At 63.2% G+C, this 56,164-nt stretch carries 55 protein-coding genes (2 of these 55 cut by a window edge); 27 read left to right on the top strand and 28 right to left on the bottom strand.

Annotation, left to right across the window (positions count from 1 at the left end; genetic code table 11):
- From SM764_RS01350 to SM764_RS01360, 3 genes are all read right to left on the bottom strand, one after another.
- Positions 1–502: the start of a tripartite tricarboxylate transporter permease gene (locus SM764_RS01350; protein ID WP_274827638.1), read on the bottom strand. The gene continues 1,118 nt to the left of window position 1, outside the view; 502 of the gene's 1,620 nt are visible here — the first part of the coding sequence; it begins with the start codon at positions 500–502; the stop codon falls past the left edge of the window.
- A gap of 24 nt (positions 503–526) precedes the next feature.
- Positions 527–1,057 carry a tripartite tricarboxylate transporter TctB family protein gene (locus tag SM764_RS01355; protein ID WP_274831390.1) on the bottom strand — a complete coding sequence of 177 codons (531 nt, stop codon included), beginning with the start codon at positions 1,055–1,057 and terminating at the stop codon, positions 527–529.
- Positions 1,058–1,131: 74 nt separating this feature from the next.
- Positions 1,132–2,076 carry a tripartite tricarboxylate transporter substrate binding protein gene (locus tag SM764_RS01360; protein WP_065272570.1) on the bottom strand — a complete coding sequence of 315 codons (945 nt, stop codon included), beginning with the start codon at positions 2,074–2,076 and terminating at the stop codon, positions 1,132–1,134.
- A 181-nt stretch (positions 2,077–2,257) separates the two neighbouring features.
- On the opposite strand from SM764_RS01360, the gene SM764_RS01365 reads away from it, so the two are divergent.
- Both SM764_RS01365 and SM764_RS01370 read left to right on the top strand, forming a co-directional pair.
- Positions 2,258–3,037: an IclR family transcriptional regulator gene (locus SM764_RS01365; protein WP_369000826.1), complete on the top strand. Its 780-nt coding sequence runs from the start codon at positions 2,258–2,260 to the stop codon at positions 3,035–3,037.
- Between the two features lie 76 nt (positions 3,038–3,113).
- Positions 3,114–4,469, top strand: coding sequence for an aspartate aminotransferase family protein (locus tag SM764_RS01370; RefSeq protein WP_369000827.1), 1,356 nt, complete (start codon positions 3,114–3,116; stop codon positions 4,467–4,469).
- 173 nt (positions 4,470–4,642) lie between these two features.
- Here the strand turns inward: SM764_RS01370 and SM764_RS01375 are convergent, their stop codons facing one another.
- From SM764_RS01375 to SM764_RS01390, 4 genes are all read right to left on the bottom strand, one after another.
- Positions 4,643–5,377, bottom strand: a complete 735-nt coding sequence (locus SM764_RS01375) for an FkbM family methyltransferase (RefSeq protein WP_369000829.1) — start codon at positions 5,375–5,377, stop codon at positions 4,643–4,645.
- 130 nt (positions 5,378–5,507) lie between these two features.
- The gene (locus tag SM764_RS01380; protein WP_065272566.1) at positions 5,508–5,825 is read right to left on the bottom strand and encodes a 2Fe-2S iron-sulfur cluster-binding protein; all 318 of its coding nucleotides are present in this window, start codon (positions 5,823–5,825) and stop codon (positions 5,508–5,510) included.
- Between the two features lie 30 nt (positions 5,826–5,855).
- On the bottom strand, positions 5,856–7,145 hold the full coding sequence (locus tag SM764_RS01385) for a type I glutamate--ammonia ligase (RefSeq protein WP_369000830.1): 1,290 nt from the start codon (positions 7,143–7,145) through the stop codon (positions 5,856–5,858).
- Between the two features lie 179 nt (positions 7,146–7,324).
- Positions 7,325–8,584 carry a cytochrome P450 gene (locus SM764_RS01390; RefSeq protein ID WP_369000831.1) on the bottom strand — a complete coding sequence of 420 codons (1,260 nt, stop codon included), beginning with the start codon at positions 8,582–8,584 and terminating at the stop codon, positions 7,325–7,327.
- Positions 8,585–8,663: 79 nt separating this feature from the next.
- Between SM764_RS01390 and SM764_RS01395 the strand changes: the two genes are divergently transcribed.
- On the top strand, positions 8,664–9,371 hold the full coding sequence (locus tag SM764_RS01395; protein ID WP_369000832.1) for a type 1 glutamine amidotransferase: 708 nt from the start codon (positions 8,664–8,666) through the stop codon (positions 9,369–9,371).
- A gap of 6 nt (positions 9,372–9,377) precedes the next feature.
- Here SM764_RS01395 and SM764_RS01400 read toward each other — a convergent pair whose 3' ends face one another.
- The 3 genes from SM764_RS01400 to SM764_RS01410 all read right to left on the bottom strand — a co-directional run bounded on the left by SM764_RS01400 (position 9,378) and on the right by SM764_RS01410 (position 12,280).
- Positions 9,378–10,028: a GntR family transcriptional regulator gene (locus tag SM764_RS01400; RefSeq protein WP_065272562.1), complete on the bottom strand. Its 651-nt coding sequence runs from the start codon at positions 10,026–10,028 to the stop codon at positions 9,378–9,380.
- A gap of 95 nt (positions 10,029–10,123) precedes the next feature.
- Positions 10,124–10,438: a DUF2834 domain-containing protein gene (locus tag SM764_RS01405; RefSeq protein WP_369000833.1), complete on the bottom strand. Its 315-nt coding sequence runs from the start codon at positions 10,436–10,438 to the stop codon at positions 10,124–10,126.
- A gap of 201 nt (positions 10,439–10,639) precedes the next feature.
- Positions 10,640–12,280 carry a sulfatase-like hydrolase/transferase gene (locus tag SM764_RS01410; protein ID WP_369000834.1) on the bottom strand — a complete coding sequence of 547 codons (1,641 nt, stop codon included), beginning with the start codon at positions 12,278–12,280 and terminating at the stop codon, positions 10,640–10,642.
- Positions 12,281–12,496: 216 nt separating this feature from the next.
- On the opposite strand from SM764_RS01410, the gene SM764_RS01415 reads away from it, so the two are divergent.
- Positions 12,497–13,033, top strand: coding sequence for a GNAT family N-acetyltransferase (locus SM764_RS01415; protein ID WP_369000835.1), 537 nt, complete (start codon positions 12,497–12,499; stop codon positions 13,031–13,033).
- A gap of 18 nt (positions 13,034–13,051) precedes the next feature.
- Here SM764_RS01415 and SM764_RS01420 read toward each other — a convergent pair whose 3' ends face one another.
- The 4 genes from SM764_RS01420 to SM764_RS01435 form a co-directional block, all read right to left on the bottom strand.
- The gene (locus SM764_RS01420; protein WP_369000836.1) at positions 13,052–14,194 is read right to left on the bottom strand and encodes a nitronate monooxygenase; all 1,143 of its coding nucleotides are present in this window, start codon (positions 14,192–14,194) and stop codon (positions 13,052–13,054) included.
- A complete protein-coding gene (locus tag SM764_RS01425; protein WP_369000837.1) occupies positions 14,191–16,161 on the bottom strand; it encodes an acetyl-CoA carboxylase biotin carboxylase subunit in 1,971 nt (656 codons plus the stop codon). Before SM764_RS01425 ends, SM764_RS01420 begins: the two co-directional genes overlap by 4 nt.
- Before the next feature lie 14 nt (positions 16,162–16,175).
- Positions 16,176–17,792, bottom strand: coding sequence for an acyl-CoA carboxylase subunit beta (locus tag SM764_RS01430; protein WP_369000838.1), 1,617 nt, complete (start codon positions 17,790–17,792; stop codon positions 16,176–16,178).
- 129 nt (positions 17,793–17,921) lie between these two features.
- Complete coding sequence (locus SM764_RS01435; RefSeq protein ID WP_369000839.1) at positions 17,922–19,712, bottom strand: acyclic terpene utilization AtuA family protein; 1,791 nt, start codon at positions 19,710–19,712, stop codon at positions 17,922–17,924.
- 298 nt (positions 19,713–20,010) lie between these two features.
- On the opposite strand from SM764_RS01435, the gene pcaF reads away from it, so the two are divergent.
- From pcaF to SM764_RS01535, 20 genes are all read left to right on the top strand, one after another.
- Positions 20,011–21,213: a 3-oxoadipyl-CoA thiolase gene (gene pcaF / locus SM764_RS01440; protein WP_065272555.1), complete on the top strand. Its 1,203-nt coding sequence runs from the start codon at positions 20,011–20,013 to the stop codon at positions 21,211–21,213.
- A gap of 22 nt (positions 21,214–21,235) precedes the next feature.
- Complete coding sequence (paaA, locus tag SM764_RS01445; RefSeq protein WP_065272554.1) at positions 21,236–22,213, top strand: 1,2-phenylacetyl-CoA epoxidase subunit PaaA; 978 nt, start codon at positions 21,236–21,238, stop codon at positions 22,211–22,213.
- 81 nt (positions 22,214–22,294) lie between these two features.
- Positions 22,295–22,579, top strand: a complete 285-nt coding sequence (paaB, locus tag SM764_RS01450; protein ID WP_065272553.1) for a 1,2-phenylacetyl-CoA epoxidase subunit PaaB — start codon at positions 22,295–22,297, stop codon at positions 22,577–22,579.
- Positions 22,579–23,340, top strand: a complete 762-nt coding sequence (gene paaC, locus SM764_RS01455; RefSeq protein ID WP_369000840.1) for a 1,2-phenylacetyl-CoA epoxidase subunit PaaC — start codon at positions 22,579–22,581, stop codon at positions 23,338–23,340. Before paaB ends, paaC begins: the two co-directional genes overlap by 1 nt.
- A 121-nt stretch (positions 23,341–23,461) precedes the next feature.
- A complete protein-coding gene (paaD, locus tag SM764_RS01460; protein WP_065273708.1) occupies positions 23,462–23,935 on the top strand; it encodes a 1,2-phenylacetyl-CoA epoxidase subunit PaaD in 474 nt (157 codons plus the stop codon).
- A 10-nt stretch (positions 23,936–23,945) separates the two neighbouring features.
- Positions 23,946–25,019, top strand: coding sequence for a 1,2-phenylacetyl-CoA epoxidase subunit PaaE (gene paaE, locus SM764_RS01465; RefSeq protein ID WP_065272551.1), 1,074 nt, complete (start codon positions 23,946–23,948; stop codon positions 25,017–25,019).
- Between the two features lie 80 nt (positions 25,020–25,099).
- Positions 25,100–25,861 (top strand): Phenylacetic acid catabolic protein, encoded by a 762-nt coding sequence (locus SM764_RS01470; RefSeq protein WP_274827623.1) that lies wholly within the window; start codon positions 25,100–25,102, stop codon positions 25,859–25,861.
- 376 nt (positions 25,862–26,237) lie between these two features.
- On the top strand, positions 26,238–27,101 hold the full coding sequence (locus SM764_RS01475) for a branched-chain amino acid aminotransferase (protein ID WP_065272549.1): 864 nt from the start codon (positions 26,238–26,240) through the stop codon (positions 27,099–27,101).
- Entirely contained in the window at positions 27,094–28,164 is a 1,071-nt protein-coding gene (locus SM764_RS01480) for an AbrB family transcriptional regulator (RefSeq protein ID WP_369000841.1), read from the top strand. The genes SM764_RS01475 and SM764_RS01480 overlap by 8 nt, the downstream gene beginning before the upstream one ends.
- 21 nt (positions 28,165–28,185) lie before the next feature.
- On the top strand, positions 28,186–28,641 hold the full coding sequence (locus tag SM764_RS01485) for a universal stress protein (protein WP_065272547.1): 456 nt from the start codon (positions 28,186–28,188) through the stop codon (positions 28,639–28,641).
- Between the two features lie 121 nt (positions 28,642–28,762).
- Positions 28,763–29,326, top strand: a complete 564-nt coding sequence (locus SM764_RS01490; protein ID WP_065272546.1) for a NifU family protein — start codon at positions 28,763–28,765, stop codon at positions 29,324–29,326.
- A gap of 48 nt (positions 29,327–29,374) precedes the next feature.
- Complete coding sequence (tsaB, locus tag SM764_RS01495; RefSeq protein WP_065272545.1) at positions 29,375–29,971, top strand: tRNA (adenosine(37)-N6)-threonylcarbamoyltransferase complex dimerization subunit type 1 TsaB; 597 nt, start codon at positions 29,375–29,377, stop codon at positions 29,969–29,971.
- Positions 29,964–30,401 (top strand): GNAT family N-acetyltransferase, encoded by a 438-nt coding sequence (locus SM764_RS01500; RefSeq protein ID WP_369000842.1) that lies wholly within the window; start codon positions 29,964–29,966, stop codon positions 30,399–30,401. The genes tsaB and SM764_RS01500 overlap by 8 nt, the downstream gene beginning before the upstream one ends.
- Positions 30,402–30,560: 159 nt before the next feature.
- On the top strand, positions 30,561–31,556 hold the full coding sequence (locus tag SM764_RS01505; protein ID WP_065272543.1) for a BMP family lipoprotein: 996 nt from the start codon (positions 30,561–30,563) through the stop codon (positions 31,554–31,556).
- Between the two features lie 189 nt (positions 31,557–31,745).
- A complete protein-coding gene (locus SM764_RS01510; protein ID WP_369000843.1) occupies positions 31,746–33,275 on the top strand; it encodes an ABC transporter ATP-binding protein in 1,530 nt (509 codons plus the stop codon).
- On the top strand, positions 33,276–34,370 hold the full coding sequence (locus SM764_RS01515; protein ID WP_274827619.1) for an ABC transporter permease: 1,095 nt from the start codon (positions 33,276–33,278) through the stop codon (positions 34,368–34,370). It begins immediately after the preceding gene.
- A complete protein-coding gene (locus SM764_RS01520) occupies positions 34,370–35,377 on the top strand; it encodes an ABC transporter permease (protein ID WP_369000844.1) in 1,008 nt (335 codons plus the stop codon). Before SM764_RS01515 ends, SM764_RS01520 begins: the two co-directional genes overlap by 1 nt.
- A 192-nt stretch (positions 35,378–35,569) precedes the next feature.
- Complete coding sequence (locus tag SM764_RS01525) at positions 35,570–36,490, top strand: sulfite exporter TauE/SafE family protein (RefSeq protein WP_274827617.1); 921 nt, start codon at positions 35,570–35,572, stop codon at positions 36,488–36,490.
- Positions 36,490–37,284 carry a TIGR02186 family protein gene (locus SM764_RS01530; RefSeq protein ID WP_065272538.1) on the top strand — a complete coding sequence of 265 codons (795 nt, stop codon included), beginning with the start codon at positions 36,490–36,492 and terminating at the stop codon, positions 37,282–37,284. The genes SM764_RS01525 and SM764_RS01530 overlap by 1 nt, the downstream gene beginning before the upstream one ends.
- Positions 37,285–37,373: 89 nt before the next feature.
- Positions 37,374–37,790: a VOC family protein gene (locus SM764_RS01535; protein ID WP_368947275.1), complete on the top strand. Its 417-nt coding sequence runs from the start codon at positions 37,374–37,376 to the stop codon at positions 37,788–37,790.
- A 147-nt stretch (positions 37,791–37,937) separates the two neighbouring features.
- Here SM764_RS01535 and SM764_RS01540 read toward each other — a convergent pair whose 3' ends face one another.
- The 6 genes from SM764_RS01540 to SM764_RS01565 form a co-directional block, all read right to left on the bottom strand.
- Positions 37,938–38,678, bottom strand: a complete 741-nt coding sequence (locus tag SM764_RS01540) for an SDR family oxidoreductase (RefSeq protein ID WP_065272536.1) — start codon at positions 38,676–38,678, stop codon at positions 37,938–37,940.
- Positions 38,675–40,210 (bottom strand): ATP-dependent DNA helicase, encoded by a 1,536-nt coding sequence (locus SM764_RS01545; protein WP_369000845.1) that lies wholly within the window; start codon positions 40,208–40,210, stop codon positions 38,675–38,677. The genes SM764_RS01540 and SM764_RS01545 overlap by 4 nt, the downstream gene beginning before the upstream one ends.
- A gap of 83 nt (positions 40,211–40,293) precedes the next feature.
- Positions 40,294–40,935, bottom strand: coding sequence for an acyl-homoserine-lactone synthase (locus tag SM764_RS01550; RefSeq protein ID WP_065272534.1), 642 nt, complete (start codon positions 40,933–40,935; stop codon positions 40,294–40,296).
- 112 nt (positions 40,936–41,047) lie between these two features.
- Positions 41,048–41,767 carry a helix-turn-helix transcriptional regulator gene (locus tag SM764_RS01555; protein ID WP_369000919.1) on the bottom strand — a complete coding sequence of 240 codons (720 nt, stop codon included), beginning with the start codon at positions 41,765–41,767 and terminating at the stop codon, positions 41,048–41,050.
- Between the two features lie 374 nt (positions 41,768–42,141).
- Entirely contained in the window at positions 42,142–43,428 is a 1,287-nt protein-coding gene (gene ccrA, locus SM764_RS01560) for a crotonyl-CoA carboxylase/reductase (RefSeq protein ID WP_065272532.1), read from the bottom strand.
- A 111-nt stretch (positions 43,429–43,539) separates the two neighbouring features.
- Positions 43,540–44,991, bottom strand: coding sequence for a 1-acyl-sn-glycerol-3-phosphate acyltransferase (locus SM764_RS01565; protein WP_274831409.1), 1,452 nt, complete (start codon positions 44,989–44,991; stop codon positions 43,540–43,542).
- Positions 44,992–45,154: 163 nt separating this feature from the next.
- Between SM764_RS01565 and SM764_RS01570 the strand changes: the two genes are divergently transcribed.
- The 3 genes from SM764_RS01570 to deoD all read left to right on the top strand — a co-directional run bounded on the left by SM764_RS01570 (position 45,155) and on the right by deoD (position 48,301).
- The gene (locus SM764_RS01570) at positions 45,155–47,131 is read left to right on the top strand and encodes a methylmalonyl-CoA mutase family protein (RefSeq protein ID WP_369000846.1); all 1,977 of its coding nucleotides are present in this window, start codon (positions 45,155–45,157) and stop codon (positions 47,129–47,131) included.
- Between the two features lie 120 nt (positions 47,132–47,251).
- Positions 47,252–47,572: an H-NS histone family protein gene (locus SM764_RS01575; RefSeq protein ID WP_369000847.1), complete on the top strand. Its 321-nt coding sequence runs from the start codon at positions 47,252–47,254 to the stop codon at positions 47,570–47,572.
- A 24-nt stretch (positions 47,573–47,596) separates the two neighbouring features.
- Positions 47,597–48,301, top strand: a complete 705-nt coding sequence (gene deoD, locus SM764_RS01580; RefSeq protein ID WP_274827610.1) for a purine-nucleoside phosphorylase — start codon at positions 47,597–47,599, stop codon at positions 48,299–48,301.
- A 174-nt stretch (positions 48,302–48,475) separates the two neighbouring features.
- Here the strand turns inward: deoD and SM764_RS01585 are convergent, their stop codons facing one another.
- From SM764_RS01585 to sdhA, 8 genes are all read right to left on the bottom strand, one after another.
- On the bottom strand, positions 48,476–49,333 hold the full coding sequence (locus SM764_RS01585) for an urea carboxylase-associated family protein (RefSeq protein ID WP_065272527.1): 858 nt from the start codon (positions 49,331–49,333) through the stop codon (positions 48,476–48,478).
- A 264-nt stretch (positions 49,334–49,597) separates the two neighbouring features.
- Complete coding sequence (locus tag SM764_RS01590) at positions 49,598–50,779, bottom strand: type III PLP-dependent enzyme (protein WP_369000848.1); 1,182 nt, start codon at positions 50,777–50,779, stop codon at positions 49,598–49,600.
- 361 nt (positions 50,780–51,140) lie between these two features.
- Complete coding sequence (locus SM764_RS01595) at positions 51,141–51,350, bottom strand: hypothetical protein (RefSeq protein ID WP_274827608.1); 210 nt, start codon at positions 51,348–51,350, stop codon at positions 51,141–51,143.
- Between the two features lie 60 nt (positions 51,351–51,410).
- On the bottom strand, positions 51,411–51,575 hold the full coding sequence (locus tag SM764_RS01600; protein ID WP_369000849.1) for a hypothetical protein: 165 nt from the start codon (positions 51,573–51,575) through the stop codon (positions 51,411–51,413).
- Positions 51,576–51,762: 187 nt separating this feature from the next.
- A complete protein-coding gene (locus SM764_RS01605) occupies positions 51,763–52,473 on the bottom strand; it encodes a ZIP family metal transporter (RefSeq protein WP_065272524.1) in 711 nt (236 codons plus the stop codon).
- A 121-nt stretch (positions 52,474–52,594) separates the two neighbouring features.
- On the bottom strand, positions 52,595–53,374 hold the full coding sequence (locus SM764_RS01610; RefSeq protein WP_065272523.1) for a succinate dehydrogenase iron-sulfur subunit: 780 nt from the start codon (positions 53,372–53,374) through the stop codon (positions 52,595–52,597).
- 147 nt (positions 53,375–53,521) lie between these two features.
- Positions 53,522–54,403 (bottom strand): hypothetical protein, encoded by an 882-nt coding sequence (locus SM764_RS01615; RefSeq protein WP_369000850.1) that lies wholly within the window; start codon positions 54,401–54,403, stop codon positions 53,522–53,524.
- A gap of 119 nt (positions 54,404–54,522) precedes the next feature.
- Positions 54,523–56,164, bottom strand: the 3' portion of a protein-coding gene (gene sdhA / locus SM764_RS01620) for a succinate dehydrogenase flavoprotein subunit (RefSeq protein WP_369000851.1). Its footprint extends 164 nt past the window's final position; only the last 1,642 of its 1,806 coding nucleotides appear in the window; its start codon lies beyond the right edge, outside the window; the stop codon is at positions 54,523–54,525.

Here is a 56,164-nt window from a genome sequence, read left to right on the forward strand (position 1 = left end):
CCCCTGCGATTAGCGCCTGCCCGCGATGGGCCACCACCACCAGCAAGAGGCCCAGCAGCGCGGCGAGGAAGATCTCGCGACTGCCGAACATCGGCGCCACCTTAGCCAGCACCGGGGCAAAAAGGATCAGACAGATGACCGAGAAAACGCCACCAAAGAAACTGGCGGAATAGGCAAGGCTTAGGGCGCGGCGCGGCTCTCCGCGCGCGGTCATCGGGTAGCCGTCATAGGTGGTCAGCGCGTTGACCGCCGTGCCGGGTGTGTTGATCAGGATCGCTGGAATGGCGCCGCCGTACATGGAGGAGCCGTAGATGCCGAGCAGCACGGTCAGCCCCACGATGGGATCCATCGAGAATGTCGCGGGCAGCAGGATGGCAATCGCAACCGCCGGACCGACGCCGGGTATGGCACCGATCAGCACGCCGCCCACCGACCCGGCCAGCAGCGCCAGCGCCACGTCCCAGCGCATCAGGATCTCGATTGCAGAAAGAATAAGGTCCATCGGGGATCCCGTTATACTGAAGGCCTAGAGGTAGAGGATGGCAAAACTGCGCAGGGACCCCGGCAGATATTCATAGAGCAGCGCGCCGGGGATCTTCACCGATAACAGCCCCTTGAACACCAGCACCACGGCAAGGGCGAAACCAGCGCTGGTCCACAGCATCAGGCGACTGCGATAGCCCATGCGCCAGGTCAGCAGCGGCACGAAGACCAGCGTCACCGGCAGATAGCCCACAAGCGGCACCAGCAGCACGTAGGCCATGAACCAGGCGACGTATTCCACCGCCTGCCCCCAGCGCCGCGCCTCGTTCAGGTCGAACCGCGTCGTGCGCCGCCAGGGCAGCCGGTAGAGATGCAAGCCCCCCATCAGAACCATGCCGCCCAGGGCCACGCCGGGCCAGAACCGGGGCTGGGCAAAGAGTTTGGTCTTTTTCACCCAAGCGGTCTGATCACCAATCAGCACCAGCAGCAGCACGGAGAGCCCGAGAAACCCAAGGGCAAAAACCAGCTGTCCGCGCCGAGGGCCGGGGAAACGGCGTTCGCGTTCTGTCGTCATGGAGGGGAACTTCTGTCGCGCAGGGGAACAAGGGTCCGGGGCGCCCGCGAGGCGCCCCGATCCGGGAAGATGGCTTATTCGAGGATCGAACCGATCCGCGCCATGGTGTCGATGTCAGCGGCCACACGGGCGGCGCTGTCCTCGGCGTTCTGCCAGTAGATCAGCGCGCCGGTTTCCTTGGCCACGTTCTGGGCGCGTTCGCTCATCACGGTTTTCTCGGCCACCGCGATGATCTTGTCGCGCACGTCCTGCGGTGTGTCCTTGGTCACGAAGAGACCATTCCACAGCGCGATGTTGAGGCTGTCGTCCAGCTCACCGATCGCAGGCGCATCGGGCACCAGCGGAATGCGTTCATCGGTGATCGAGACCAGCACCTTCACATCATCAAGGCAGGGCAGGATCAGCTGCAGCGTGGTGTTGATCACATCCGCATCGCCCGAGGCCAGCGTGTTGCAATCCAGCGCATCAAAGGCCGCGTCAGAGCCCCATTCGAAACCGGCGTTCTTGGCAAAGGCCTTGGTCACTTGGGTCGGGGTCAGCACGTCGCCGAAATGGCCCAGCGCCACGTCGTTTTCCTTGGCGTATGCTGCCAGTTCCTCCATCGAGGAATAGGGCGCATCGCCCGAGGTTGCGATGACAAAGGGATAGGTCAGGAAGATCCCCAGCGGGTCGAACTTGGCCGGGGTCAGCGGCGGGATGTCGATCTGGTGACCGACAACCGGCACGCCGATCACGAAGGAGCCGATGGTGTAACCATCAGCGGGCGCATTGGCGACCTCGATCGCACCGGGGAAGGGTCCACCGCCACCGCCGGGCTTGTTCACCACCGCCGCCGCAACGCCGTATTCGTTCTGGAAATCCTCGGCGATCATCCGGGTCAGCACGTCTTCCAGATCGCCCGGAGGCCAAGGCACGATGAAGTTCACCGGCTTTTCCGGATACTCGGCCTGCGCCGCAACGGCGCTGAGGCCAAGGGCGGTGGCCGCCGCTGCGCCTTTGACGATGGTGGTCAGTTTCATTGCAAGTCTCCCGGTTGCTGTCAGTTGGACTCTGTTGGGCCATGATGGTTCATTATTCGAACCGTTGGTTTGAATTTAGATTGACAGCCTCCCCGGTTATCTGTCAACAAATTTGAAAGGCAGAGGCGGAAATTCCTGGACTTTGCCTGATCACACAGCATTCACGGGATCGCCGAACCACATGGGTACAGTCTCCAAAGCCTTGTCATTGCTGACATATTTCAATCATGGCCGCACCGAGATCGGCCTCAGCGATCTCACGCGCCTGTCAGGCATGAACAAGGCGACTGTTTATCGGCTGATGGGCGAAATGCAGGAATCAGGCTTTGTCGAACAGGCCGATGGCGACCGGTCCTACCGGCTGGGTCCGCAGGTTCTGCGCCTCGCCGCCCTACGCGAAGCCGCGGTTCCGATCCTGTCCGTCTCGCGCCGGGTGCTGAAGGATCTGAGCGAGGAAACCGGGGAAACCACCCATCTGTCGCTGGTGCAGGGCACCCAGCTCAACTCGCTCAGCCACGCCTATTCGCCGCGCCACGCGGCCCGGGTGATGATGGAGGATGCCGAGGTTCTGACCTATCACGGCACTGCCTCCGGCCTGGCCGTGCTGGCCTATGCCGATCCCGAGTTCGTCGATGCGGTTCTGTCCGGGCCGCTGCACAGCCACACCGCCGCCACCGTCACCGATCCAGAGGCGATCCGCCGCCAGCTGGAAGAGGTCCGCCGCAGCGGCATGGCGCAATCCGTCGGCGGCTTCGAAGCCGAAGTACATTCCCACGCGGTGCCGGTCTTTGGCGCCGACCGTCAGGTAATCGGCGCCCTTGCCGTGGCCGCGCCGGTGTCCCGCATGACGCCGGAACAATCCGTTCTGATCCCCGCCGCCCTGCACCGCGCCGGTCAGACCCTGACCCATCGTATCGGCGGCGCCGCCCCGGCCGACTACCCCCAAGAGGCCGCCGCATGATGCCGCATATGATCCCGTTTTTCCGCCTTTCCCCCACCGGCGCCGCCGGATGGCCCCGCAATCAGGAGCTCGTTCCATGAAAGATTCCAATTTCCTCAAAGAACATAATGCCAAATCACTCTGGCATCCGATGGCGCATCCGGCCGACAGCCTTGCCAATCCACCCACCATCGTGACTGGCGCCCGGGGCGTTTCGATCACCGATATTGACGGGCACGAGGTCGTGGATGCGGTCGGGGGCCTGTGGAACGTGAACCTCGGGTTCTCCTGCCAGCCGGTGAAAGACGCCATCGCCGCGCAGCTGGACGTACTGCCCTATTATTCCACCTTCCGGGGCACCACCAATGATCAGGTGATCCAACTGGCCGAAGAGCTGAAGGATTTCTTTGCCCCCGATGGCCTCAGCCGCGCGTTCTTTACCTCGGGCGGTTCGGATTCGGTAGAAACCGCCCTGCGGCTGGCGCGCCAGTACCACAAGATCCGCGGTCAGGAGGGGCGCACCAAGTTCCTCAGCCTCAAGAAGGGTTATCACGGCACACATATGGGCGGCGCCTCGGTCAACGGCAATGCCAATTTCCGCACCCAGTACGAACCGCTTTTGCCCGGCTGCCACCATATTCCGGCGCCCTATACCTATCGCAACCCGTTTAATGAGAGCGATCCTGAGCGTCTGGCGCAGCTCTGCCTGCAGGCGCTGGAGGATGAGATCGCCTTTCAGGGCGCGGGCACCATCGCCGCCTTCATCATGGAGCCGATCCTGGGCGCCGGCGGGGTGATCCCGCCGCATGAAAGCTTCATGCCCGGCGTGCGGCAGATCTGCTCGAAACACGGGATCCTCTTGATCGCGGATGAGGTGATCACCGCCTTTGGCCGCACGGGATCCTGGACCGGATCGCGTCACTGGGGGGTGCAGCCCGACCTGATGTGCACCGCCAAGGCGATCACCAATGGGTATTTCCCCTTTGGCGCAGTGATGATCTCCGATGCGGTGGCCGAGGTCTTTGAGAGCGACGAGAGCGGCAAGGCGGCCATTGGCCACGGTTACACCTACTCCGGCCACCCGGTGGGGGCGGCGGCGGCGCTGGCGTGTCTTGCGGAAACCAAGCGTCTGAACGTGCCGGAAAACGCCGCAGCGCGCGGCGCGGAACTGCACAAGGGTCTTCTGGTGCTGAAGGACAAATACGGGCTCATCGGTGATGTACGTGGCGGCCACGGGCTGATGTGCGCGCTTGAGCTGGTGGGCGATCACGTCAGCAAGACCCCGATCGACAAGAAGACCATCGGCATGGTGCAGGAGGTTGCCTATCAATCGGGCGCCATGGTGCGGGTCTCTGGTCCAAATATCATCCTGTCGCCGCCGCTGGTGCTAGAGGCCGCCGATGTCAGCACCATCCTTTCGGCCCTTGATGCGGGACTTGCTGCCGCCAGCTGATCTGCGCCCAGCTCTGCATTCGTGCGCGGGCGCCTGTGCCGGGCCAATGGCCCGGCACAGGCCACCAGATACCATGGCGGACCCGAAGCCTTCGCTTCGGGCCCGCATCTCTCGGTGGCGCCGCTGACGCGGCGCGGCACCGGGGTACAGCCAGCGCACTTTATTTCGAGAATTCAGGTGGTTTCCGCTACAGAGGCCCCATCGCCCTCGACCTTTGCCTCCATCCGCAGACAGGTCCAGACGATGCGGGTCGACTTCTCCGCGATGCGGGTAAATCCGGCATCCCGCAGCACGTTCTTGCATTCCCGCATGCCGCCGATGCCATAAGCCTCGGGGTGAAATTCCAGCACCACGCCCCGGAAACCCGACAGATCCATGTGGCGCAGCAGTTCCAGCTCGCCGCCCTCAATATCCATGATCAGAACATTGGGCTGCAGTTCGGCACAAACCTCGGCAAAGGACCGCGTCGGCACCCGGACCAGGTCCGACGGGCGACCCTCCGGATTCAGCAGGGAAGAGCCGAGGTAGCTGCTGCGCACATGGAATTCCATCGCCGAAGGCGCATCGGGCGCCGTCACCAGTACTTCGTTGCGCACCTCGATCCGTTCTTCCAGCCCGTTCATCGCATGGAGCGCGCGAGCCACCGGGATCAGCTGCGGGTTGGCCTCGAACGATAGAATACGCTCTGCCCCACTGTGGCGCGCCATCACGCCACCGACGACGCCGATCCCGGCGCCGATTTCCAGCACCCGGTCGCCCTTTTCGATCACATGCAGCGCACCGGCAATCTCCTGCCCCTCATAGCGGGCCGCGTTGATCCGGGCGATGCGCTTTTCATTGAGGAAGCGTGATTGCGGCACCAGAACGCCAAGGCAATTGGCCGCCACGACATCGGGCTGCAATTCCAAATCGTCTGCCCTCTGCCCTGTCTCCGCCACGCGCTTGCCCTCGTCCCGTTGTTGGTCTGGCGCAGACTGCGCAGCGCCCGGACCAAAAACAAGAGCAGCCGCGCCGGGCACCGCTGTTTCGCCGGGCGCGTTACTCTTCGGGCACGATCAGCACCAGCCCGTCCAGATCCGGGCTCGCCTCGATCTGGCAGCTGAGGCGGGAGCTGTCGCGCCGTTCCTCGGCCATGTCCAGCATCGCGTCCTCGAAATCCTCGGGCGCGCCGCATTTGTCGGACCAGGCCGGGTCCACATAGACATGGCAGGTGGCGCAACTGAGCGTGCCGCCGCATTCCCCGATGATCCCCGGCACATCATGAGCCAGCGCGGCCTGCATCAGGTTCTGCCCGTTTTCCGCTGCGCCGGTGATCTCTGTACCATCCGGCAGTTTCCAGGTCACTTTCACTGTCATCTCTCCCCCACTCGGTCCCGCCTGCCGCAGTCAGACAAAATGCACATAGAAATCGCGCATCCCGTCGCCTTCCAGATCGCGGGTCTTGCGCACTTCCTTGCGTTTCATGAAGACGTGGTTTGCCACCAGTTCCTCCCCGACTGCCTTTGCCAGAACCGTGTCGCGCTCCAGATCATTGACCGCGCCTTTCAGGTCGATCGCCGTACCCTCGCGCGCATCGGTGCGGTCAAAACCGTCGCCGGTTTCCATCGGCGGCAGGGAGTAACCCTTCTCGACCCCCAGAAGCGACGCCTGCAGCACCGCCGCCACCGCCGTGTAGGGATTGGCCGAGGCATCGGCCATCCGGTGTTCCAGCCGCGCCTTGGCGCCGCCTTCGGAGCTGATCCGCGTGGTGACGTTGCGGTGATCGCCGCCCCAGTTCTGCCAGTAACCCGACAGGCTGCCGGGCTGCAGCCGCATGTAACTGTTCGCGGTCGGTGCAATCAAACCGGCCAACCCCTTGTGGTGGTGCAGCACACCAGCAAGGCAACCACGCGCCAGATCGTTCATATGCTCGGGCCCGCCACGCGGGCCGGAGGACAGCGCATTGCCGCCCGCCTCGTCCACAAAGGAATAGTTGATATGCATGCCCGATCCGCCCGCCTCGGCGATGGGTTTGGGCATGAAGGTCAGCACGATGCCGTATTCCAGCGCGATCTCCCGCGCCATCAGGCGGAACAGCACGATATCGTCCACTGCCTTCACCGCGTCATCAAAGGTCAGCGTATATTCGAACTGGGGGCTGTCGAATTCAGCGGTGATCATATCCAGGCTAAAGCCCATCTCATCCGCCATCGCCCAGATCCGGTCGTTGAACCGCAAGGGGTCAGCAAAAGGGCCGGTGCCATAGACCACGCCACCCGGCGCATCGTATGGCATCAGGCGGCCGTTCTCATCGGCCTGCAGGGCAAAGGCTTCCAGCTCGATCCCGACCTTGGGCTGCAGCCCCTTGGCGGACCAGGCCGCCACCGCCCGTTTCAGCGCCCCACGCGGGCAAAGGGAGAGCGGCTCCCCCGCATCGTCGTAGAGGTCACCCAGCACCACCTTGGTGGAGGCATGCCAGCTGTCGCGGATATCATCGTGCAGCCATTTCAGCTCCATATCCGGCAGGCCCTGTTTCACCATGGAGCCCGGCGCATCCAGCAGGTCCTTGTCGTAATGGGTGCCAAAGACCGAGCGGCAGAACCGCGTGGCATCGTCACCGATCTTGGAATTGGGGAGGTATTTTCCCCGCATGATGCTGAGGTGATCGCAGAACATCGCGCGCAGGCGGGTCTTCATAGCTCAAGGTCCTTCCTGTTGGACGGGCTGCGGCATCTTTGGCGTGCCGTTATGCCCATATCATTTCACCCAACCACCAGAGGACAGCGGCCGACCTCGGGTGGGTGCGTAAGCGCCCTCCCGTGCGGGAGGTCGGGCGCTGTCCGGGCCTTTGCCCCGGACCAAAGGTTTATCCCAGCCTATGCCGCCTTAACCCGCACCGGCAATTCCTTGATGCCGCCGACAAAGTTGGAGCGCAGGAATTTATGCGGCCCCGCCGCCTCGATATGCGAAATCCGCTTGGCCAGTTCCTGAAACAGCACCGTGACCTCCAGCCGGGCCAACCACATGCCAAGACAGACATGCGGGCCGAACTGCCCGAAGGACACATGCCGGTTGGGGCTGCGCATCAGGTCGACGCGGAAGGGATCACCGAAATAGCTTTCGTCCCGGTTGGCCGAGATGAACCAGTAGAGCACCTTGTCGCCTGCGCGGATCGTCTTGCCGTGCATCTCAACGTCGCGGGTCGCGGTGCGGCGGAAGTAAAGCGCGGGCGTGGCCCAGCGAATGATCTCATCCGCCGCCGTGTCCCACACCGCGCCGCCCGCCTGCATCTGCGCGAGCAGCTCGGGCTGATGGCACATGGCCTGAATGCCAGCCGCAATCGAATAGCGCGTGGTATCGTTGCCTGCTGCAACGAGCAGGCAGAAGAAGTTGCGAAACTCGGTCCCGGTGATGGTGGATCCATCCTTGGCCGGCTCCAGGATCAGGTTCAAAACGCCAGAGGTATCGCCCTTCTTCGCCTTCGCCTCCATCAGCTCCTTGGCATAGACATAGAGTTCCGCCCCCGCCGGAGAGTTGAAGGGCATCATGCGGAATTCATCCGTGTCCATCTTGTCAAGAACATGGGTGGTGAAATCCGGGTCCGTATTGGCAATCAGCGCATCACCCTTTTCCACCAGCCAGGGCAGGTCTTCCTCCGGCAGGCCCACGACGCGCCCCAGCATCCGCATCGGCAATTGCCGGGCAATTTCCTTGGTGGCGTCAAATGTGCCCTTCGCCAGCGCCTGATCCAGGATCTCGGCACAGAGCGTGCGAATATCCTCTTCGTATTGCGCCATGGTGGTCTTGGAGAAGGCCTTGATCAGCTTCATGCGCACCTTGGAATGCTCCGGCGGATCAGTCTCCTGAAAGGTGCGGCGGGCGAGGTATTCCTCGTAGGACTGATCCTCCATCCGGATACCGCGCGCCGAGGAAAACACCTCGGTGTTCTTGTTCATCGCGGTGATGTCCTCATAGCGGGTGACGGACCAGTAGTTTTCACCACCTGCGTATTCCGTCCAGTGCAGGGGATCGTCGCGGCGCAGCCGGGCAAAGGTGTTGTGCGGCGCGCCATTGGCAAAGGTGTCGTGGCTGCTGAGATCGGCAAAGCCGTCGTCCTGCGGTGTCCAGATCGTCATGAGGGGCTTCCCGAATGGTTGCTTTGTGTATATTATTAGACCTCATAAATATGTAAACGAAAATCTTGCGAGGCATATCATGCACTTGGCCATTCTGATGACCAACACGGACGAGAGCGACTTTGCCGCGCATCACCCCAAGGATGGTGAGAAGTTCGCGGACCTCATCCATATGGCCCGCCCCGGCTGGAACGTTTCGGTCTTTTCGGTAAAGGATGGCGTGTTCCCCAAGGACATCGCGGATTTTGAGGGTGCGATGATCACCGGCAGCCCGGCCTCGGTCCGCGATGATCTGCCCTGGACCCCGCCGCTGATGGATCTGATCCGGGACATGAACACCCGCAAACAGCCGCTGTTCGGCGCCTGTTTTGGCCATCAGGCCGTGGCGCTAGCCCTTGGCGGTGCCCTTGCTGACAACCCCTGCGGCTGGGTTCAGGGGCTGACGCTCAACGCCTTGCAAAACACCCCGCCCTGGGCGCGGGAGCTACCCGATCCCCTGCGCCTTTATGGGTCTCACAAGGAATGCGTCTGCGCCCTGCCCGAGGGTGCGGTGCAGACAGCCACCAGCAACGGCATGATCGCGGGGTTCACCATCGGTCGCCACATCTGGACCACCCAGCATCACCCAGAAATGAGCCATGGCTTCATCACCGCCCTGACCGAGGAAATGAAAGGGATGCTGCCGAAAGATGTGCATGCGCAGGCTGTGGCAAGCCTTTCGGAGACCTCCGATCAGGCCCGCTTTGCCGAGGCGCTGGCACGGTTCTTCGAGCAGGGCATCGGCTGAGGCAGCTCAGCCCAGCGCCGCCAAGAGATCCATCACCGTGACCTGATCGAACTGAACATGGGCGGCCATCTCGGCCTCTGCCGCTGCGCTGTCATGCGCCTCAATCAACCCGGCCAGCCTGCGGTGGTCCTTGGCCGATTGCGCGATGGAACCGGGATAGCGATAGCGTGCCCGGTAATAGGCCATCAGTTTGCGCGCGTTCGTCTTGATCATCTCCACAAGGAAGGGATTGCCCGAGCCAAGCGCGATCACCTCGTGAAAGCGCAGGTTTAGCTGATAGTAGCCATCGGGATCGCCGTCGCCCTTCTCGGCCGCGTGCGCCTCGCAGGCAGAGACGATACGCTCCAGTTCCGCGGCTTGAGCCTTGGTCATGCGGCGCGCGGCAAGGCCCGCGGCCTGTCCTTCCAGTTTGGCGTGTACTTCGAGGATGGCAAGGAACTCCTCCAGCGTCGGCTTGAACAGCACCGCGCCCTTCCTCGGCAGACGGCGGATCAGCCCGGCGGTTTCCAGCTGGATCAGCACCTCCCGCACCGGCGTGCGCGAGACGTTGTGGCGCGCCACAAGACCCGCTTCGTCCAGCACATCGCCCGGGCTCAGCCGCCCGGCGTCGATATCGCTGAGGATCGCGTTGAGTAGCTGCTCGCTCTGCCCGGCCATGCCTGTTCCGTTCTCCCGCCTCTTTGGCTTTGGCCGCAGGATAGGGTGCCCCCCGGCCAGAGGCAACGGCGCCCGGCCCCGGCAGCCTGACAAGATCAGGCGGCGCCCATCCGCCCTTCCCGCATCCAGAGATACAGCGGCAGCGCTAGGGATAGGCCAACGGTGCAGCCTGCAGGTAGGACCAACCACCAGCGGCGCAGGCCCAGATCGCGGGCGTCCCGCCAGCTCCAGACCCAGAACACCAAGATCGACAAGAGAACATCGGCAGAGAACCCTGCCGCCGCGCCATTGGCAAACAGCCCCCGCAGAAAGGCCGGGATATCAACCCCGTTGAGGGCAAAGAAGGAGCCGAAGAACAGCCAGGGCACCAACGTGCCGATGATGGCTGAGACGGCATAGAATGTGCGCATCCGATCTCTCCTCACGAAGGGGGCGGAAGGCTCCCGCGCCCGCAGGACCACCAGCGGGGCCGGGTCGTCCCTGGCGGCCTTGGGCATGGCACCGTGCTTTGCACGTTGCAGCGCCGCGCCCTGCGCGGCGCCCGGCCCAACGGGCCTGCGTCCTTTTTCAAAAGGACCCGGCCGGGCGGGAGCCTCCCCGTATTGCCTGCCCTATTCTGACGGAACAGCGCCCCTGTATTTCGCCGTCAGCTCGGGCGCCAGCTCATCCGGTTCATAGACGCCCAGCAGGATGCCCTTGCGCGGCGCCTTGCCACGGCGTGCGGCAATCTGTTCATCCGACAGGGTGATGCGCTGGGACATGCGCAGCCCCCAGGCCAGCAACCGGTCGTACATCAGGTCGATCACCTCGGCATGCTCGGCGCTGGCGCCCAGATCCACCAGCTCGTCCGGATCGGTTTCCAGATCGAACAGCATCGGGCGCAGGCCACCTTCGGCATGCATGAACTTCCAGCGCCGGTCCACAACCATGAACAGCCGCGCATCCTTTGGCGCCAGCCCCAGCGTCTCGCAGATCGGGTTGGTGGCGTAATCGAATTCGGCCACCGCATGATCGCGCCACTCGGCTTCCTCCCCGCGCAGCAGCGGCATGAGTGAGCGTCCCTCCAGGATATGCGGCGCCGGAGCGCCGCCCGCGACCTCAAGGAAGGTGGGCAACAGGTCGATCGCCTCCACCAGCTCATCACAGGTAGTGCCCCGGGTGACATCAGCCTCGGCGCGCGGATCGTAGATGATCAGCGGCACCTTGATCGACGGTTCGTGAAACAGGTTCTTCTCGCCCATCCAGTGATCACCCAGATAATCGCCATGGTCCGAGGTCACCACGATCATCGTGTCCTTCATCCGCCCGGTCTCTTCCAGCCAGGCGAACAGTCGGCCCATCTGGTCGTCGGCCTGCTTGATCAGCCCCATGTAGGCGGGGATCACCCGCTCGCGCACTTCATCACGCGAGAATGTCTTGCCGATACGGTTGTTCATCATGCCGCCAAAGACCGGATGCGGATCTTCCCGCTCCGCTTCCGAACGCACCGCAGGCAGCACGTGTTCGGGTCCGTACATGTCGTGATAGGGCGCCGGGACGATATAGGGCCAATGCGGCTTGATATAACTCAGATGCGCGCACCAGGGCTGATCGCCCTTCGCCTCGGCCTGCGTGATGAACTCCATCGCCTGGGTGGTCAGCCAGGGGGTTTCGCTGTCTTCTTCGGCGATATTGGCGGGCTTGTCGGCATTGACCATGAACCAGCCCGAGGCGACGTCATTGCCCTCGACCCCGGCATTGGCAAAGTCGTTCCATGGGTTTTCGCCAGGATAGCCCTTGGATTTCAGGTATTCGTTATACGGGCTGCGCTTGGCGTCGTAGAACCCATCGGGCCCCTCGGCCCAAAGCCCGTCGTCGCGAATGACTGGATCAAAGCCGCATTCGCTCTGCCGTACCCCGATCACACTGTCGGGCGCTAGTCCCAGACGCTCCATCCCGTCGGCATCGGCCACCATATGGGTCTTGCCGATCAAATGGCAGCCCATCCCGGCGCGGCGCAGGTGATCGCCCATGGTCCATTCCCCAACCCGCAGGGGATAGCCGTTGAACTGCACCCCGTGGCTGGAAGGATAGCGCCCGGTATAGCTGGACATCCGCGACGAGCCGCAGGTCGGCGACTGCACATAGGCGCGGGTAAAGCGCACGCCCTTTGCTGCCAGCGCATCGATATGCGGCGTCTGCAGATGAGGGTGCCCCGCACAGCTGAGGTAATCGAACCTCAGCTGGTCAAACATGATGTAGAGAATATTCATCGGCGCTCCCCTCCCGTTGCTCCGCGATTTGTCCGCAAACTATTAAACAGGTGAAGCAAGAAGGCCAGCCGCAAAAGCCTAAGATCAGCGCGCCCGGCCTGTTGCCGCCGCGCCGCAACCGCAGCGCGAAATACAGGCGCGCCATTTCCACCGCTGCCGGGATGTGATCCCTGTTGCGGCGCAACGGATGCGCAGACAGAAAACGGAAAGACCCCCATGTCCGCAAAGCCCCAAACCAAACACCTCCTGCAGCTGCGCCCGGCAAAAACCACCGATTGCGCCGCGCTGGCGGCGCTGTCGATCGAGGTCTGGACCGGCACCTACCTGCGCGAAGGCGTCAATGACACCTTTGCCGCCTTTGTGCTGGAGGCCTTTACCCCCGCCCATTTCGCCGCGCTACTTCAGGACCCGGGTGAGACGCTGATCGTGTCGCAGAACCGGGTCGGGATCGATGGTTATATCCGGATCACCGAAGATCGCCCCTCACCAGTCGGCGGCACAAAAACCGAGATCACAACCCTTTACGTGCAGCCGCGCCACCACGGGCGAGGCATCGGACAGGCGCTGTTGCGGGCCGGGCTGGGCCATTGCCGCGCCAAGGGATTGGGCGCGCCGTGGCTCTCCACGAACTCCGAAAACACTCCCGCCATCGGGTTTTATCACCGTCAGGGATTTGCCTCGGTTGGCGAAACCGTCTTTGAGATCGACGGCACCGGCTATCCCAACACGGTGCTGCACTACACCGGCGATTGACCGCTCCGACCCTTTGCCTCAGCCCTCCAGCGCCGCCTGAAGCCTTTCGTAGCCACGCAGGAAATCCTCCTTGAAGGCCTGCACCACCGCGCCTGCGGACATGGCCTGCGTCATCAGACCAACGCCCTGTCCGACCCAATAGGTGGCCAGCTCCTGCGCGCCTGCATCGCCTGTCTGGCTCAGCTGGTCGATCCGCGCCAGCGCCGGTTCCGACACCAGCGTTTGCAAGGGCATCGGCAGCGGTTTGGGCGCGCCTTTCCCCTCCCAGGCCTCTGTCCAGCCGCTGACCAGCTGGCGCGAGGGCTTGCCGGTGCGCGACCGCGCCCGCACCGTATCGGCGCTGCTGGCCGCCAGCATCTTTTCCTTCAACACCGGGTTGGTCTCCGCCTCGGCGGTCGTCAGCCAGACCGAGCCGCACCAGGCCCCTGCCGCCCCCATCGCCATGGCGCCCGCCATCTGCGCGCCGCTGGCGATGCCGCCCGCCGCCAGCACGGGCACATCAGCGCCCATATCGGCGATGGACTGAACCACCTCGGGCACCAGCACCATGGTGGAAATCTCACCCGTGTGCCCGCCAGCCTCTCCGCCCGCAGCAACGATAATATCCACCCCGGCCGCGACCTGCGCGCGGGCGTGCTGCGCCGTGCCAACCAGCGCCGCCACGGCAACCCCATGCGCCTTGCCCATCTCCAGCATATCGGCAGGCGGCACGCCCAGCGCATTGGCAATCAGCGCGATGGGGTGGCGAAAGGCGACCTCCAGACTGCGCCGTGCCCCGTCCGCGCTGATATTGTCGCGAAAGACCAACAGCTTCTGCCGCCGCGCGTCCAGATCACCGGGATCAAGGCCCTTGTCGCGCAGCACCGAGGCGGCAAATGCCTTATGCCCCTCGGGCACCATGGCAAGGATCTGTTCGTCAGGAATGTCCTGCCCCTTGGCCTCGAACTTATTGGGCACGATCAAATCGACGCCATAGGGCCGCCCGTCCACGTGATCGTCGATCCAGCTCAGTTCCTCTTCCAATTGCTCGGGGCTCATCATCGCGGCGCCAAAGACGCCCATACCGCCCGCATTGGTGACGGCAGCCACCACATCGCGGCAGTGGGAAAAGGCAAAGAGCGGAAATTCAATGCCAAGCTGCTTGCACAGATCCGATTTCATGCCGCGCCGCCTTCCACGTCGATGGAAACCAACAGATCGCCTGCCTTGACCTGTGTGCCTGCGGCGACCGGAACCTCGGCCACCACGCCTGCAGCAGCGGCAAGGATTTCATGCTGCATCTTCATCGCCTCCAGCACCGCGAGGCGGCTGCCCGGCGTGACACTGTCGCCCGCCGCGACGCAGACCTCCAAGAGCGCGCCATGCATCGGCGCGGTGATCTGGCCATCAGCCTCTCCTGCTGCCGCGCTGGCCCCGGCGCGGATGCGCGTGACCTCGAAAATGCGCGCGCCCGTCGCCAGGAAAAGACAATCGCCCTCCATATGAGTGTGCCGCAGATCCGCGCGGGTGCCATCCACGCGCAGCGCGCTGTCCAGCCCGGTCACTTGATGCGACCACTCCCCCCCTGCGACGGTCAAGACACCGCCCATCTCGCTGAGCCTCAGATCATGGACCGCCTCACCGGCAGCGATCTTCAGCCGCGCTTGCAAAGCCCCTTGCGCGGACCAGCCAAGAAGCTCGGGCGCAACGCCACTTGCCCGCGCCGCCGCGGCCTGATCGGCGCGGTAGATCAGCGCCGCTGCTAGGGCGATCTCCGCCGATCCGAGCAGTGTGGTCAGATCCTCAAGCAGATGATCTGCAATGAAACCGGTGGTCGCTTTGCCTGCGGCAAACTCGGGATGGTTCAGCACCCTCAGCAGGAAATCGCGATTGCTCGCCGGGCCGAACAGCGCCAGATCCTTCAGTGCGCCGATCAGCCGTTCCAACGCCTCGGCCCGGGTCGCGCCATGGGCGATCACCTTTGCCAGCATCGGATCGTAAAAAGGAGAGACCTCCTGCCCGCTGACAATCCCTGCATCGATGCGGATGCCCACGCCCGTCGGCGCCTGCCAGAGGGCAATGCGCCCGGCCTGCGGCAGAAAATCCTGTGCGGGGTCCTCGGCATAAAGGCGCACCTCGATGGCATGGCCTGTCAGGGTTACATCCTCTTGCACGATCCCAAGGGGCTGCCCCCCCGCCACGCGGATCTGCAGCGCCACCAGATCCAGACCGGTGACCATTTCGGTGACCGGGTGCTCCACCTGCAGACGCGTGTTCATCTCAAGGAAGTAGAAGGCACCGCTGTCGTCCAGCAGGAACTCAACCGTCCCGGCGCCGACATAGCCAATGGCGCGGGCGGCCTCCACGGCGGCAGCCCCCATGCGGGCGCGCAAGTCTTCATCCAGCGCCGGGCTTGGCGCTTCCTCCACCACCTTTTGATGACGGCGCTGCACGGAACAATCGCGTTCGCCCAGATGGATCGTGTTGCCCTGACTATCAGCAAAGACCTGTATTTCCACGTGGCGCGGGCGGATCACCGCCTTTTCCAGGATCACCTCGTCTGATCCAAAGGCGGACAAAGCCTCGCTTTGCGCCAGCCCCAATGCGCCTGCAAACTCCGCTGGCGCCTCCACCAGACGCATGCCGCGCCCGCCGCCACCTGCTGCTGCCTTGATCATCACCGGATAGCCGATGCGCGCGGCCTCTGCCGCCAAGACATCCGCCGACTGATCCTCGCCCTCGTATCCCGGCACACAAGGAACCCCCGCCGCGATCATGCGGCGCTTCGCGGCAGCCTTATTGCCCATCAGCGCAATCGCCTCGGCACCGGGGCCAATGAAGATGAGGCCCGCCCCTGTGCAGGCGCTTGCGAATTCGGCGCTTTCCGACAGGAAGCCATAGCCCGGATGCACCGCCTGCGCGCCTGCCTCCTGCGCCGCCGCGATCAGCTTTTCGCCAGAAAGATAGCTGTCGCCCACTGGCCCCGCGCCAATGCAGATGGCGCGGTCGGCAAAAGCCACATGCGGGCTGGCGGCGTCCGCCTCGGTGTGGACCGCGATGCAGGTGATGCCCATGGCGCGGGCGGTTTTCATGATGCGCAGGGCGATCTCGCCCCGGTTGGCCACAAGGAGTGATGTGATCTGTGTCATGTCCGTCTCCCCCGTCATGCCCGCGCCACGCCAAAGGCGTTGGGCCGCAGATCGCGCGCCCGCCCTTCGACGCAGGTGGCAAGACAAAAGCCGATCACCCGGCGGGTGTCGCGCGGGTCGATCATCCCCATGTCGAGCATGTGCCCCGAGGTGTAAAACGCATCCGATTGCCGGTCGAAATGCGCGGTGATCTTGGCTCGCTGGGCGGCAAGTCGTTCCTCATCCACCGGAAATCCCTTGCGCGCGGCGGTGCGGCGGGCGACCTGTTCCATGGTCAGGGCAGCCTGTTCCCCGCCCATCACGCCGGTCATCGCGTTGGGCCAGGTGAACAGGAAGTCGGCGCCAAAGGCATGGCCGCACATGCCATAGTTCCCGGCCCCGAAACTGGCCCCCACATAGAGCGAGATCTTGGGCACCCGCAGGTTCGTCACCGCCTGAATCATCTTGGAGCCGTGCTTGATCATGCCACCGCGCTCATACTCGGTGCCCACCATGTAGCCGGTGGTGTTGTTCAGAAAAACAACCGGCGTGCCCGCCTGATCCATCGCCTGCAGGAAATGCGTCGCCTTGGTGGCGCCGTCCGGGTCGATGGGACCGTTATTGGCGAGGATCCCCACCGGCTGCCCCATGATGCGTCCTTGCAGGCAGAGCGTCGCGGACCCATAGCCCGGTTTGAAATCCAACAGGCGCGAGCCATCCACGATCCGCGCCGCGACCTCGCGCATGTCATAGGGCTTGCGGTAATCGACCGGCACAACGCCTGCGAGTTCATCGGGGTCGTATTGTGGCGCGTCATAGTCAGGACCCTGCGCAGCCCCCGAAGGCCAGCCCAGCCCCGCGACCACATCGCGGGCGATCTCGATCCCGTGGGCGTCATCCTCGGCGAGGTATTCCACCAGCCCGGTGACCTCGGCGTGCATCTCGGCGCCGCCAAGGTCGGCGTCCTTGGCGACCTCTCCGGTGGCGGCCTGCACCAGCGCGGCACCCGCCAGCATCGCCATGCCGTTGCCCTTGACCCCGATCACATAGTCCGACAGACCCGGTTGATAGGCGCCCCCGGCGGTCGATGCGCCGTGCAGCACCGTGATCACCGGAATGCCCGCCGCCGAGAGCCGCGCCAGCCCCGCAAACATGCCGCCGCCATGCGCCCAAAGCTCCACCGTATAGCGCATCAGATCGGCGCCCGCGCTTTCGACCAGATGGATAAAGGGCAGCTTCTGGCGGTGCGCGATCTCCAGCGCGCCCAGCGCCTTGTCCACCGATTTGCCGGTCATCGCCCCCGCATTGATCCCCGCATCATCGGCAAAGACCATGCAGCGCACACCCGAGACATAGCCGATCCCGGTGATGATCGAGGCACCGGGGATCGATGTCTCGGGATCCGGGTCATCCACGAGGTATGAGGCCATGTTGTAGAGTTCGACAAAGGGCATGCCGGGATCCAAGAGCGCCGAGACCCGTTCGCGCGGAGAAAGCTGGCCGCGCTTGTCAAAGACCGGGCGACGCTGCTCGGATTTTGCCGCCGCGCGGGCTTCCAGTGCGCGCATCCGATCCACCAGCGCCAGCATCTCGGCGCGGTTGGTCTGATAGGCATCGCTGGCCGGGCTTATCCGGCTTTGAAAGACTGTCATGTCACGGCTCCCTGTATCATCTTGCCTTGTCCCGCCCGGCCAACAGGCCGGGCAGCGCCCGTCCGCCCCCATGGGCGGGCGCTTCGCTTCCGCCCGCGGACGAGCTCTGCCCTTCTGGCTGACACCTCGTTATTCATCCCACCCCCTCAGCAGATCCGCATCCACCGGCACCGGGGCGGCCAGCAGCAGCTGGGCGTAGCCCTTGGCCTGCGGATCATTGCGCAGGGAGGACGTGCCGCCCCCGCCCAGCGCGCCGTGCAGCAGGATGTTCATCGACGCACTCCCCGGCAGGTAGAACCGCTCAATCCGGCCTTTGGTGAAATGACCAAAGACGCGGGTCAGGTGGTCCGCGTCCAGCGCGGACCAGATCCAGGGCATGAAGTCTGGGCGACGGGCAAGAATGCCAATATTGGCGATGTCACCCTTGTCACCGCTGCGCCCATAGGCCAGGCGCACGAGCGGCACCTCGACCACCCTATTCGCTGCCGAAGCTACCGGCAGCGCAGGGCGCCTGGGCGGATCGGCAGGCTGCGGCGCAGCCGCCGGGATCTCGACCTCTCCCGCCCCGTCACGCAGGGTGACCGACACCTGATCCTTTGGCGTGAGGTAGGAAAACAGCGCCAGCACCGGGCTGGGCCGGGGCCGTGTGCCCGCAAATCCTGAAAGGCCCGGCGGTGTGGCAAGACCCAGGCCGGTTGCCTCTTTCATGAAAAGGCCAATGGCGCGGGCATCGACGTGGCGCACCGCAATCTTGGCAGCGATCTCGCGCGCCGGGGCGCTTTGGCGCATCGCGCCGAACTGGCTTTCGGCGCCGATCAGCTCCACGCTGACATCGGTGAAATCGGGCGCGTTCATGCGGGTCAAAGCCGCCCGAGTTCGCGCTAGCGCCGCATCGGCAAAGGCCTGGGCCTTTTCCTCGGCCTCCAGCCCGTAGAAGGTGAAAATATGCCCGCCGCGATAGCCATCGGCATGGGTCAGGCAGGTTTTATAGGCCTCTGGCACGCCAAGGCCCTTGGCCCCGGCCACATGCACCCGGTTCGGAGCGGTCTCTGTCAGTGTCACATTCGAGAAGTCACAGATCACATCCGGCAGCACGTAGGCCTGCGGATCGCCGATCTCATAGAGCATCTGCTCGCCCACCGTGCCGCGCGAGACCAGCCCGCCGGTGCCTTCGGGTTTGGTCACATCAAAGGAGCCATCGGGGCAGACTTCGGCGATAGGATAGCCAATGCGGTCCAGCCCCTGCACCACATCGCGCCAATCGGTGAAATTCCCACCCGTGGCCTGCGGTCCGCATTCCAGGATATGCCCTGCCAGTGACCCGCCTGCGAGCCGGTCCAGATCCTGCGGCGCCCAGCCGAAATGATGGATGCAGGCGCCAAGGGTGACGGCGCTGTCGACGCAACGACCTGTAATGACGATATCAGCGCCCCGGTCCAGCGCGGCGGCGATGGGAAAGGCGCCAAGATAAGCGTTGATGCTGGCGATCTTGTCTTTGGGCGGGAAAGGCGCGCCGGAAAACATCTCGATCGGGCCTGTTGCGGCGATCTCTTCAGCCTGCCCGGTCAGATCGTCGCCTTCGATGATGGCCACTTTCAGCGACAACCCCTGCCGGGCGATTTCCTCGCGCAGGGCTGCAGCACAGGCGCCGGGGTTCACCCCACCCGCGTTGGAGATGATCCGCACACCCTGCGCCGCGATCTGGGACAGGTTGGGCGCCATGGCACCGCTGACGAAATCAGTCGCGTAGCCTGCGCCCGGATCCTTGGCGCGGGCGCGGGCCAGGATCGCCATGGTGATCTCGGCCAGGTAGTCATAGACGATGAAATCCAGCCCGCCCGCTGCCAGCAGTTGCGGTGTGGCCAGCGCAGCATCACCCCAGAAGCCGCTGGCGCCGCCGATGCGCAGAATATCCGCCATGTCCTCTCCCCCGTGACGCAATGCGCCTGTTTCAGGCCTAGCAAAGCTGTCGCGATGTCCCCCGCACCGCAACAGACCGATCGTTCTGTTTCAGCCTGCCTGAAAGCGCAGGCAGGCCGCAACAGAAAATCCGCGCCGATGGAAAAGGACGTTAAGTCATTCAGATTCCGACAATGTGTTACAGATTTTCCAATCACCTACCTTTTACGTTACATTTTGCTTGCCGCGAATCGCTGCTTTAATGTACACCGACTACACGGTCGGCTAATTTTTGAGCCAAACAGGAGACGCGAACCCCATGGATGCATTCATCTGCGATGCCACCCGGACCCCCATTGGCCGCTACGGCGGCGCCCTCAGCCAGGTCCGCACCGACGATCTGGCCGCTGCCCCGATTGCCGCGCTGGTCGCGCGCAACCCGGACGTTGACTGGGCCAGCATTGACGATGTGATCTTTGGCGATGCCAACCAGGCCGGGGAAAGCAACCGCAACGTGGCCCGCATGGCGGCCCTGCTGGCAGGCCTACCGGTGGATGTGCCCGGCACCACCATCAACCGCCTATGCGCATCCGGCATGGACGCAGTGGGCATGGCCAGCCGCGGCATCCGCGCCGGAGACTATGACATGGCCATCGCAGGCGGTGTCGAAAGCATGAGCCGCGCGCCCTTCGTGATGCCCAAGGCAACCAGCGCCTTTACCCGCGCCAATGCGGTTTACGACACCACCATCGGCTGGCGCTTCGTGAACAAGAAGATGCACGAGATGTATGGCACCGACTCGATGCCGCAGACCGCTGATAACGTTGCAGAAGATTATGATATCTCTCGCGAGGATCAGGACGCATTTGCCGCCCGCAGCCAGGCCCGCTGGGCCAGCGCACATGAGGCAGGCGTCTTTGCCGAAGAGATCACCCCGGTGACCATTCCGCAGCGCAAGGGCGATGCCCTGGTCGTGGACACCGACGAACACCCCCGCCCCGGCACCGGCGCCGACAAGCTGGCGAAATTGAAGGGCGTCAACGGCCCGGACAAGAGCGTGACCGCAGGCAATGCCTCGGGCGTCAACGACGGCGCCGCCGCCATCCTGATGGCGAATGAGGCAGCCGCGGCCAAGAACGGCCTGAAACCGATGGCCCGCATCGTCGGCATGGCCGCCGCCGGGGTAGAACCCCGCGTGATGGGCATCGGCCCGGTGCCCGCGACGCAAAAGGTTCTGGCCCGCACCGGCCTCACCATCGACCAGATGGACGTGATCGAACTCAACGAGGCCTTCGCCTCGCAGGGGCTTGCGACCCTTCGCGCCCTTGGCGTGGCGGACGATGCGCCCCATGTTAATCCCAATGGCGGTGCTATCGCCATCGGCCATCCGCTTGGCATGTCCGGCGCCCGGCTGGTGCTGACCGCCGCCTATCAACTGCAACGTACTGGCGGGCGCTACGCGCTGTGCACCATGTGCGTTGGTGTCGGACAGGGCACCGCCCTGATCCTTGAACGTGTGTAATCAGTAAGGGAGGAAACGCGCTATGTATGCTCAGATGGTGAAATCCGAGGCCACGCAAGACGACCCCGAAAAACTCGCCGCCTTTCAGGCGCGGATCGACCGGGGCGAAAAGATCGAGCCCAAGGACTGGATGCCCGAGGGCTATCGCAAGACGCTGATCCGCCAGATCGGCCAGCACGCCCACTCGGAAATCGTCGGTCAGCTGCCCGAAGGCAACTGGATCACCCGTGCCCCGACGCTGGAGCGCAAGGCGATCCTGCTGGCCAAGGTGCAGGACGAGGCGGGCCATGGTCTGTATCTTTACTGCGCGGCGGAAACGCTGGGCGTCTCCCGTGACGAGCTGACGGAAATGCTGCTGGATGGCCGCATGAAGTATTCCTCGATCTTCAACTACCCGACACTGAACTGGGCCGATATCGGCGCAGTGGGCTGGCTGGTGGACGGCGCCGCGATCATGAACCAGGTGCCGCTGCAACGGACCTCGTTCGGCCCTTACAGCCGCGCCATGATCCGGGTCTGCAAGGAAGAAAGCTTTCACCAGCGCCAGGGCTATGACGCCATCCGCAAGATGGCAGAAGGTACCCCTGAGCAGAAGAAGATGGCGCAGGACGCGCTGAACCGCCTGTGGTTCCCGTCGCTGATGATGTTCGGTCCCTCGGACAAGGATTCGGTGCACTCGGCGCAATCGATGGCCTGGAAGATCAAGATGAACACCAATGACGAACTGCGTCAGAAGTTCGTCGACCAGACCGTGCCGCAGATCGAATTCCTGGGTCTTGAGCTGCCCGATCCCGGCATCAAGTGGAACGAGGAACGCGGTCACTATGACTACACCGATCCCGACTGGTCGGAGTTCTTCGACGTGATCCAGGGCAACGGCCCCTGCAATACCGACCGTCTGGCCGCGCGCAATGACGCCTGGAAAGACGGCGAATGGGTCCGTGACGGCCTGCTGGCCCACGCCCAGAAGAAGGCCGCGCGCAAACACGCCGCCGAATAACCGACCCAAGCCTTATCTGCCCCCTGCCCAGTCCATCATAGACCTGCGGCAGGGTGGCCCCTCAGCCAGGAGGAACACCCCATGAAACATGAATGGCCCCTTTGGGAAGTCTTTATCCGCGGTCAGCATGGCATGAGCCACCGCCACGTCGGATCGCTGCACGCGCCGGACGCCGAAATGGCGATCAAAAACGCCCGCGACGTCTACACACGCCGCAACGAAGGCGTGTCGATCTGGGTTGTCGAGGCGAACAATATCGCCGCCTCTTCGCCCGGCGACAAAGGCCCGCTGTACGAGCCGTCGGAATCCAAGGTCTACCGCCACCCGACCTTCTTTGACATCCCCGAAGAAGTGGGGGCGATGTGATGACCCGCGAGGAAGCCTTTACTCAGTTCCTTTTGCGGATGGGTGACAACACCCTGATTCTGAGCCACCGCGTCAGCGAATGGTGTGGCCACGCGCCGGTTCTGGAAGAGGATATCGCGCTGGCCAATACCGCGCTCGACCTCATCGGCCAGACCCAGATGTGGCTTGGCCTTGCGGGCGAAGTGCAGGGGGAAGGCAAGAGCGCCGATGACCTCGCCTTCCTGCGCGATGTCTGGGATTTCCGCAACGTGCTGCTGGTCGAGGTGCCCAACGGCGACTTTGGCCGCACCCTGATGCGCCAGTGCCTGTTCGATGCCTGGCACTCGATCCAGCTGGGTCACCTGATGAAATCCAGTGACGAACGGGTCGCCGCGATTGCCGCCAAGGCCAGCAAAGAAGTCGCCTATCATCTGGAACGCTCGGCCGATACGGTCGTAGGTCTGGGCGATGGCACCGAGGAAAGCCACCGCCGCATGCAAGAGGCGCTGGACTACCTCTGGCCCTATGTGGGCGAGATGTTCCAGTCCGACGATGTGGATGCGGAGATGGTCAAGGCGGGTATCGCACCCGACCCGGCCTGCCTGCGGGGTGATTTCGATGCGCTGATCGGCCGGATCATGGGCGAGGCAACGCTGACCATCCCGGACAGTGCCTTTGGTCACAAGGGTGGGCGCACCGGCAAGATGCACACCGAGCATCTGGGCCACCTGCTGACCCATATGCAGTGGCTGCAGCGCGCCTATCCCGGCGCCAAGTGGTAACGACAACCGCATCACAGTAAGGGCACCCCCGGCCTCGGGTGGGGGTGAAGCCCCCTCCCGTGGGGGAGGTCGGGGGCTGCCCGGCCTATCGACCGGGCAAAGCTAAAGTGGAGTGAGCCACATGAGCCAAACAGTAGACAAGCCAAGCGTGGAGCAGATCTGGGAATGGCTGGACGCCGTGCCCGATCCGGAAATCCCGGTGATCTCTCTGGTCGATCTCGGCATCATCCGCGGTGTCGCCTGGGACGGCGATACGCTGGAGGTGGCTGTCACCCCGACCTATTCGGGCTGCCCTGCGACGGCGGTGATCAACATGGATATCGAAACCGCCCTGCGCGATCACGGGGTCGAGGACATCCGCCTCAAAACCCAGATCGCCCCGCCCTGGACCACCGACTGGTTGTCGGAAAAGGGCCGCGCCAAGCTGGAAGAATACGGCATCGCTCCGCCCCAGGCCGCAGGCGGCCCAGAAAAATGCCCCCATTGCGGCAGCAAGAACGTCACCCGTGTGAGCCAGTTCGGCTCCACCCCGTGCAAGGCACACTGGCGCTGTCAGGACTGCCTCGAACCCTTTGATTATTTCAAGTGCATCTGAGGAGACCTCCATGGCGCGCTTTCACGATCTAGAAGTCACCGATGTCCGCAAGACGATCCGCGATGCGGTTGTTGTCTCCCTGAAGCCCGCCAATGGCGCGGCGGCGGAGTTCGATTTCACCCAAGGCCAGTACCTGACCTTCCGCCGCGATTTCGACGGCGAGGAGCTGCGCCGCAGCTACTCGATCTGCGCGGGCAAGGAGGACGGCATCCTGCAGGTCGGCATCAAGCGCGTTGATGGCGGCGCCTTTTCGACTTGGGCCAATACCGACCTGAAACCCGGTGACACCCTGCAGGCGATGGCGCCGATGGGCACCTTCTTCACGCCGCTTGATGCTGGCGCCGAAAAATCCTATCTCGGCTTTGCCGGCGGATCCGGCATCACCCCGGTGCTGTCGATCTTGAAGACCACCCTGGCGGCCGAGCCAAATTCGACCTTCACGCTGGTTTACGCCAACAAGGGCGTCAACACGATCATGTTCCGCGAGGAGCTGGAGGACCTGAAGAACCTCTACATGGGGCGCTTCAACGTCATCCACATTCTGGAAAGCGATGCGCAGGAGATCGACCTCTTCACCGGTCTGGTGACCGAGGAGAAATGCGCCCAGCTGTTCGAGCACTGGATTGATATCGACAACGTCGACACCGCCTTTATCTGCGGGCCGGAACCGATGATGCTGGGCATCGCCGCAGCGCTGCGCACGGCTGGCCTGAAGGACGATCAGATCAAGTTCGAGCTCTTCGCCAGCGCCCAGCCCGGCCGGGCCAAGCGCAAGGCAAGCGCCGCCGATGCGGCCAGCAACGCGAACCAGACCTCTGCCGCGATCACCCTTGATGGCGCCACCCAGACCATCGAGATGGGCAAGGACACCACCATCCTGGATGCGGCGCTGGAGAACGCCATGGACGCGCCCTATGCCTGCAAGGCCGGGGTCTGCTCCACCTGCCGCTGCAAGGTGCTGGAAGGCGAGGTGGAAATGGTCACCAACCACGCGCTCGAAGATTACGAGGTCGAAAAGGGCTACGTCTTGTCCTGCCAGGCCTATCCTGTCACCGATAGGGTGGTCGTGGATTACGATCAGTAATGCATTTCATGGCGCGCCCTTCCGGGCGCGTCTGTGTTTAAGGGCCCGTTTCACAGGGCCGAATTCAGGGAGGATCAGATATGGCCGAGGACATGAGCCTCAGCAGCTATCTTGCGCAGGGCGGCAAGCTCACCAATCCATCCAACGTGCCGCCGCGCTATCGTGCGGAACTCTTGAAACTGATGGCGACCTTTGTCGACAGCGAGCTCGCCGGGGCGGCGGGCTTTGCCGATATCATCAACGAAGGTCCCGGCATCAAGGCCCGCATCGCCGCCGCCAAGATCGTGCTGGAGAAATCCGACAATGCCGACAAGGTGCTGCGGATCATGGGGGAATTCGGCGCCGACACCGAGGCCTACGCCGATCACCACCCCTGGACCGCGCGGCTGACCCGCGATGCCGACATCGGCCAGAGCCGCAGCAAGCACGACATGCGCCTTGCGGTGTTCAACTACCCGCTGGAAGGCTGGCTTGACGCAGTGGTGATGAACCTTCTGATGGGTCGCGCTGTCACGGTGCAGCTTGGGGAGTTGTCGCAGGTCTCCTACCAGCCGCTGGCCGAGGCTTTCCGCAGCATCGCCCCGATCGAGCAGCGCCATGCCGAGCTGGCCGAAGAGGGGCTGACCCAGCTGGTAGAGAACGGCGAGACAGCGCAGGCGCAGGAAGCGGTGGACTACTGGTGGCCCCGCGTTGCCGCCTCTTTCGGCTCGCAAACCTCGGAGAAATTCGACGGGCTGCGCGCGATGGGCCTGCGCCATGACACCAATGCCGAGCTGCACGACCGCTGGGCCGCAGACGCGGGTGCGATCCTTGGGAAGCTGGGCCTGACACCGGGCAACTGAGCCGCTCCGGTCCCCCAATTCGGCGCAGGTCCCGACGCAGGGTCCTGCGTGGTCTCCCAGAAAAGCGCCCATATAGTCAGGCGGGCAGGCAGGCGGGGCACTCCCGCCCGGACGCGGTGCATCGCAGATGCGCCTTGTCCCCTTGGGCCGGGCGCGCGCCGGGCGGCGCGCGCAAAGCGCCCGATCCTCGGTGTTTTCCCATTTGTTTCGCGTGCGAAACAGCTTGCCAGCTCCTTGTCCCGGCGCGCAGTGGCAACGCAACACCTCCACAGCCCCCACACACCCATGTGCAAAGAAGCGCCGACCGGGCACTGGACCTTGCCGGAAGAGCCTCCTAGTGTCCCGGGGACGCAAGACATTTTGAAAGGCCCCGATCATGGCAGCTGGCAGCACCATCCACACCTACTTCAACGGTCAGTGGCACGACGGGGACGTGCCAATCATGTCCGCCGCCGACCACGCGGCCTGGCTTGGCTCTTCGATCTTTGACGGGGCGCGGCTGTTTGACGGGGTGACGCCGGATCTGGATCTACACTGCGCCCGCGCCAATGCCTCGGCCTCGGCGCTGATGATGAAACCCACCGTCTCGGTCGAGGATATGGTGGAGATCACCCGCGAGGGGCTGAAACGCTTTGCCCCCGGCGCTGCGGTCTATATCCGCCCGATGTACTGGGCCACCGATGGCGATGCGACGATGATTGCGCCCGAGCCGGAGACCACCAAGTTCGCGCTCTGCCTGGAAGAGATCCCGATGGCCCCGGCGGATGCCAGCGCCACGCTGACCCGCACCCAGTACCGCCGCCCGGTGCTGGAGAACGCCGTAGTCAACGCCAAGGCCGGCTGCCTTTACCCCAACAACGCCCGCATGCTGCGCGAGGCCCGGGCCAAGGGCTTTGCCAACGCGCTGGTGCAGGATGCCATGGGCAACGTGGCCGAAACCGCCACCGCCAATATCTTCATGGTGCGCGACGGAGAGGTCTTTACCCCCATCGCCAACGGCACCTTCCTGGCCGGCATCACCCGCGCCCGTCACATCAAGAACCTGAAGGCCGACGGCGTCACCGTGCATGAAACCGTGCTGAGCTTTAAGGACTTTGAGGAGGCCGACGAAGTCTTCATGTCCGGCAACATGAGCAAGGTCACCCCGGTCACCGCTTTCGACGACCGTCAGTATCAGATCGGCCCCATGGCCCGCCGCGTGCGCGAGATGTATTGGGACTGGGCTGCCACGCATGGGTGAGTGGCGGCAAAGCTTTCTGACCATCGCCGTCGGCGGGGTCGGAGCTTTGATCGCCTCCCTGATCCATATGCCGATGGCCCTGCTGGCCGGGCCTGCCATCGCCGTCAGCCTTGCCGGGCTCTGGGGCGCACCGATGGATATCGCGCCCCGGCTGCGGGATGCGGCGTTTCTGGTGATGGGGCTCAGCATCGGTTCGATGGTCAGCCCCGAAAGTTTTGCCGCCATGATGCGCTGGCCAGTGGCCTTTGGCCTGCTGGCGGCCCTGACCATTGTCACGCCCTTCGCCGGGCGTAGCCTGGTGCCCCGCATCCTGCCGTTTGAACGACACGAATCCTTTCTCGCCGCCGCGCCCGGGCATCTGGGGCTGGTGATCGCGCTGGCGGACAGCCTGTCTCTGTCCCTGACGCGGCCGATGGTGCTGGCCTCGATCCGGTTGATGTCGCTGACCCTGCTGGTGCCGCTGGGGGCAACCATTGCGGGGATGGAGATCGGTTTTGGCCTGCCGGGCAGCGCTGCGGTGACACCACTGGGCTGGATCGCGATCCAAATCGCCATCGCCCTTGCTATCGCGCCGCTGCTGCGCCGGATCAAACTGCCCGCCCCGACGCTGATTGCCGGGATAACCGTCGCTGCGACGACCCATCTTGGCGGCTGGACTGCGGGCGGGTTGCCCGGCTGGGGGGCGCAGGGCGCGCTGATCCTGATGGGCAGCCTTATCGGGGGACGCTTTACCGGCATGAGCTGGCGCGAATTGCAGGGCAGCCTGCTGGCGGGCGGCGTGATCGTCCTTCTGACCTGCGGGCTGGCAGCGATAGCGGCCCTGCCGGCGGCCTATCTGTCGGGCCTGCCGCTGTTGGATGTGCTGCTGGGATTTTCCCCCGGCGGGCTGGAAACCATGATCATTCTCGGCGCCGCGCTTGGCGCCGATCCTACCTTTGTCGCGGCGGCGCATCTGTTCCGCCTGATGGTGCTGGCGGTGGTCCTGATGCTCTACGCAACCCGGGTGGCAAACAGCGCCGCACTGAAAAGCAATGGACAGGACGCGGCCCCTCGGGCAGATTGATCAGGATTGTGGAGGCTACAGATGCGCAAATTTCTGGTTGTGCTGGATGACAGCCGCGAATGTCTGAACGCCATGCGGTTCGCCGCGATGCGGGCGGCCCGCACCGGTGGCGGGGTGGCGATCCTGTCGGTGATCCCACCCGATGAATTCAATCACTGGATCGGCGTGGGCGAGGTCATGCGCGAAGAGGCCCGCGAACGCATCCATGCCCATTTCGAGGTTTTCGCCAAATGGATGCGCGACCGTCAGGGGGTGGATCCGGAGCTGATCATCCGCGAAGGCGAGGCCGTGCCCGAGATCCTGGCCCAGATCGAAGCCGATCCCGACATCGGCGTTCTGGTGCTGGGCGCGGGCACCGACCGCAAGGGGCCGGGACCGCTGGTAAACCAGCTGAGCAAGACCTCGGGCAGCCTGCCGGTGCCAATCACCATCGTGCCGGGCGATCTGTCCAAGGACCGGCTGGAAGCGATTACCTGAGCCCCCAATTGCTGCCGCTGTTTCCTGATGCACAGATGGCTCTGGTAATTTAGAACCGTTCCAAACCTTGACTTGTGCGGCCACGGCGCGCATATCTCCTGCAGACCAACGGAGACCCGAAATGTTCATTCAGACCGAATCCACGCCCAACCCGGCGACGCTGAAATTCCTTCCGGGGCAGACCGTTCTGGAGGCAGGCACCGCCGATTTCGCCAGCCCCGAAGCGGCAGAGAGCTCTCCTCTGGCCAGCCGCATCTTCGCCGTCAGCGGCGTCACCGGCGTGTTCTTCGGCAATGATTTCGTCACCGTCACCAAGGCCGACGACGTCGAATGGGATCACATCAAACCTGCCATCCTGGGCGCGGTGATGGAGCATTACCAATCCGGCCAGCCGGTGATCAGCGCGGGCGGTGAGCAGGCCTCGGGCCATGCCGAACACAGCGGCGAAGACGGTGAAGTCGTGAACCAGATCAAGGACTTGCTGGACAGCCGCGTGCGCCCGGCAGTGGCCCAGGACGGCGGTGACATCACTTTCCACGGCTTTGAACGCGGCGTCGTCTACCTGCATATGCAAGGCGCCTGCGCGGGTTGTCCCTCCTCGACGCTGACCTTGAAAATGGGCATCGAGAACCTGCTGCGCCACTACATCCCCGAAGTCACCGAGGTCCGCCCGGTCGCCGTCTGAGCGGCAGGACAGACCCGTCGCCATGCTGGCGACCTGAAAGGACAGAGGATGACAACCGAACCACTGGTTCTGGGCTTTGACACATCGGCCGCGCATTGCGCGGCCGCTTTGCTGCGCGGTGACACCCTTGTTGCCGAGGCGCTGGAGCCGATGACACGCGGGCAGGCCGAACGGCTGATGCCGCTGCTGGAAGAGGTGCTGGCGACAGGCGGCGCCACATGGGCGGATCTGGATGCCATCGGTGTCGGCGTCGGCCCCGGCAATTTCACCGGTATCCGCATCGCCGTTTCCGCCGCCCGAGGTCTGGCGCTGGGTCTTGGCGTTCCGGCCGTGGGCATCGACGGTTTTGACGCCCGCGCCGCCACAGGAACCCTGCCCGGCATTCCCGCCCCGCGTGATCAGGTCTATGCCGCCCTGCCGGATCAGGCACCGCGTCTGATGCCCCGCGAGGAAGCCGAAGAAGCCGCGCGCGGTGCCGGGCTGACCTTTGCGCCCGAGGCCTCTCCCGCAGGGCTGGCCGAGGCGATCGCGCGTCTGGCAGCCGCCCGGATGGATCAGGACACCGCCGCCCCCGCGCCCCTCTATCTGCGCGCTGCCGATGCCGCGCCCGCGCGCGATACTCCGCCTGCGCTGATCGATGGCTGACGCCGTGGCCCCTGCCCCAGCCACAGACGACATGGCCAAGACCCACGCCGCGGCCTTTACCCAGTCGCGCCCCTGGAGCGCTGCGGAATTCGCCGATCTGCAGGACAGCCCCCTGACCTTTGCAATCGGTGATGCCCGCTGTTTCGCCCTTGTCCGCGTCATCGCGGATGAAGCCGAGCTGTTGACCATCGCCACCCACCCCGCGCACCAGCGCCAGGGTCTGGCCCGGCAGGTGATGCAGGACTGGCAGGATCTCGCCCGCACACGCGGCGCCACCGAAGCCTTTCTGGAGGTGGCCGCCGACAATGCCCCGGCGCAGGCGCTGTATGACGCATGCGGATTCGCCACTTGCGGCACCCGGCCCGGGTATTATGCCCGCAAAGGCGCCGCCCCTGTGGACGCGGTGCTTATGCGGTGCAGCTTACGTTAGGCCACCCGTATGGAATTCCACCGTTTGGTCAAAAAGCGGTTGACCCTGCCGCGATGCTGCGGGCTAAATTGCCGCACCTCTATTCGTCCCGGTCACATAACGCACCGGGCAGCCCAACGGCGGCTGTGACAATCATAAAACACAACTGGGAGTATTCTAATGAGCCTGATGAAAACCCTGATGGGCGGCTCGGCCGCACTGGCCGTCACTGCGGGCGCGGCCCTGGCGGATCCGGCGCTGATCTTTGACCTTGGCGGCAAATTCGACAAATCCTTCAACGAAGCGGCGTTCATGGGCGCAAAACGCTGGGCCGATGAAACCGGCGGCAGCTTCCGCGAAATCGAACTGCAGTCCGAAGCCCAGCGCGAGCAGGCCCTGCGCCGTTTTGCCGAAGCGGGCTCCAACCCGATCGTGATGGCGGGCTTTGCCTTTGCTGACGCTCTGGGCCAGGTGGCTGCCGATTACCCGGACACCAAATTCACCATCATCGACATGGTCGTGGACGCGCCCAACGTGCGCTCGGTTGTCTTCAACGAGCACGAGGGCTCCTACCTCGTCGGCATGATGGCGGCTGAGGCCTCCAAATCCGGCACCGTCGGCTTCATCGGTGGCATGGACATCCCGCTGATCCGCAAATTCGCCTGTGGCTATGCCCAGGGCGTGATGGCCGCCAACCCCGACGCCAAGGTGATCGCCAACATGACCGGCACCACCCCGGCGGCCTGGAACGACCCGGTAAAAGGCTCCGAACTGACCAAGGCGCAGATCAGCCAGGGCGCTGACGTGGTCTATGCTGCGGCAGGCGGCACCGGCGTGGGCGTTCTGCAGACCGCTGCGGATGAGGACATCCTGTCCATCGGCGTGGACAGCAACCAGAACCACCTGCACCCGGGTAAGGTACTGACCTCGATGATGAAACGCGTGGACAACGCGGTTTACGAGGCCTTCAGCGATGGCGCTGACATGGAAACCGGTTTCTCGGTCATGGGGCTGGCCAATGGCGGCGTCGGCTACGCGCTCGACGACAACAACGCACCGCTGGTTTCGGACGAGATGAAAGCCATGGTGGACGCTGCAGCAGCCAAGATCGCCTCGGGCGAGCTGAAGGTACATGACTACATGTCCGACGACAGCTGCCCGGCGCTGTCGTTCTGATCGGCAACCGCTCTGGCCCGGCCTGAAAAGGCATAGCCAGAGCCCACTTTACCCGGAGGCTGCCGCAACGCCGCCTCCGGGTTTGGTTTTTCCATCCCATCCGAGGGACGCACTGCCGCACCGGTATCCGCCCCCTGCGCATCACCCCGGCACCAACCGGTCCGCGCCCCCGCATGTTGAGGAGCCAGAATGACGGCACCAGCGATTGAACTGAAAGGCATCTCCAAGGCCTTTGGCCCCGTCCAGGCCAACAAGGACATCTCCATCAGCGTCGCCCCCGGCACGATCCACGGGATCATCGGCGAAAACGGCGCCGGCAAATCCACCCTGATGAGTATCCTTTACGGCTTTTACAAGGCCGACAGCGGCGAGGTCTGGATCAACGGCAAGAAGACCGAGATCCCAGACAGCCAGGCCGCCATTTCCGCCGGGATCGGCATGGTGTTCCAGCATTTCAAGCTGGTCGAGAATTTCACGGTGCTGGAAAACATTGTTCTGGGCGCCGAGGACAGCGGGCTGTTGATGCCCTCGCTGACCCGCGCCCGCAAGGAACTGAAGGCGCTGGAAGAGGAATACGAACTCTTCGTGGACCCGGACAAGCGCATCGACGAGATCGGTGTCGGCATGCAGCAGCGGGTCGAGATCCTGAAGGCGCTTTACCGCAAGGCCGAGATCCTGATCCTGGACGAACCCACCGGCGTTCTGACCCCGGCAGAGGCCGACCAGCTGTTCCGCATCCTCGACCGCCTGCGCGCCGAGGGCAAGACGATCATCCTGATTACCCACAAGCTGCGCGAGATCATGGAGGCGACCGACACGGTCAGCGTCATGCGCCGCGGCGAGATGACCGCAACGGTAAAAACCGCCGAGACCAGCCCCGAACATCTGGCCGAGCTGATGGTGGGCCGCAAGGTGCTGCTGCGCGTGGACAAGGTCCCCGCGAAGCCCGGCAAGCCGATCCTGGAAGTCGAGAACCTGCGCGTCGTGGACGAGGCAGGCGTCGAGCGCGTCAAGGGCATCGACCTCAATGTGCGCGCCGGAGAGATCCTCGGCATCGCCGGTGTGGCGGGCAATGGCCAGTCGGAGCTGCTGGAGGTGCTGGGCGGTATGCGCCCCGGCACCGGCACGATCCGCCTCAATGGCACACCGCTGCCCCTGTCCGGCGCCGGATCGGACGGGCGGGCACGCCGCGCCGCCCATGTGGCCCATGTCCCCGAAGACCGACAGCGCGAGGGGTTGATCATGGATTTCCACGCCTGGGAAAACGTCGCCTTTGGCTATCACCACGCGCCGGAATACCAGCGGGGCCTTCTGATGGACAACGCCGCCCTGCGCGCCGACACCGCTGCGAAGATGGAGAAATTCGACGTGCGCCCGCCGGATCCCTGGCTGGCCGCCAAAAGTTTTTCCGGCGGCAACCAGCAGAAGATCGTCGTCGCCCGTGAAATCGAGCGCAATCCCGACCTCTTGCTGATCGGCCAGCCCACCCGCGGCGTCGACATCGGCGCCATCGAATTCATTCACAAGCAGATCGTCGCCCTGCGCGATGATGGCAAGGCGATCCTTCTGGTCTCGGTCGAGCTGGAAGAGATCCTGTCCCTGTCTGATAGGGTGGCGGTGATGTTTGACGGTATGATCATGGGCGAACGCGCCGCCGATCAGACCGATGAAAAGGAACTGGGCCTTCTGATGGCCGGTGTCGCGGGGGAGGCCGCGTAAATGGAAAAAATGCCGAAATGGGCCGATGTGGTCCTGATTCCGCTGATCAGCCTGATACTGGCTGCCTTCCTGTCGGCTCTGGTCATTCTGGCCATCGGCGAGGACCCACTCGCCGCGGTCAAGATGATGGTGACAGGCGCGCTCGGCTCCACCTACGGCTGGGGCTACACGCTGTACTATGCAACCAATTTCCTATTCACCGGCCTTGCGGTCGCCGTCGCCTTCCACGCCCGGATGTTCAACATTGGCGGCGAAGGTCAGGCGATGCTGGGGGGGCTTGGCGTTGCGCTTGTCTGCCTTTACATCCCCTGGCCTCACTGGTCTCTGGCTCTGATCTTTGCCTCCCTAGGCGCTGCCCTCTTTGGGGCCGCCTGGGCTGCCATACCGGCCTATCTTCAGGCCAAGCGCGGCAGCCATATCGTCATCACAACCATCATGTTCAACTTCATCGCAGCCGCGGTTCTGAACTATATGCTGGTCAATGTGCTGAAGCCCGCAGGGGCCATGGATCCAGCCACAGCCCGCTTTGCCGAAGCTGTTCACCTGCCAAGCCTGCACGAGCTTCTGGCCCCATTCGGTATCGCCTTTTCCAAATCGGCACCGGCCAACGTGAGCCTTCTGGTCGCCGTTGCCGCCTGCGTGGTGGTCTGGCTGCTGATCTGGCGTACGCGGCTGGGGTATGAAATCCGCGCCTATGGCCATTCCGAACCCGGCGCTCTTTATGCCGGAATCTCTCCGGTGAAGATCATCATGATCTCGATGCTGATCTCGGGTGGGCTTGCGGGCATGATGGCGATCAACAACGTCATGGGCGAGGCCGAGCGTCTGGTTCTGAACTCTACCGAGGGCGCTGGTTTCATCGGCATCGCCGTGGCGCTGATGGGGCGCAACCATCCCTTTGGCGTTTTCCTGGCCGCCATCCTCTTTGGCTTCCTCTATCAGGGCGGCGCGGAACTGGCGCTCTGGACCTCGATCCCGCGCGAATTGATCGTCGTCATTCAGGCACTGGTCATCCTCTTTACCGGCGCGCTGGACAATATGGTGCGGATACCGCTTGAAAAGATCTTCCTTGCATTGCGGAAGGAGAAAGCCTGATGGAATTCCTGACCATAATTCAGGTGCTGGACAGCACCGTCCGTCTGGCGACGCCGCTGCTTCTGGCCTGCCTGGCCGGCCTGTTCTCAGAGCGCGCGGGCATCTTTGACATCGGCCTTGAAGGCAAGATGCTGATGGCCGCCTTTCTGTCCGCTGCGGTGGCCGCAGTCACCGGCAATGTCTGGCTGGGACTGCTCGCGGGTATCGCCTCCTCGCTGGTGCTGGCCGGGCTGCACGGGGTCGCTTCGATCACCTTCCGGGGCAACCAGTTGATTTCCGGGGTTGCCATCAACTTTCTGGCCGCAGGCATGACCGTGCTGATCGCCCAGGATTGGTTCCAGCAAGGCGGGCGCACGCCTTCGCTGCTGCGCGAAGGACGCTTTGGCGGTCTTGAACTGCCCTTTGCCATCGGCCCCAGCGACGCCGAGGCAGCGGGCCGCCCCCTGTCCGAACTGATCGCCGAAGCGGGCATGTTCCAGCAGGTCTATTCCGAGCTGCTGTCGGGGCATTCCATCCTCGTCTATGCCGCCTTCTTCGCGGTGCCGCTCACCTGGTGGGTTCTGTTCCGCACCCGTTTCGGCCTACGTCTGCGCGCGGTCGGGGAAAACCCGGCAGCGGTGGACACGGCCGGTGTTTCGGTGGTGGGGCTGCGGTTTGCCGCCGTTGCGATCTGCGGCCTTCTGTGTGGCATCGCGGGCGCCTATCTTGCGACGGCCCTGCAGGCCGGTTTCGTGAAAGACATGACCGCCGGTCGTGGCTTCATCGCGCTGGCGGCGCTGATCTTTGCCAAATGGCGGCCCTGGCACGCGATGGGCGCCTGCCTGCTGTTCGGCCTGTTGCAGGCGGTCGCGTTGCGGTTCCAGAATATCGAACTGGGCAGCGTTACCATCCCGGTGCAGGTGATGGATGCCCTGCCCTATATCCTGACCGTGGTGATCCTGGCCGGTTTCGTCGGCAAGGCCATTCCGCCCCGCGCGGGCGGCGAACCTTACGTGAAGGAGCGCTAAGAGCGCACCGCTCACACAGCCGCATGACCCAGTCAAACCGCCCGGCCCCACGCCGGGCGGTTTTGTGTTTTGCACGTGCCCTTCCCCCTCAGTCGAGGTGATAAGTCCAGATTGATCCCGATTATCGGTCCTGAATGCTGCGGGGCGGCATCGCCAGTTGATTTTGCACCGGCAAAGGGGTCTAAATTGAGTATGCAGATCTACCTTCCCATCGCCGAGGTTTCGGTCAATGCCTTCCTTCTTCTGGGGCTGGGTGGGCTGGTGGGTATCCTTTCCGGGATGTTCGGCGTCGGCGGTGGATTTCTGATGACGCCGCTGCTGTTCTTCATCGGCATTCCGCCCGCCGTAGCGGTGGCGACCGAGGCCAACCAGATCGTCGCTTCCTCTTTTTCCGGCGTCCTTGCTCATTTTCGAAGGCGTACCGTCGATATCAAGATGGGGCTTGTGCTGCAGGCCGGTGGTCTGCTTGGCGCCGCGCTCGGCGTGGTGGTCTTTAACCATCTGAAACAGATGGGTCAGGTCGATCTGCTGGTGAAGCTCTGCTACGTTGTCTTCCTTGGCGTCGTTGGCGGGTTGATGTTCATCGAAAGCCTCAGCGCCCTACGCAAATCCCGCAAATCGGGCGGCGCGCCCGCAGCGCGGCGGCAGCGCAGCTGGGTGCATGCCCTGCCCTTCAAGATGCGGTTCCGCACCTCCGGGCTTTATATCTCGGTGATCCCGCCGGTTCTGGTCGGCGTCGCTGTCGGCATTCTGGCCGCGATCATGGGCGTGGGCGGCGGTTTTATCATGGTGCCCGCGATGATCTATATCCTCGGCATGCCGACCAAGGTGGTGGTCGGAACCTCGCTGTTCCAGATCATCCTCGTCACCGCCTTTACCACCATGCTGCACGCCACGACCAACTTTACCGTGGACATCGTGCTGGCCGTGCTCCTATTGGTTGGCGGCGTCGTCGGGGCACAGATCGGCACCCGCATCGGCACCTATCTCAAGGCCGAACAGCTGCGGATCCTGCTGGCACTGATGGTGCTGCTGGTCTGCGGTAAACTGGGGCTTGAGCTTCTTATTCAGCCGGACGAGCTGTTCTCGCTCGGCGTGGCAGGAGGTCACTGATGACGCCGCTCTTCCGCCTGTTGCTAATTGCCCTGCTCAGCCTTCCTGCGGTTCTCGCTTCCCCGGGTCGCGCTAACGAGCGCGAAGCGGTTGTGCTTGGCCTCAGCCAGAACCGCGTCGCCATTACTGCTGATTTTGACGGCTCTGAAATTCTGGTTTTTGGCGCGGTGAAACGCGACACTCCGATCCCGGCGGATGCGCCGCCGCTCGAAGTGATCGTCACCGTGTCCGGCCCCTCCGCCCCGGTCACCGTGCGTCGCAAGGAAAAGAAGCTTGGCATCTGGGTCAATGTCGACAGCGTGCTGGTCGACTCCGCGCCTAGCTTTTACGCCGTAGCCACCAGCGCCCCCTTCGGCGCGGTGCTGACGGATATCGAGGACCTGCGCCACAAGGTATCGGTCGAACGCGCCATCCGATCGGTCGGGGCCGCGATGAACATCCGCGGCGCCCAGGATTTTGCCGAGGCCGTGGTGCGCATCCGCCGCGAGGAAGGGCTTTACTCCCTACGGCCCAGCACCGTCACCGTGGACCAGCAAACCCTGTTCCGCACCGCGATCGACATGCCCGCGAACCTGACCGAGGGCGCCTATACCACCCGCGTGCTGCTGACCCGCGGCGGCGAGGTGGTCTCCAGCTATGAAACCGCAATCGACGTGCGCAAGGTCGGGCTGGAGCGGTTCCTCTACGCCCTCTCGCGCGAACGGCCCTTCATTTACGGGATCATGTCACTGGTTATTGCCGTCCTTGCCGGCTGGGGCGCCTCGGCAGCCTTCCAGCTGCTGCGCGACCGGTAGGAGCGTCAATTCATGCCGTTTCGCAGTCTAAACAGCCAGTCGGATTGCCACCTTGGCAATCAGATGTATCGCGCAATGGGACAGCAAGCATGATCGCCTATGTCACCGTCGGAGCTGACGATATCACGCGTGCCAAACAGTTCTATTCTGCCTTCCTACCGGCCCTTGGCTATGGGCTATCGGAGGGGCCTGAAGGTCTAAGCTACGCCCTGCCAGTGGAGCCGGGCCAGTCTCCCGCTCTGCCTGATTTCTACGTCAAACCGCCCTTCGATGGAGAGGCGGCCTCGGCTGGCAATGGCGCCATGGTGGCCTTTGAGGCGCGCAGCCAGGAACAGGTGCGCGCCCTCCACGCCGCCGCGCTGGCCGCAGGTGGCTCTGACGAAGGGCCGCCAGGATTTCGTGACACCTATGGCCCCCGGTTCTTTGTCGGCTACTTGCGCGATCCACAAGGCAACAAGATCGCATTGTTTTCCAGCAACCCGAACGAGCCGGGACGAGACGGTTAGCCCAGGTCTTCAAGGGCGACAGGATCACGACCACTCGAAACAGGCAGCGCGCCATGCGCGGTGCCGGGCCCAACGGGATGAGAGCTGCGTCCGCAGACCGAAGACGGGCGGGAGCGCTCCCCCGCCATGTCCCCTGCCCTGCCTTGATCAGCCGCGGCCGATATAGGGCATCTTGGTGGCCATCACCGTCATGAACTGCACATTGGCCTCCAGCGGCAATTCAGCCATATGCAGCACCGACCGCGCCGCATCCGCCACATCGAAAGTGTCCATCGGCGCCGCCTCGGGATTGGCCTCGGCATGGCGATGGGCCAGATCCTCCACCATTGGGGTGCGGGCATTGCCGATGTCGATCTGCCCGCAGGCGATGTCAAAGGGCCGACCGTCCAGCGAGATGCTGCGCGTCAGCCCGGTGATCGCCGATTTGGTGGCAGCATAGGGCGCCGAGCCGGGACGCGGCACATGGGCAGCGATGGAGCCGTTGTTGATGATCCGTCCGCCCTGCGGTGCCTGATGGCGCATCTGCCGAAAGGCCGCCCGCGCCGCCAGGAACATGCCCGTGAGGTTCACATTGACCGAGGCATGCCAGTCCTCCAGCGCGATCTCATCGATGGTACCGGGCGGCGTGAAGATACCCGCGTTGTTGAACAGCACATCCAGCCGTCCGGCCTGCATGGCAAAGCTGTTGACCGCATGATCCACGGCAGTGGCGTCGGTCACGTCCGCAGGCAGCACATAGGCCCGGTCGTGCCCCAGCGCCACATCCGCCAGCTTGTCCGCGCGCCGGGCCAGCAGGCCCACGGTCCAGCCTTGGGTCAGGAACTGTTCGGCCACCGCCCGGCCAATGCCCGAGCTGGCGCCGGTGATCAGGATTGTCTTGTTGCTCATAACGCGGTTTCCTCCTCTGCCTCGAGTGTCAGCGCCGCCACCGGTGCGGCGCGCAGATCGTCCACCCGGAGCGGACCGGTGGGTTTGGCGAGCCGGTTGCGCACCACCCAGATCAGCCGTTCCTGCGCCCTGGTAATCGCCACATAAGCGAGCCGCTTCCACAGCGGCTGGCCGGCCTCGACCCGGCCCATGCGCGCAGCAGCATAGATATCGGGGGCAAAGACCTGCGCGGTCTCCCATTGCGAGCCCTGCGCCTTGTGAATGGTCACCGCCGCCCCATGCAGAAAGGTCGCCCCCATGCGCGCGGCATAGGGGATAAAGGGTTCTTCCTCGTCCGGTTTTTCGATCTTCACGATGGAGGCGGCCGAGACCTGCGGATCCTCGGCGCCCATCACGTGCAGGCGGGAAAATCCGGGTTTGCGGCCGGGGCCGAGGTAGATCACCTGCGCCCCCTTGATCAGCCCGCGGGCCTCAAGATCAAGACGTTTCTTGCGGTGTTTCAGCGGCAATTCGATGCCATCGCAGATCAAAGGTTCGCCTTCGATCAACGCATCCTCGGGGGCGCCATGGACGCTGCGGAAGGCGTTGATCAGACGGATGCGGGTGTTGTTGCGCCAGACCAGCACCGGAGAGCGCGCCATCAGGTCGACCTCGACCCGCTGCCCCCAGACCACGCGCTCGTCGCGCCGGGCGGTGTCTTCGACCATGCGTTCGAAATCTTCGAACCCCAGCTGCGGGTCCGCCAGCGCATGGGCGAGGTCCAGAATGGGGTTATCGGCCTCTTGTCGGTGAATACGGCTCAGCACCAGCTTGCGCGTCTCGGGCAGCCCGTCAAAGACCATGGCGCCCGACTGGTTCACCGGCGCCAGCTGCGCCGGGTCGCCAAACAGCAGCAGGGTCGGGAAAATCTCTTTGAGATCGCTGAACTGGCGGTCATCCAGCATCGAGGCTTCATCGACAAAGCCGATGTCCAGCGGGTCCTCGCGGCGTTTCCAGCCGGTGATGAAATCGGAGCCGCGCAGCCCTGCCGCCGCCAGCGCCCCGGGGATCGATTTGTTGCGCTCGTAAAAGGCCGCCGCGCGGGCCAGCGCCTCTTCGGTCAGACCTTCGATATCGGGCTCTTCGCCGTTTCCGGCCAACCATTCGGCGATGCGTTCGTATTCGGGATCGTAGACCGGCGTGTAGAGAATCCGGTGAATGGTGGTCGCGGGCACCCCACGCAGGCGCAGCACGCTGGCTGCCTTGTTGGTGGGGGCCAGAATCGCAAGGGTGCGCTTGCCGCTTTTCTTGCGGCTTTCGTAATCGCCCGACACCACTTCGACGCCGGCATCTTCCAGCGCCTTGTAAAGCTCGGCCAGCAGCAGGGTCTTGCCCGATCCCGCCTTGCCGATCACCGCCATCACCCCGGCATCGCCGCGCGGCGGATGCAGCAGACCATCGTCCAGATCCACCCCGGCCTGGTGCAAAAGCGCAGTCACGCTGTCAAAAGCGGCGGCCTGATCGTCGGAGAATTGAATAAGCGGCTTTGTCATGGCGCGACCCTACAGCTGCGGGGTCGGCTGCACCAGATGCAACCGGCCCCGTGGCATGTGGGGTCGCAAGACAGACCCGGGTCCTAGCCAGTCAGCGCCATCTGCTTCATCGGGTCGGCACCGCCAAAGGAGCGGTCGAACCACAGCCGCGACAGCTCGGGCGCGATGCCCGCGCGGCTGGCCACCATGTCATAACTGTCCGGAGTGAACTCCCACAGACCGACGTTGATCTGGTCACGGCCTTCTCCCTCGGTGCCCAGAACCTCGGGGCTGGAGCCGATGGCGCGATAGATCCGGATCATCCGACGGTCAAAGACACCGACGAAATGGCGAATGCCGAAATTGCGCATGATCTCACCCCCGCCCAACATCAGCGCACCTGCCACCTTGGACGGCGCATTGCGCGACAGGCAGAACCGGGTGCATTCCCAGATCAGCGGGCTGGTGATCGGGCTGCCGCCAGTGAGATGGCCAAAAATTTCATTCACCATCACGCGCCCGGTGGTCGGCAAAAACCGCATGGAGCCGCCATGGCTGCCATCCGGCATTTCCCAGATCACATAAAGCGGATCCAGCGCATCGTATTGATCGCGTTCCTGTCCGTTGGCATCGACGCTGACCTCCCAGCCCAGACGGGTGCGGAATTGGTCGGCGCGATCCTGAAACATGGAGCGGGCCAGTTCAGGATGTTTATGCAGGTCGTGTCCGTAGATATAGCGAAGCATTTTTTCGTCCCCTTTTGCTTGAAATGCAGGGGGAGCTTACGCCCAGAAGGCGATGCGCCAAAGACATTAACGAATTCATAAGATTGGATTTGAGCAGATTTTCGCGCCCGGATCAGACAACGATAAAGCCGCAGCTTAATGCGCGGGCAATTGCATGAGTCGTATTCAGCGCGCCGAGTTTAAATCGAGCACTTTCAATGTAAACGCGCAAGGTATGTTCCGAAATTGAAAGCGTTTGTGCGACCTGCGCACGGCTGTAACCAATTGCCAGCAGGGTCAGTGCATCAATTTCCCTTGGCGACAGGGTTTGGGCCTGTTCCGGTCCGCGATCAGGTTCGAATTCCAGCGCTTTGCGGTTGAAATAATGCGCCATCAGAATCAGTTCGCGGCTGTGGGCTGCGGTGAATTCCTCCCAGTCCTCATCTGAGCAATTGTGATTGACGGTAAAGAGCGCGAATTGCCCGTTGGGACCGCGAATCGGAATTGAATAACCCTGATTGCCGACCCCATGCGCCAGTGCGTCTTTCAGAAAAATACGCGCCGATTTGGTAGACCAGTCGAGCCGCTTCCAATCGACCGGATGAAACCGCTGATAACAACCAATGATGACCGGATCGGTCCGCAGATAGCCCTGCTCCAGATAGCGCTGGACCCAGACATCATCATAGGTGCCACAGCCGTATTGCTCACCTGCGCTATCGACCCAGTGATAGACGATATGATCGATCTCAAAGGCATCCCGGACGCGCTCGGTGATCTTTTGCAGACCCTCAAGTGTCGTGGTGGCATCCAAGTCCTCCAGGATGCCGTCCAGATCTACCGTTTTCCCCATAGGATCGCGTACCGTTGTCATCAAGCTGAGGCGTGATCTCTGCATAAGCAATATCCAGCGCGATATCGAGCTGGTCGCCTAGCCTCCCCAGACCTTTTGCAGCGGCAACCTCTCTGAGGTCAACGAGAACGTCCAGAATCCATTCATTTTTTGCCATATCGGCCCCCCCTTGAGCCTATGTCACCCAAGGACAGCCTAATTTTGCGAGAATTTTTCGTATATTCGCAGATTTTCCTTCCCCAGAAATGGTGAGGAAAGCCCAGAGTAACATTCTGAAATTGTTATATTTTAAGATTCAGAAAACAAAAAAGAGCGAACCACTTGAAATGATTCGCTCTTCTGATTTTCAGCAATAGAAACCCGGCAGGGCGGGATTATTTGCCCGCTTCGAGAACGTCCTCAAGGGTGCGAAGACCAGTCTTGGGCGCCTGCACCAGAACCGACATATTGCCGGGCAGATGTTCGTTGCGCAGCATCTTCATGTGCGCTTCAGGCAGGTCGTTCCAGGTGAACACTTCGGACATGCAGGGATCAAGACGACGCTCCAGCATCAGCTTGTTCGCGGAAGACGCCTGTTTCAGGTGGGCAAAGTGGCTGCCCTGCAGGCGCTTCTGGTGCATCCACATGTAGCGCACATCAAGCGTCAGGTTATAACCGGTGGTGCCTGCACAGATCACCACCATGCCGCCTTTTTTGCAGACGAAGGTGGAGACCGGGAAGGTGGCTTCGCCGGGGTGTTCGAACACCATGTCGACGTTCACGCCCTTGCCGGTGATTTCCCAGATCGCGGCGCCGAACTTGCGCGCTTCCTTGAACCAGGCGGCATATTCCGGGGTGTTGACCGTCGGCATCTGGCCCCAGCAGTTGAAGTCCTTGCGGTTCAGAACGCCCTTGGCACCCAGGCCCATGACGAACTCCCGCTTGCTCTCGTCCGAGATCACGCCGATGGCGTTGGCGCCGGCGGTGTTGATCAGCTGGATCGCGTAGGAGCCAAGACCACCCGACGCGCCCCAGACCAGAACGTTCTGGCCCGGCTTCAGGTCGTGCGGCTCGTGGCCGAACAGCATGCGGTAGGCGGTGGCCAGCGTCAGCGTGTAGCAGGCGCTTTCTTCCCAGGTCAGGTGCTTGGGGCGCGGCATCAGCTGCTGGGCCTGCACATTGGTGAACTGAGCAAAGGAGCCATCGGGAGTTTCATAGCCCCAGATACGCTGGCTCGGCGAATACATCGGGTCGCCGCCGTTGCATTCCTCGTCGTCGCCGTCGTCCTGGTTGCAGTGCACCACGACCTCGTCGCCGACTTTCCAACGCTTCACCTTGGATCCAACGGCCCAAACGATACCCGCGGCATCGGAGCCGGCGATGTGATAGGGCGCCTTGTGACCGTCAAAGGGCGAGATCGGCTTGCCCAGCGCGGCCCAGACACCGTTGTAGTTGACGCCGGCGGCCATCACCAGGACCAGCACCTCGTGGCTGTCCAGCTCGGGCACATCCACCACTTCCTCGACCATGGCAGTGTTCGGCTCACCGTGGCGCTCCTTGCGGATGGTCCAGGCGTACATCTTCTTGGGGACGTAACCCATCGGAGGGATTTCGCCCATCTCATAGAGATCCTTCTCGGGCGCCTCGTAGGACAGAACGTCGGTCTGCGTGTCCAGAGCCATGATGGCCTCCTTCGTTAAAACGGTTTTGCCGCAATGCAGAATCGCGGGTCTACCTAGGGAATAAAAACGGCAAGGTAATAATGCAACCCCAATTGAGGTTGTTTTGTAATTTTATGACCTCGCAGACGCAGAAATTTCCTTGGCGTCTGCAGCATCCGTAGGCAGGGCCGCTGCAGGCAGCAGGTGACGAATGGAGTTGGCATAGTAGGTCAGCAGGTCCCGTTTGGCGGGCACCGGCACGTAACGCCCGTGTTCGGAGCGCAGGATGCCGCGCCGCACCAGGATCCGCAGCGCTGTTTCAACCGCATAGGACCGGCTGTCACGGGGCAGATGAATATGGGAGAGCGGCATCCGCTCCAGCAGCGCCGCAAGCCGCTGTTCCAGCGCGCTGCGCGTCATTGCGCCTTCGGACAGCAGCAACCAGCAGACCGCGGGCACCGGCAGTACCGGTACGATATCACCGATCCGCTCCATCAACTCCTGCGACAGGGGTTCGGGAAGATCTGACGCCGTGACCGGCCCAGAAGGATCGGCAGCCTGCTGCGCGGCAGTGAATTCCGCAAGGCTCAAAGGGCGGCCAAAGTTGACCGCAGCATAGCCGAACCGGTGATAGCGACCGGTCATCCACAGCCACAGCTGCCGCAGCATCCGCGCCATCACCACGCCGATACGGGCGCGGAACCGGCGCTCTCCGGCGCGCCCGGCCGAGGTCAGGATCTTGTCCTCCAGCACCCAGTCGTAATTCAGCCCCACCGGCACAAAGACCACATCCCGCCCCGCCCCGGCCGGGTCCCGCGCGTCGACAATGTATTTCAGCAGCCCAAGACGCGGCGGCGCCAGCGCGCCGTCCAGGCTAAGCCCCCCTTCGGGGAACATCGCCTGCGTAGCCCCGCCCTGCGTGGCAAGGCGCACATAGGTGGCCAGCACCCGGCGATAGAGTTCATTGCGGGATTTGCGACGGATGAAATAGGCCCCCATGGCCCGGATCAACCGCGACAGCGGCCAGACCCGCGCCCACTCCCCGACCGCATAAGACAGGGCCGAGCGCCGCGCTGCCAGATAGGTGATCAGCACGTAATCCATATTGCTGCGGTGGTTCATTACAAAAACCAGCGTTGCCTCCGGGTCGATGCGACGCAGCGCCTCTTCGTCCTGATGGCCCAGACGCACCCGGTAGATCGCATTGGACAGCCAGCGCGTGACGCGAATGGCAAAGCTGAAATAGGTGAAGGCGGAAAAGGACGGAACGATCTCGCGCGCATAGCGCCGCGCCTCTTCAAAGGCGACGTTGTCGGGAATGCCTTCCGCCGCCGCGTGATCGGCCACCGCCTGCGCCACCTGCGGATCATAGATCAGCCGCTGGATCATGTCATAGCGCCGCGCAAGGCGGAATGGCTCGATCGGGCGCTCCAGCCGCTGGTTGAGCCGTGCCACCGCCCGTTCCAGCCGCCGCCGGAAGAACCAGCGCACGGATGGAAACAGGAAATGCGAGGCAAAGGTGACCGCAGCAAACAGCAGGATCAGCACAAACAGCCAAAGCGGAAGCTCTACGGTACTTGTCATGGCCCGACTGTGGCAGCAAAGCCCTGGCCGGGCAATTGTGACGCGGGATCAGCACCTGACGCGGTGTTCGCCGCAACGCAGCGAATTGACATGGGTTTATTATTCCGCTTTACATCGCCACAGCGAAATAAAATTACCCACCATAGAATCGCGAGGCCCGCCCATGTCGCAGACGCAGAATGACCGCAAAGCCGATCGTCCCTGGCTGATCCGTACTTATGCCGGACACTCCACCGCCGAGGCCTCCAACGCGCTGTACCGCTCGAACCTGGCCAAGGGTCAGACCGGCCTGTCCGTCGCCTTCGACCTGCCGACCCAGACCGGTTACGACAGTGACCACGTGCTGGCGCGCGGCGAGGTGGGAAAGGTCGGTGTGCCAGTCAGCCACCTGGGCGACATGCGTACCCTGTTCGACCAGATCCCACTGGAGCAGATGAACACCTCGATGACGATCAACGCGACCGCGCCCTGGCTGCTCTCGCTCTATATCGCCGTGGCCGAGGAACAGGGCGCTGACATCAGCAAGCTGCAAGGCACGGTGCAGAACGATCTGATCAAGGAATACCTGTCGCGCGGCACCTATATCTGCCCGCCGAAACCCAGCCTCAAGATGATCGCGGATGTGGCCGAATACTGCTACACCAACGTGCCCAACTGGAACCCGATGAACGTCTGCTCCTACCACCTGCAGGAGGCCGGCGCGACGCCGGAGCAAGAGCTGGCCTTTGCGCTGGCCACCGCACAGGCGGTTCTGGATGAACTGCGCCCGCGCATCGCGCCCGAGGATTTCCCGGCACTGGTGGGGCGGATTTCTTTCTTCGTAAACGCAGGCATCCGGTTCGTAACCGAGATGTGCAAGATGCGTGCCTTTGTCGATCTCTGGGACGAGATCTGCGAAAAGCACTATGGCGTCGACAACCCGAAATTCCGCCGCTTCCGCTATGGCGTGCAGGTGAACTCCCTTGGCCTCACCGAGCAGCAGCCGGAAAACAACGTCTACCGTATCCTGATCGAAATGCTGGCGGTGACGCTCTCGAAAAAGGCGCGCGCCCGCGCCGTGCAGCTGCCCGCCTGGAACGAAGCCCTGGGGCTGCCCCGCCCCTGGGATCAGCAGTGGTCGATGCGCATGCAGCAGATCCTGGCCTATGAGACCGACCTTCTGGAATACGAGGACCTTTTCGACGGAAACCCGGCGGTAGACCGCAAGGTCGAGGAACTGAAAGACGGCGCCCGCGCCGAGCTGGCTAACCTCGATTCCATGGGCGGGGCGGTTGCCTCGATTGAATACATGAAATCGCGTCTGGTGGATTCCAACGCCGAACGCCTGAACCGGATCGAGCGCAACGAGACCGTCGTGGTCGGCGTCAACCGCTGGACCGAGGGCGAGCCCTCGCCGCTGCAGACCGAAGATGGCGGCATCATGGTCGTCGATCCTGCCGTAGAGCAGCAGCAGATCGCCCGCCTCAACACCTGGCGCGCCGAACGCGACAATGCCGCCGTAGAGCAGGCGCTGGCCGCGCTGCGTCAGGCGGCCAAGGACGGCAGCAACATCATGGAACCCTCCATCGCGGCAGCCAAGGCAGGCGTCACCACCGGTGAATGGGCCGAGGAAATGCGCAAGGCCTATGGCACCTATCGCGGCCCGACCGGCGTCTCCGGCTCCCCCTCAAACAAGACCGAGGGTCTTGAGGACCTGCGCGATGCCGTCAACGCGGTCAGCGACCAGCTGGGACGGCGGCTCAAGTTCGTGGTCGGCAAACCCGGCCTTGATGGTCACTCCAACGGCGCCGAACAGATCGCCTTCCGCGCCCGCGACTGCGGCATGGATATCACCTATGACGGTATCCGCATGACGCCGCAGGAACTGGTGGCTCAGGCTCAGAAGGACGACGCCCATGTGATCGGCCTGTCGATCCTGTCCGGCAGCCACCTGCCACTGGTCGAGGACATGATGCAACTGCTGCGCGATGCCGGGCTGGATCACATTCCGGTGGTTGTCGGCGGTATTATTCCCGATGACGATGCCGAACGGTTGAAAAAAATGGGAGTGGCGCGGGTCTATACGCCAAAAGATTTCGAGCTAAATTCAATTATGAGCGACATTGTCGACCTCGCAAAACCACCCGCGATTGCATCTTAATGGGTTGATCACGATTTTTTTCCCAAAATGGGGAAAATTCCGCTAATATTTCCGGGTCAATATCGTCATATAGGGCCGCACGAAAAATCGGGTGTGGCCCTAACGATCCGGAGTATCACAATGAGCATTGATCTTTCTTCCATGTCGCGCAGCGAACTTGTTGAGCTGAAATCTCAAATTGATGTGGCAATTAAATCGGCAGAAATCCGCGAACGTCAGGAAGCCCTGAAAGCCGCCGAAGCCGCTGCTGCCAAATACGGTTTTGCTCTGGAAGAGATTACCGGTGGCAACCAACGTGGCGGCGGTAAAAAACAAAAAGCGGCCGCCAAATACCGCAATCCGAACAATCCCGAAGAAACCTGGAGCGGCCGTGGCCGTAAACCGCACTGGGTGCATGCTGCCCTGACCGCCGGAATGGATATCTCGGATCTGGAAATCTGATCCTGACCGGACTGGAGAAACGCAGTGACAATCCATATTGGCGCCAAAAATGGCGAGATTGCCGAAACGGTTCTGATGCCCGGCGATCCTTATCGCGCGAAATGGGCGGCAGAAACCTTTTTACAGGACGCCCGTCTGGTAAATGACGTCCGGGGCATGCTGGGATTTACCGGCAGCTGGAACGGCAATCCGGTGACAATTCAGGGGAGCGGCATGGGAATGCCATCGCTTTCCATTTACGCAAATGAGCTGATCCGGGATTTTGGCGCCAAAACCCTGATCCGTATCGGCTCCTGCGGTGGCATGCAGAAAACGGTTGGACTGAGAGATGTCATCCTCGCGATGACGGCCACCACTGCCGGATCCCCCTCGGACACGATCTTCAAAGAGGTCAATTTCGCCCCTTGCGCTGACTGGTCGCTGCTGCAGGCCGCTGCGCGGGCCGCCGAGGCGCGTGATGTCACCACCCACGTGGGCGGGATTTATTCTTCGGATACCTTCTATGACGAACGGCCCGATCTCAATGAACAGATGGTGCGTCACGGCATTCTGGGCGTCGAGATGGAAGCCGCCGAGCTCTACACCCTCGCGGCCCGCTATGGTTGCCGGGCGCTGGCGGTACTGACGGTGTCGGACCATCTGCAAACCGGCGAAGCGCTGCCGTCGGATCAGCGCGAGCGCAGCTTTGGCGATATGGTTGAAATCGCGCTGGAAGCCGCCTTCGCCTGAGACCGGCGCGATCACAATCTCTCCGGAACATAAGAAAGGCAGCGGATCGCCTCCGCTGCCTTTTTTCATGCGCGTGCGTCAGGCGATGGCGCAGCGCGCGGCACGCGCGCTGCCGGGCCCAAGGCTTTTGCGGCCCCCGGCAGGGGGCTGCAAAGAGACGCGGGAGAGCCCGCTTTAGCGGCCGTGACTGCGGTCGTAGCCATTCACCGGCGGGCTGCTCCATCCCTCCAACGCGCCCGCAGCGGGGGCAAAGACCTCTACCAGCAGCGGATGGCACGCAGCGGTATCGCTGGAATGCTCGGAGGAGCAATCCCCGCCGGGGCAGGCGCTGAGCGCCCCCAGCAGGTCTATCTCGGCAAAGAACTCCAGATAATCGCCGGGGCGCACCGGGCTGGCCTTCATGAAATACTGCCCGGTGTCGCGGGTGAAGCCGGTGCACATGAAAACGTTCAGCACGTCATGCACATGCGGTTCCGCCTCCACAAGGCTCACGCCCAAATGATCGGCCAGCGCCCGGGTCAGGTTGGAGTGGCAGCAATGGTGGTACTGGCTGCCCGCCAGCAGATTGCCGGTATAGGGATCACAGCGGGTGCCGATCACATCGTGCACCGATCCGCCATAGGCATCCATGCCGTACCACTCCAGCGTATCCTCGGTGATGGTGGCCATTGGGCGCAGATACGGGAAACTGGTCCACATGCGCTCCCCGCTGGTCAGGTGGGTGCCATGCAGGGCGCGGCTCTTGCCAGAATAGAAACGCTCGGACAGGTCATTGCGGTTCCATAGGTTGAGATCCCCCACCTGCGGCCCCTCGACCGAGGAGATGCGGAAGAAATGCCCGGCGGGCACTTCGAAACAAGCGGCATCGCGGGCCGGAACCAGCACCTCGCCGGTCTTCTCCGCGCCCTCGCGCGCCGCCCGGTAGAGCGGTAGATCCGGCACCGGCAGTGTTTCATTGGGATAGCAGATGACCGGTTTGACGGCCTTGCGGGCCTCGGCGTCTGCCGGGGCGGGATGATGGGTATGGGTCATGGTCGCAAGGGCTCCTCGTGTCTGGGCACCGTGTCTCCTCTTCCATTGCGCGCAGGACAGGCCTCGCCCGTGGTGGGGGCAAAGCCCCCGCCTTGGGGGCGGGCGGGGGCTGTCCGGCCTATGGCCGAACAAGCGGTCGATCTGCGACGATGGGCGCGGTGTCCGGTTGTCGTTCTCTGCATTCAAAAAACCAAAGGCGCCCGGGTACAAGCCCCGAACGCCCTTGCGACCTTCAAATTTCCCTGATCATGGCCCGCGCCGGGGTCAGATCACCACCACATCCAGCGGCGGGAAGCCATTGAACCCGACCGAGGCATAGGTCGAGGTATAGGCACCACAAGCATGGATCACCACGCGATCCCCAGCCTTGAGGCCAAGCGGCAACTGGTAGGGCTGCTTTTCATAAAGCACATCCGCGCTGTCGCAGGAGGGCCCCGCCAGAACGCAAGGCCCAGTGCTCTCATGATCGCGGTCAGAGGTGATGCGATAGCGGATCGCCTCGTCCATGGTTTCCGCCAGCCCCGAGAACTTGCCGATATCCAGATAAACCCAGCGGTGCAGATCTTCGTCGTGTTTTTTCGACACCAGCAGCACCTCGGCCACGATGGCGCCTGCCTCGGCCACCAGACCGCGGCCCGGCTCGGCCATCACCTCGGACGCATCGGGGAAACGTGCATCAACCTGCGCCATCACCGCGCGGGCATAGTCACTCGGCCCCATCACGGTATTGACGTAAGACGCCGGAAAACCGCCACCGATGTTCAGAAGGCGCATGGAATGGCCTGCATCTTTTGCAGCCTGCCAGACAACGTGGACTTGATCCAGCGTCGCCCCCCACATCATCGGGTCACGTGTCTGCGAGCCGACATGGAAGGACAGACCATCGGCCACGAGGCCCAGCGTGCGCGCACGATCCATCAGCGCCAGCGCCATATCCGGGGTGCAGCCGAACTTGCGGCTGAGCGGCCAGTCGGCACCGGTGGCATCGACCAGCAGACGCACACAGACGTGGGCGCCGGGGGCGTGTTCGGCCAGTTTCTCCAGCTCCTCCACCGCATCGACAGCGAAATGACGGATGCCAATGCCATGGGCAAAGGCGATGTCAGCCGGGCGTTTGATGGTGTTACCGAATGTGATCTGATGCGGCGCGGCACCGGCGGCCAGGCACATCTCGATCTCGGCGCGGCTGGCCGCATCGAAGTTGGAACCCGAGCGCACGAGGCGGCGCAGCAGGGCAGCTTCGGGGTTAGCCTTGACCGCATAGTGGATGCGGGCGCGGCCCAGACCATTTGCCAGCGCCTGATACTGGCGCGACACTGCGGCGCCGTCGATCACAAGGGTCGGACGTGCGAAAGCGGTGTTCGCGATATACTCGATGTGGCGTGCTGTAGGTACGACTTCACATTCGCGGGCGATTTGCCCGGTGACGTTTGCGTTCATGGTCATCTCCAAAAGACCCGGCCATCTATGACCGCTCACTTCAATCAGAGACGTTACCGTCGCTACGTAACCCTAGGGCTTTGAGCCCTTTCGACAGAGGCGCGTGCGTTGGCGTCTTAAGCGCGCATATCGGGCAAACCTTTGAGTCGTTCAAGTGGTTTTCTGCACGAGGCTGCGGATTTTTTCAGCGCCCCGATAGCTGCACTGAATCGGCAACGCCCAGCCCTACCCTAGGGGTGCAACCCTCGCGTCAGAAACACGCCATCTGCCGCGTGTCCCGCGCCGCGCATCGCACGGCGCTACGCCCAAGGGCGAAAGGCAGCCTCTGGCTGCCGTGTCGTGCGCGGGAGATCCCCCGGCGCCCCGATCAGCGCCCTCCCCTGCCCTGTCTTGCCGGGTTCAGGCATTGGCGCGGCGCCGCATCACCCGGCTGCACCGCACCGCAGAAGGTGCAGCGCCACTGGCCCTTGCTGCGCTCGGCACGCCAGCGGCAGTTGCGGGTCAGCGAAGACGTGGTATGGCGCCAAATGAAATAGGCAAAGACACCGGCGAGAAGGATCAGCAGAAGAATGGGCATACGCGCTGTCTAGCGCCCTCCTGCAAGCCTATCAATCCGGCCTCAGCCAAGGTGCCCGGGTCAGGCTGCCTCGTAGTAAGGCGCGTAGGCGGCAAACGGCTGCTCTTCACGCCGCTGCGGCAGGGCAGCGGGGGTGAAATAGGCCCATGCCTGCTCCAGATCCTTGAGCGCTGCGGCGGCTTTGTCTTCGATGAGTTTGGCGGTCTGTGCGACGGTATTTTCCATGGAAACATGTCCTTGTGTTCAGGCTGCTTCCTCCCTTGGCCAGAACATATGCAAGGAACGCAGGCGTGAGCAGGTCGCTTTTGAGCAAAGTCGCCATGCAGAAATGGCAAACCTTTGACCCAAGAAGACCTGGCGCAGCGGCAGCTCTGCCGCCCCACAAACGGGCCATCGCTGAACAGCCCGCACATCATCCGATCAGCAGATGCCCGGCCAGCCCCAGCGCAAAGCCTGCCACGGCCCCCAGCGACGGCGCCGAACTGCCCGCCTCATGCACTTTCGGAGCAATGTCCTGAAACAGAAGATACAGGATCCCGCCCGAGGCAAAGACCATGATCACGTCCAGGATATGCGACTGCTGTTCCAGCCAGATCAGCCCCACTGCGGCACAAAGCGGGCCAAGGGCTGCCAGGCCGACAAACAGTAGCAGCACGTGCCAGGCTGGACTGTCGCAACGCCAGATATCGCGGAATGCGGCAAAGCCTTCGGGCACGTTCTGCAAAAAGATCATCAGCGCCAGCAACAGCGCGGTGCCGTCCTCCGCACTCAGCATGGCGCCAAGGGCCAGCGCCTCAGGCAGGAAATCCAGCAGCATGGCAAACAGCAGCGCCAGGCTGCCCTGCCCCCGGGACATGCCCTTGTCGATCCAGTAGAACGCGAGCCCGCCTGCCCCCAGCCAGAACAGGGCCTCCATCGGCGTCAGCATTCTTGTTCCCTCGGGGATAAGCACCAGCGCTACCGCGCTCAGCAGGGCGCCACCGCCAAAGGAGGTAACCCAGGACAGCACCGCTTTGTGAAGCTCTGCATCGCGGATGTTCTCGATCCACGCCAGCACACCACCAATCGGCAGCGCCAAGCCGGCAAAACCAGCCAGAACAAGGGCAGAGATGAAAGGATCCATGCCGGTGACTTAGACAGGTTTGGCAAAGCGCGGCAAGGAGGAGCGGCGCCCCCAGCCCAAAAGAAACCGCCGCGACGAGGGACTCGTCGCGGCGGATCAGATTTCAAAACCGTTATTGGGATCAGACGGCGCGTTCGACCATCATCTGCTTGATATGAGCAATCGCCTTGGCGGGGTTCAGGCCCTTCGGGCAGGTCTTGGCGCAGTTCATGATGCTGTGGCAGCGATAAAGCTTGAACGGATCTTCCAGCTGATCCAGACGCTCGCCGGTGGCTTCATCGCGGCTGTCGATGATCCAGCGGTAGGCGTGCAGCAGCGCGGCTGGGCCGAGGTAGCGGTCGCCGTTCCACCAGTAGCTCGGGCAGGAGGTGGAGCAGGAGGCGCACATCACGCATTCATACAGACCGTCGAGCTTCTTGCGGTCCTCGATGGACTGTTTCCACTCTTTCGCCGGGCGGTTGGTCTTGGTTTCCAGCCAGGGCATGATCGAGGCATGCTGCGCGTAGAAATGCGTCAGGTCGGGGATCAGGTCCTTCACCACCGGCATATGCGGCAGCGGGTAGATCTTCACGTCGCCCTTCACCTCATCCAGGCCATAGATACAGGCCAGGGTGTTGATCCCGTCGATGTTCATCGCGCAGGAGCCACAGATGCCTTCGCGGCAGGAGCGGCGGAAGGTCAGCGTCGGATCGATCTCGTTCTTGATCTTGATCAGCGCGTCCAGAACCATGGGACCGCATTTGTCCATGTCCAGGAAATAGGTATCGACCTGCGGGTTCTTGCCGTCATCCGGGTTCCAGCGATAGATCTGGAACTTTCGGACATTGGTTGCGCCTTCAGGCTTGGGCCACGTCTTACCCGTGGTGATCTTGGAGTTTTTCGGAAGTGCGAATTCGACCATAGATCTGTCTCCTTGCTTAGCCGCCCATCGTCAGGGACCAAAGCGGTGCCTGCAGACAGGAGATCGGATGAACCGGCGCGGGGCGACCCTGCCGGAAAGCGAGTGTTGCGCCCAAAAGGGCGTCAGCGTTGTTATCTGCGGGGGCCATCATGCCAGCCCTCCGTTTGCCATCGGTGCCTTGGCCGCGATGCCGGACAGCACGGCAGCATCTGCGGGGAACAGGCGCGACAGCCGGTCGGTGAGCGCGGTATCGCGCGCCGCAAGGTGCAGCACCGCCTGATATTCCGCATCCCCGGCCATCTGGCGCCAGCGTTGATCGGTTTGCAGGTCTTCGGCGCTCTGCGCCTCTTTCTGGAAAGAGGAGCCACCGCCATAGCGCTGCACGGTGCCAAGGGTATTGTCGCGCGTCTCAAGACCCAGCTCTCCCAGCAACGCGGCGCGATAGGCCGCGTCACCGCACCAGCGATCATAAGAGATACAGCTGATCGCCAGATCGCGGGCCTGTTCGACCAGTCCCAGCAGCCCGGTATAGGTGTCCATGGCGCGCAGCAGGATCGCGTTGCGCCGCACCAGGCTGTAACCGGAATTGCCCTGCATCTTTTTCAAAAGCGAGGCGGACCAGTTGAGGAAACTGCGATAGATCACCACGTTGCGGGTCAAGAGCCCCTCATCAAAGGGACCAGAGACCTGCCGCTCACCAGTGAATTCTGCCGGAGAGGTATCCTCGTAGGACATCACCAGAAGCGCGCCATTGCCTGCCGTGCCCGCAACCGAAGCCATATCACGCAGCGCCTTGTGCTGGGGCGCGTGGGCACCATCCACTTCGATCCCGCGAAAGGACCGGAACGGATCGCTGCCCGGCTTGCAATTGTTAAGGAACACCGACCGTCCGCCCGGCGCATTGCGTTGCATCCACCCCACGATGGCGTGGTTGCCCGAGCGGCGCATGCCGAACAGGCGCAGGGCAACGCCGGGGATAATCCCCAACTGCTGCCATGCAAAGTCCTGTTGGGATGCGACAGAGGCCATCAGATGCCCCCCGCATTGTCACAGGCCCGCATAGCCCCGCATGCAGGCAGGCGCCCCCCCGGAAGGGGACGCGCTGCATGATGCAAGGGATATGCGGCCAGACGCATGGGTGTTCTACCTCAGAAGGTCCGCGCTTTGGGCGCGATCCGTTTGAGGCTGATGCCGCCCTCTGCTTCGGTGCTGAGCGGATCCACGACCACCGGACGATAGCTGAGGTCGACCGAATTGCCCTCGACGCGGGCAACCGAGTGGACGCGCCAGTTTTCGTCGTCACGGGTGGTGAAGTCCTCATGCGCGTGGGCGCCGCGGCTTTCCTTGCGGGCCTCTGCGCCAACAATGGTGGCCAGCGCGTTCGGCATCAGGTTGGTCAGCTCCAGCGTCTCCATCAGGTCAGAGTTCCAGACCAGCGAGCGGTCGGTGACCTTAAGGTCGCCCAGTTTCGCCGCGATGGCAGTCATCTTCTCAACGCCTTCGGCCATGGTTTCCGAGGTGCGGAAGACCGCCGCGTCGGATTGCATGGTGCGCTGCATTTCCAGACGCAGATCCGCGGTCGGGATGCCGCCATTTGCGTTGCGCAGCCCGTCGAACCGGTCGAAGGCCTTGTCGATCTGCGACTGGTTCAGCTCCGGGTTCGGCGCGTCTGCATCCACCACCTTACCGGCGCGGATCGCAGCGGCGCGGCCGAACACGACGAGGTCGATCAGCGAGTTGGAGCCAAGACGGTTGGCACCGTGCACCGAGGCGCAGCCCGCTTCGCCCACGGCCATCAGACCCGGCACCACGGCGGTGGGATCTTCGGCGGTGGGGTTCAGCACTTCACCCCAGTAGTTGGTCGGAATGCCGCCCATGTTGTAGTGCACCGTCGGCAGAACCGGGATCGGCTCCTTGGTGACATCGACACCGGCAAAGATCTTGGCGCTTTCCGAGATGCCCGGCAGACGTTCGGCCAGGGCCTCGGGCGGCAGGTGCGACAGGTTCAGGTGAATGTGATCACCATGTTCGCCCACACCGCGGCCTTCGCGGATCTCCATGGTCATGGAGCGGGAGACATAGTCGCGCGGGGCAAGGTCCTTGTACTGGGGCGCGTAACGCTCCATGAACCGTTCGCCTTCGGAGTTGGTGAGATAGCCACCTTCGCCGCGCGCGCCTTCGGTGATCAGGCAGCCGGAGCCATAGATGCCGGTCGGGTGGAACTGCACGAATTCCATGTCCTGCAGCGGCAGACCCGCACGGGCCACCATGCCGCCACCGTCGCCGGTGCAGGTGTGGGCCGAGGTGGCGCTGAAATAGGCGCGGCCATAACCACCAGTGGCCAGAACGACCATCTTGGCGTTGAAGACATGCATGGTGCCGTCGTCGAGTTTCCAGCAGACAACGCCCTGGCACTGCCCGTCTTCGGACATGATCAGGTCGATGGCGAAATACTCGATGTAGAACTCAGCGTTGTTCTTGAGGCTCTGACCATAAAGCGTGTGCAGGATGGCGTGACCGGTCCGGTCAGCCGCGGCACAGGTCCGCTGCACGGCGGGGCCTTCACCGAATTCGGTGGTGTGGCCACCGAACGGACGCTGGTAGATCTTGCCTTCTTCGGTACGCGAAAACGGCACGCCATAGTGTTCCAGCTCGTAAACCGCCTTGGGCGCTTCACGGGCGAGGTATTCCATCGCGTCGGTGTCACCCAGCCAGTCCGAGCCTTTGACGGTGTCATACATGTGCCACTGCCAGTGGTCCGGGCCCATGTTCGACAGGGAGGCGGCGATA

This window comes from Pseudophaeobacter sp. 1A16562 (assembly GCF_041008785.1).
Lineage (GTDB): Bacteria > Pseudomonadota > Alphaproteobacteria > Rhodobacterales > Rhodobacteraceae > Phycobacter > Phycobacter gallaeciensis_A.

Bases quoted from the DNA above. Each gene is read 5' to 3' on its own strand.
- SM764_RS01355 (WP_274831390.1), bottom strand. From the start codon at position 1,057: ATGACGACAGAACGCGAACGCCGTTTCCCCGGCCCTCGGCGCGGACAG.
- SM764_RS01360 (WP_065272570.1), bottom strand. From the start codon at position 2,076: ATGAAACTGACCACCATCGTCAAAGGCGCAGCGGCGGCCACCGCCCTT.
- SM764_RS01365 (WP_369000826.1), top strand. From the start codon at position 2,258: ATGGGTACAGTCTCCAAAGCCTTGTCATTGCTGACATATTTCAATCAT.
- SM764_RS01370 (WP_369000827.1), top strand. From the start codon at position 3,114: ATGAAAGATTCCAATTTCCTCAAAGAACATAATGCCAAATCACTCTGG.
- SM764_RS01380 (WP_065272566.1), bottom strand. From the start codon at position 5,825: ATGACAGTGAAAGTGACCTGGAAACTGCCGGATGGTACAGAGATCACC.
- SM764_RS01385 (WP_369000830.1), bottom strand. From the start codon at position 7,145: ATGAAGACCCGCCTGCGCGCGATGTTCTGCGATCACCTCAGCATCATG.
- SM764_RS01390 (WP_369000831.1), bottom strand. From the start codon at position 8,584: ATGACGATCTGGACACCGCAGGACGACGGCTTTGCCGATCTCAGCAGC.
- SM764_RS01395 (WP_369000832.1), top strand. From the start codon at position 8,664: ATGCACTTGGCCATTCTGATGACCAACACGGACGAGAGCGACTTTGCC.
- SM764_RS01400 (WP_065272562.1), bottom strand. From the start codon at position 10,028: ATGGCCGGGCAGAGCGAGCAGCTACTCAACGCGATCCTCAGCGATATC.
- SM764_RS01405 (WP_369000833.1), bottom strand. From the start codon at position 10,438: ATGCGCACATTCTATGCCGTCTCAGCCATCATCGGCACGTTGGTGCCC.
- SM764_RS01410 (WP_369000834.1), bottom strand. From the start codon at position 12,280: ATGAATATTCTCTACATCATGTTTGACCAGCTGAGGTTCGATTACCTC.
- SM764_RS01415 (WP_369000835.1), top strand. From the start codon at position 12,497: ATGTCCGCAAAGCCCCAAACCAAACACCTCCTGCAGCTGCGCCCGGCA.
- SM764_RS01420 (WP_369000836.1), bottom strand. From the start codon at position 14,194: ATGAAATCGGATCTGTGCAAGCAGCTTGGCATTGAATTTCCGCTCTTT.
- SM764_RS01425 (WP_369000837.1), bottom strand. From the start codon at position 16,161: ATGACACAGATCACATCACTCCTTGTGGCCAACCGGGGCGAGATCGCC.
- SM764_RS01430 (WP_369000838.1), bottom strand. From the start codon at position 17,792: ATGACAGTCTTTCAAAGCCGGATAAGCCCGGCCAGCGATGCCTATCAG.
- SM764_RS01435 (WP_369000839.1), bottom strand. From the start codon at position 19,712: ATGGCGGATATTCTGCGCATCGGCGGCGCCAGCGGCTTCTGGGGTGAT.
- pcaF (WP_065272555.1), top strand. From the start codon at position 20,011: ATGGATGCATTCATCTGCGATGCCACCCGGACCCCCATTGGCCGCTAC.
- paaA (WP_065272554.1), top strand. From the start codon at position 21,236: ATGTATGCTCAGATGGTGAAATCCGAGGCCACGCAAGACGACCCCGAA.
- paaB (WP_065272553.1), top strand. From the start codon at position 22,295: ATGAAACATGAATGGCCCCTTTGGGAAGTCTTTATCCGCGGTCAGCAT.
- paaC (WP_369000840.1), top strand. From the start codon at position 22,579: ATGACCCGCGAGGAAGCCTTTACTCAGTTCCTTTTGCGGATGGGTGAC.
- paaD (WP_065273708.1), top strand. From the start codon at position 23,462: ATGAGCCAAACAGTAGACAAGCCAAGCGTGGAGCAGATCTGGGAATGG.
- paaE (WP_065272551.1), top strand. From the start codon at position 23,946: ATGGCGCGCTTTCACGATCTAGAAGTCACCGATGTCCGCAAGACGATC.
- SM764_RS01470 (WP_274827623.1), top strand. From the start codon at position 25,100: ATGGCCGAGGACATGAGCCTCAGCAGCTATCTTGCGCAGGGCGGCAAG.
- SM764_RS01475 (WP_065272549.1), top strand. From the start codon at position 26,238: ATGGCAGCTGGCAGCACCATCCACACCTACTTCAACGGTCAGTGGCAC.
- SM764_RS01480 (WP_369000841.1), top strand. From the start codon at position 27,094: ATGGGTGAGTGGCGGCAAAGCTTTCTGACCATCGCCGTCGGCGGGGTC.
- SM764_RS01485 (WP_065272547.1), top strand. From the start codon at position 28,186: ATGCGCAAATTTCTGGTTGTGCTGGATGACAGCCGCGAATGTCTGAAC.
- SM764_RS01490 (WP_065272546.1), top strand. From the start codon at position 28,763: ATGTTCATTCAGACCGAATCCACGCCCAACCCGGCGACGCTGAAATTC.
- tsaB (WP_065272545.1), top strand. From the start codon at position 29,375: ATGACAACCGAACCACTGGTTCTGGGCTTTGACACATCGGCCGCGCAT.
- SM764_RS01500 (WP_369000842.1), top strand. From the start codon at position 29,964: ATGGCTGACGCCGTGGCCCCTGCCCCAGCCACAGACGACATGGCCAAG.
- SM764_RS01505 (WP_065272543.1), top strand. From the start codon at position 30,561: ATGAGCCTGATGAAAACCCTGATGGGCGGCTCGGCCGCACTGGCCGTC.
- SM764_RS01510 (WP_369000843.1), top strand. From the start codon at position 31,746: ATGACGGCACCAGCGATTGAACTGAAAGGCATCTCCAAGGCCTTTGGC.
- SM764_RS01515 (WP_274827619.1), top strand. From the start codon at position 33,276: ATGGAAAAAATGCCGAAATGGGCCGATGTGGTCCTGATTCCGCTGATC.
- SM764_RS01520 (WP_369000844.1), top strand. From the start codon at position 34,370: ATGGAATTCCTGACCATAATTCAGGTGCTGGACAGCACCGTCCGTCTG.
- SM764_RS01525 (WP_274827617.1), top strand. From the start codon at position 35,570: ATGCAGATCTACCTTCCCATCGCCGAGGTTTCGGTCAATGCCTTCCTT.
- SM764_RS01530 (WP_065272538.1), top strand. From the start codon at position 36,490: ATGACGCCGCTCTTCCGCCTGTTGCTAATTGCCCTGCTCAGCCTTCCT.
- SM764_RS01535 (WP_368947275.1), top strand. From the start codon at position 37,374: ATGATCGCCTATGTCACCGTCGGAGCTGACGATATCACGCGTGCCAAA.
- SM764_RS01540 (WP_065272536.1), bottom strand. From the start codon at position 38,678: ATGAGCAACAAGACAATCCTGATCACCGGCGCCAGCTCGGGCATTGGC.
- SM764_RS01545 (WP_369000845.1), bottom strand. From the start codon at position 40,210: ATGACAAAGCCGCTTATTCAATTCTCCGACGATCAGGCCGCCGCTTTT.
- SM764_RS01550 (WP_065272534.1), bottom strand. From the start codon at position 40,935: ATGCTTCGCTATATCTACGGACACGACCTGCATAAACATCCTGAACTG.
- SM764_RS01555 (WP_369000919.1), bottom strand. From the start codon at position 41,767: ATGGGGAAAACGGTAGATCTGGACGGCATCCTGGAGGACTTGGATGCC.
- ccrA (WP_065272532.1), bottom strand. From the start codon at position 43,428: ATGGCTCTGGACACGCAGACCGACGTTCTGTCCTACGAGGCGCCCGAG.
- SM764_RS01565 (WP_274831409.1), bottom strand. From the start codon at position 44,991: ATGACAAGTACCGTAGAGCTTCCGCTTTGGCTGTTTGTGCTGATCCTG.
- SM764_RS01570 (WP_369000846.1), top strand. From the start codon at position 45,155: ATGTCGCAGACGCAGAATGACCGCAAAGCCGATCGTCCCTGGCTGATC.
- SM764_RS01575 (WP_369000847.1), top strand. From the start codon at position 47,252: ATGAGCATTGATCTTTCTTCCATGTCGCGCAGCGAACTTGTTGAGCTG.
- SM764_RS01585 (WP_065272527.1), bottom strand. From the start codon at position 49,333: ATGACCCATACCCATCATCCCGCCCCGGCAGACGCCGAGGCCCGCAAG.
- SM764_RS01590 (WP_369000848.1), bottom strand. From the start codon at position 50,779: ATGACCATGAACGCAAACGTCACCGGGCAAATCGCCCGCGAATGTGAA.
- SM764_RS01595 (WP_274827608.1), bottom strand. From the start codon at position 51,350: ATGCCCATTCTTCTGCTGATCCTTCTCGCCGGTGTCTTTGCCTATTTC.
- SM764_RS01600 (WP_369000849.1), bottom strand. From the start codon at position 51,575: ATGGAAAATACCGTCGCACAGACCGCCAAACTCATCGAAGACAAAGCC.
- SM764_RS01605 (WP_065272524.1), bottom strand. From the start codon at position 52,473: ATGGATCCTTTCATCTCTGCCCTTGTTCTGGCTGGTTTTGCCGGCTTG.
- SM764_RS01610 (WP_065272523.1), bottom strand. From the start codon at position 53,374: ATGGTCGAATTCGCACTTCCGAAAAACTCCAAGATCACCACGGGTAAG.
- SM764_RS01615 (WP_369000850.1), bottom strand. From the start codon at position 54,403: ATGGCCTCTGTCGCATCCCAACAGGACTTTGCATGGCAGCAGTTGGGG.